We start from the raw sequence: 56,464 nt of genomic DNA, 5'->3' as shown, positions 1-56,464 counted from the left end.
AATCCGTATCTTCGAGTGCCCACACAGATTGTCTGATAAATTGTTAAAGAGCAGTTGCGACGCGGCTTTCAGCTCACTGTCGCGAGGTGGCGTATATTACGCTTTCCTCTTTCAGAGTCAAGCATTTATTTTTGCTTTTCTCTGCCAGGATTCTCAGGAGAATCCCGCTGACCCGGCGGCTTGCTTGCCGTTGTTCCGTGTCAGTGGTGGCGCATTATAGGGAGTTATTCCGGCCTGACAAGCGAAAAATATAAAAACTTTATCGTTCGCTCATTTTTCAGGCAAAACATCTTAAATATAGTCTTTTCCGTCTAACTTATAGACAAAAGCGAGCCCCCAAGGGCTCGCTTTTCTTATTTACTGGACTGCGACAATCCGGTCCTCATTAACTTCCAGGCGGATCACTTTACCCGGAACCAATTCACCAGACAGTATTTGCTGTGCCAGCGGGTTTTCGATTTGCTGCTGGATAGCACGTTTCAGAGGACGTGCACCATAGACCGGATCGTAACCGTTCTCGCTCAGCAGTTTCAGCGCCTCGTCAGAAATGTGGATTTCATAACCACGTTCTTCCAGACGTTTGTACAGACGTTTCAACTGAATCTGCGCAATCGACGCTATGTGCTGTTCACCCAGCGGATGGAAGACCACCACTTCATCGATACGGTTAATGAATTCCGGACGGAAGTTATGGCTTACCACACCGAGCACCAGCTCTTTCATGTGTGCATAATCCAGTTCACCAAAGCGTTCCTGAATCAGATCGGAACCGAGGTTAGAGGTCATAATGACCACCGTATTGCGGAAGTCGACCGTTCTTCCCTGCCCGTCAGTCAGACGCCCATCATCCAGTACCTGCAACAGAATGTTGAAGACATCCGGATGCGCTTTTTCCACTTCATCCAGCAGGATGACGGAATACGGACGACGACGCACCGCTTCGGTCAGGTAGCCACCTTCTTCATAACCGACATATCCCGGAGGCGCACCAACCAGACGAGACACCGAATGTTTCTCCATAAACTCGGACATATCGATACGAACCATCGCCTCGTCGCTATCGAACATAAAGTTCGCCAGCGCCTTACAAAGTTCAGTTTTACCCACACCAGTTGGGCCGAGGAACAGGAATGAACCAATCGGGCGATTTGGATCGGCAAGCCCCGCACGACTACGACGAATCGCGTTAGATACCGCATCAACCGCTTCATTCTGACCAATAACGCGATGGTGCAGTTCTTGCTCCATACGTAGCAGTTTTTCGCGCTCACTTTCCATCATGCGAGAAACCGGAATCCCCGTCCAACGCGCCAGCACTTCAGCAATTTCGGCGTCGGTCACTTTATTACGCAACAGACGCATAGTTTTACCTTCGAGCTGCGTTGCGGCTTCCAGTTGCTTTTCCAGTTCCGGGATTTTGCCGTATTGCAGTTCAGACATCCGCGCCAGGTCACCCACACGGCGAGCCTGTTCAATGGCGATTTTCGCCTGCTCCAGTTCCGCTTTAATAGTCTGCGTACCAGAGAGCGATGCTTTCTCTGCTTTCCACTCTTCTTCTAACTCGGAGTACTGACGTTCTTTGTCGCTCAGTTCTTCGTTGAGCATATCCAGGCGTTTTTTACTGGCTTCATCAGACTCTTTCATTAACGCCTGTTGTTCCAGTTTGAGCTGGATGATACGACGATCGAGTCGGTCGAGTTCTTCCGGTTTTGAGTCTATCTGCATACGAATGCTGGATGCCGCTTCATCGATCAGGTCGATGGCTTTATCCGGCAACTGACGATCAGCAATGTAGCGATGAGACAACGTCGCCGCAGCAACAATTGCCGGGTCAGTAATTTGTACATGGTGGTGCAGTTCGTAACGTTCTTTCAGGCCACGCAGAATAGCAATGGTGTCTTCCACCGTTGGCTCGGCGACAAATACTTTCTGGAAGCGACGTTCCAGCGCAGCATCTTTTTCGATGTACTGGCGATATTCGTCCAGCGTCGTGGCACCCACGCAGTGCAGTTCACCACGAGCCAACGCCGGTTTCAGCATGTTCCCGGCGTCCATTGCGCCATCGGCTTTACCCGCGCCGACCATAGTATGTAATTCGTCGATAAACAGGATGACGTTGCCTTCCTGTTTAGCGAGATCGTTCAGTACGCCTTTTAAACGTTCTTCAAACTCACCGCGATATTTTGCCCCGGCCACCAGCGCGCCCATATCCAGTGCCAGTACGCGGCGGCCTTTCAGCCCTTCCGGCACTTCGCCATTGATAATACGCTGCGCCAGACCTTCAACGATGGCAGTCTTACCAACGCCTGGTTCACCAATCAGTACCGGGTTATTTTTAGTACGACGTTGCAGCACCTGAATGGTACGGCGAATTTCTTCATCACGACCAATCACCGGATCGAGTTTGCCCTGCTCGGCTCGTTCGGTGAGGTCAATGGTGTATTTTTTCAAAGCCTGACGTTGGTCTTCGGCTCCTTGATCGTTCACGCTTTCACCTCCACGCATTTGTTCAATCGCTTGAGTAATGTTGGCGGTGGTCGCCCCTGCTGCTTTCAGGATGTCGGCCAGCGTGCCGCGAGACTCAAGTGCCGCCAGAACGAACAGTTCTGACGAAATAAAATTATCACCACGTTTTTGCGCCAGCTTGTCGCAAAGATTAAGAACGCGCACCAGATCCTGTGAAGGCTGGACATCGCCACCCGTACCTTCAACCTGCGGTAAACGATTTAATGCCTGATTGATATCTGTGCGCAACTGGCCAGCATTAATGCCAGCGGATGTTAATAAAGGGCTAACCGAACCCCCTTCCTGATTCAGCAGGGCGCTCATTAAATGAAGTGGTTCGATGAATTGGTTGTCGTGCCCGAGTGCAAGTGATTGGGCATCGGCAAGAGCAAGCTGGAATTTATTAGTAAGACGATCCAGACGCATAACTCCTCCCATAACGGATCAAAGTTGCTACTGGAGATTAAATGAGGTCATCCCTCAATTATTCAAGGTTATTGACCAGATTAATGTGAAAAGAAAATCACGCGTACCGGATCGTCTTGATTCTTTAGGTTATATCAGCCAAATGAAACTTGCCATACGACCCGTGGTCTTGTCGCGACGATAAGAGAAGAAAGTCTCATTTTCCGTGAATGTACAGCGGTCGCCGCCGAAAATTTGCTCAACACCAACGCTCGCCAGACGCTGGCGGGCAAGCTGATAAATATCCGCCAGATACTTATCACCATGCTGAATAAAAGCTGCACTCGCTTTGGCGTCTACTGCCATAAATGCCTCGCGAACTTCCGCCCCCACTTCAAACGCGCGTGGACCGATTGCTGGCCCTAACCAGGCGAGAATATTTTCTGGATTATCAGCAAAACAGGAAACCGTCTCTTCCAGCACCCCAGCACACAGCCCACGCCAACCAGCATGGGCTGCAGCCACTTCCGTTCCCGCACGATTACAAAACAGCACGGGCAGGCAGTCGGCAGTCATCACAGCACAAACCGTGCCGGGCGTGTTGCTATAAGAGGCATCCGCTCGTTTTGAAGCATAAGGTTCGCCAGTAAGCTTAAGCACATCTTTACCGTGCACCTGCTCAAGCCAAACCGGTTTTGAAGGCAAATTGCCCGCAGCAAAAAGCCGCTTGCGATTCTCCTCAACGTGATCCGGGTTATCGCCACAATGGGCGCCGAGGTTGAGCGAGTCGTAAGGCGGCAAGCTCACGCCGCCGATACGGGTAGAGCTACAAGCCGCAACACCTTTTGGCAGCGGCCACTGCGGGACAATCAGCTTACTCATAACCAGTCAACTTCATCCTTATGCTCTTCGAAATCGGCGCGCATCACCTCAATCAGCTCCACCATATCTTGTGGAATAGGCGCATGCCATTCCATTTCGATGCCGGAGATTGGGTGATAAAGACGCAGCATGGTTGCATGAAGCGCCTGGCGGTCAAACTTACGCAGCGTGGAGATAAATGCTTCCGAAGCCCCTTTTGGCGGACGCGGACGACCACCATAAACCGGATCGCCCACCAGCGGATGGGTGATATGCGCCATATGCACGCGGATCTGGTGCGTACGTCCAGTTTCCAGACGCAACCGCAGACGCGTGTGCACACGGAAGTGTTCCATGATGCGATAGTGAGTCACCGCCGGTTTGCCCATCGGATGCACCGCCATGTGAGTACGTTTGGTCGGGTGGCGGCTGATTGGTTCATCTACTGTACCGCCAGCGGTCATATGACCAATTGCCACCGCTTCATACTCACGAGTAATTTCACGCCTTTGCAAAGATTCGACTAAACGCGTCTGAGCCGGAACGGTTTTTGCCACAACCATCAGACCAGTGGTGTCTTTATCCAGACGATGGACAATGCCCGCACGTGGAACATCAGCAATGGGCGGATAGTAATGAAGCAACGCATTCAATACCGTGCCATCCGGGTTACCCGCACCAGGATGTACCACCAGGTCGCGCGGTTTATTAATGACGATGATATCTTCATCTTCATAGACGATATCCAGCGGGATATCCTGCGGTTCAAAACGTGCTTCTTCTTCAATCTCAGCGTTGATGGCAACCTGCTCGCCACCCAATACTTTTTCTTTCGGCTTATCACAAACTTTGCCGTTAACCAGCACGCGCTGGTCGAGGATCCATTCTTTTATCCGCGAACGTGAATAATCCGGGAACATTTCGGCCAAAGCCTGATCTAAGCGTTGTCCGAGTTGGTTTTCGGACACCGTTGCAGTGAGCTGTACTCGTTGTGCCATATATACTGCTTCTTCGTTTATCGTTGGGGTTTTACGGCTTTGCCGTTTAATATAGTGTGCTATTGTAGCTGGTCTTAACCGGGAGCAGGAACAGAGAATCTCCCGTATTACATTTTGAGGAAAGTCAAAACGTCATGACGCGCATGAAATATCTGGTGGCAGCCGCCACACTAAGCCTGTTTTTGGCGGGTTGCTCGGGGTCAAAGGAAGAAGTACCTGATAATCCGCCAAATGAAATTTACGCGACTGCACAACAAAAGCTGCAGGACGGTAACTGGAGACAGGCAATAACGCAACTGGAAGCGTTAGATAATCGCTATCCGTTTGGTCCGTATTCGCAGCAGGTGCAGTTGGATCTCATCTACGCCTACTATAAAAACGCCGATCTACCGCTAGCACAGGCTGCTATCGATCGTTTTATTCGCCTCAACCCGACTCATCCGAATATCGATTATGTCATGTACATGCGTGGCCTGACCAATATGGCGCTGGATGACAGTGCGCTGCAAGGGTTCTTTGGCGTTGACCGTAGCGATCGCGATCCTCAACATGCACGAGCTGCGTTTAGTGACTTTTCCAAACTGGTGCGCGGCTATCCGAACAGTCAGTACACCACCGATGCCACCAAACGTCTGGTATTCCTGAAAGATCGCCTGGCGAAATATGAATACTCCGTTGCCGAGTACTATACAGAACGTGGCGCATGGGTTGCCGTCGTTAACCGCGTAGAAGGCATGTTGCGCGACTACCCGGATACCCAGGCTACGCGTGATGCGCTGCCGCTGATGGAAAATGCATACCGTCAGATGCAGATGAATGCACAAGCTGAAAAAGTAGCAAAAATCATCGCCGCAAATAGCAGCAATACATAACAGAATTCTGAGACGCAAAACGGCAGCCCTTAAGCTGCCGTTTTTTTATTCTATAACAACCGTGACTGAAGCTATTTAGTCGCGACCGATCTCATCAAATATGGCTCGGTTTGAGACATTCCTCAAGTAAAAAAACACCTCTTCCTGCGATTTCTCACAAAAAAGCTTCGTTGACAAAAAGTGACAAAATTATGAGATTTCCATCACATATTTTGACATCAGGAACGGTATGCTGAATTCACCAAGACGGGAAGACAAGAGGTAAAATTTATGACAATGAACATTACCAGCAAACAAATGGAAATTACTCCGGCCATCCGCCAACATGTCGCAGACCGTCTCGCCAAACTGGAAAAATGGCAAACACATCTGATTAATCCACATATCATTCTGTCCAAAGAGCCACAAGGGTTCGTTGCTGACGCCACAATCAATACACCTAACGGCGTTCTGGTTGCCAGTGGTAAACATGAAGATATGTACACCGCAATTAACGAATTGATCAACAAGCTGGAACGGCAGCTCAATAAACTGCAGCACAAAGGCGAAGCACGTCGTGCCGCAACGTCGGTGAAAGACGCCAACTTCGTCGAAGAAGTTGAAGAAGAGTAGTCCTTTATATTGAGTGTATCGCCAACGCGCCTTCGGGCGCGTTTTTTGTTGACAGCGTGAAAACAGTACAGGTACTGTACTGAAGTCGCTTAAGGAAACAAACATGAAACACACGCCGTTCTTCTTCGCATTCTTTTTTACCTTCCCCTGAATGGGAGGCGTTTCGTCGTGTGAAACAGAATGCGAAGACGAACAATAAGGCCTCCCAAACCGGGGGGCCTTTTTTATTGATAACAAAAAAGGCAACACTATGACATCGGAAAACCCATTACTGGCGCTGCGCGAGAAAATCAGCGCGCTGGATGAAAAATTACTGGCGTTACTGGCAGAGCGGCGCGAACTGGCCGTCGAGGTGGGAAAAGCCAAACTGCTCTCGCATCGCCCGGTACGTGATATTGATCGTGAACGCGATTTACTGGAAAGATTAATTACGCTCGGTAAAGCGCACCATCTGGACGCCCATTACATTACTCGCCTGTTCCAGCTCATCATTGAAGATTCCGTATTAACTCAGCAGGCACTGCTCCAGCAGCATCTCAATAAAATTAATCCACATTCAGCTCGTATTGCTTTTCTCGGCCCTAAAGGTTCCTATTCACACCTTGCCGCACGTCAGTACGCCGCCCGCCATTTCGAACAATTTATTGAAAGCGGTTGCGCAAAATTTGCCGATATTTTTAATCAGGTGGAAACGGGTCAGGCCGACTATGCCGTTGTACCTATTGAAAATACCAGCTCAGGTGCCATAAACGACGTTTACGATCTACTGCAACATACCAGCTTATCGATTGTCGGCGAGATGACGCTGACCATCGACCACTGCCTGCTGGTTTCTGGTACTACAGATTTATCAACCATCACTACAGTCTACAGCCATCCACAGCCGTTCCAGCAATGCAGTAAATTCCTTAATCGTTACCCGCACTGGAAAATTGAATATACCGAAAGTACATCTGCGGCGATGGAAAAGGTTGCACAGGCAAAATCACCGCATATTGCTGCACTGGGGAGCGAGGCCGGCGGCACTTTGTACGGTTTACAGGTACTGGAGCGTATTGAGGCAAACCAGCGGCAAAACTTCACCCGATTTGTGGTGCTGGCACGTAAAGCCATTAATGTGTCTGACCAGGTTCCGGCAAAAACCACGCTGTTAATAGCGACCGGACAACAAGCTGGTGCACTGGTTGAAGCATTGCTGGTACTGCGCAACCATAATCTGATTATGACCCGTCTGGAATCACGCCCGATTCACGGTAATCCGTGGGAAGAGATGTTTTATCTGGATATTCAGGCCAATCTTGAATCAGCGGAAATGCAAAAAGCATTGAAAGAATTAGGTGAAATCACCCGTTCGATGAAGGTATTGGGCTGTTACCCAAGTGAGAACGTAGTGCCTGTTGATCCGGCGTGATGAAATCGTGCCGGGTGATGTCTCCCCCGGCACAAGATGACTACTGGCGACTGTCGTTCGCCTGACGCAATAACACGCGGCTTTCACTCTGAAAACGTTGCGCATAATCGCCAAACCAGTTTTCCACCTTGCGGAAACTGTCGATAAACGCCTGCTTGTCCCCTTTCTCCAGCAGCTCAATTGCCTCGCCAAAACGCTTATAGTAACGCTTGATCAACGCCAGATTACGTTCCGACGACATAATAATATCAGCATATAGTTGCGGATCCTGAGCAAACAGTCGCCCGACCATCGCCAGCTCAAGGCGGTAAATGGGCGAAGAGAGCGCCAGAAGTTGCTCAAGCTGAACATTTTCTTCTGCCAGGTGCAGGCCATAAGCAAAAGTGGCAAAGTGGCGCAGTGCCTGAATAAACGCCATATTCTGATCGTGTTCGACGGCGCTAATCCGATGCAGCCTCGCACCCCAGACCTGAATTTGCTCCAGGAACCATTGATATGCTTCCGGCTGGCGTCCATCGCACCAGACCACCACCTGCTTCGCCAGACTGCCGCTGTCCGGGCCGAACATCGGGTGAAGCCCCAGCACCGGGCCATCATGCGCCGCCAGCATGGCCTGTAACGGTCCATTTTTCACCGATGCCAGATCGACCAGAATACAGTCTTGCGGTAAACGTGGTAATTTGGCGATGACCTGTTCGGTCACATGAATAGGCACACTGACAATCACCATTCCGGCATCGGCAACAATATCAGCCGCTCGTTCCCAGTCATGTTGCTCCAGAATCCGCACCTGATAACCCGAGAGGGTCAGCATCTTCTCGAACAAGCGCCCCATCTGACCGCCACCGCCGACGATAACCACCGGACGCAACGTAGGACAAAGCGTTTTAAACCCTTTGTCGTTCTCACTGGAGTAGGATTCACGCATAACCCGCCGCAGGATATCTTCAATCAGATCCGGCGGCACACCGAGAGCTTCCGCCTCCGCACGACGCGAGGCCAGCATCGATGCCTCGCGCTCCGGAACATAAATAGGCAGTCCAAAGCGACTTTTCACCTCGCCCACTTCAGCAACCAGTTCCAGACGCTTCGCTAATAAATTCAGCAGCTCTTTATCGACTTCATCAATTTGATCGCGTAACGCGGTCAACTCAGCAACCATAATAAACCTCTTAAGCCACGCGTGCCGTCAGCTGCCCGTTCAGATCCTGATGAATCTCACGCAGCAAGGCATCGGTCATTTCCCAGCTAATGCAGGCATCGGTTACGGATACACCGTATTTCATTTCGCTGCGCGGTTGCTCGGAAGACTGATTGCCCTCGTGGATGTTACTTTCGATCATCAGACCAATAATTGAACGATTGCCATCTTTAATCTGGGCAACCACGGACTCTGCCACCGCAGGCTGACGGCGATAATCTTTATTGGAATTACCGTGACTGCAATCTACCATCAGAGACGGACGCAGTCCCGCCTGTTCCATCTCTTTTTCACATTGCGCGACATCTGCAGGGCTGTAGTTCGGCGCTTTACCGCCACGCAGGATCACATGTCCGTCCGGATTCCCCTGAGTTTGTAGCAATGCAACCTGCCCTGCCTGGTTAATACCAACAAAACGGTGTGGCTGGGCGGCAGCGCGCATGGCGTTAATTGCCGTTGCCAGACTGCCGTCGGTGCCGTTTTTAAAACCAACCGGCATAGACAGCCCGGATGCCATTTCACGGTGCGTTTGCGATTCCGTGGTACGAGCACCAATTGCCGACCAGCTAAACAGATCGCCCAGGTATTGCGGGCTATTTGGATCTAACGCTTCTGTCGCCAGCGGCAGCCCCATGCTCACCAGTTCAAGCAGCAATTTACGCGCGATTTGCAGGCCAGCTTCTACGTCAAAAGAGCCATCCATATGAGGATCGTTAATTAACCCTTTCCAGCCGACAGTCGTACGGGGTTTTTCAAAATAGACGCGCATCACCAGATAGAGGCTATCGCTGACCTCTGCGGCAAGAGCTTTAAATCGACGAGCATATTCCAGAGCGGTTTCAGGGTCATGAATGGAGCAAGGCCCACAAACTACCAACAGACGAGGATCGCGCCCGGCGATAATATCTGAAATAGTTTTACGCGAATCAGCAATCTGGGCTTCTTGTTGCTGGCTTAATGGAAAAGCTGCCTTCAACTGTTCCGGGGTCATCAGAACCTGTTCGTCGGTAATGTGTACGTTATTCAGCGCGTCTTTTTGCATGATGGCGATCCTGTTTATGCTCGTTTGCGATAGTTGATCCTCAACGAGGATGACGTAACGATAACACAACAAGTAAAGATTTCAATCCATATTTAGTAAATATTACTTTACACATGCAATTTTAATAAGCTATAAGCCTCCAAATTCGTATAAATAAATTTACACCCTCATTAAAAACAATCCGCTATGCTTTGAAAAAGGAGAGAAAATGATGAAAAAATTTATCGGTCCCTTGTTGGCTTTAGTGGTTTGTGGTTGCCAGATTGATCCTTATACTCACGCGCCAAACTTAACCAGCACCGACTGGTATGATGTTGGTATGGAAGATGCAATATCAGGTATTGCCATAAAAGATCGCGATACATTTAGCGATTCACAGGCTGATCGGGAGGTATACCTTAAAGGATATGCCGAAGGACAAAAGAAAACCTGCCAAACCGACTTTACTTATGCCCGAGGGCTTTCCGGTAAAAGTTTCCCTGCCAGCTGCAACAATGTTGAAAATGCCAACCAACTACATGAAGTATGGCAAAAAGGAGCAGAGGAAAATGCCAGCACGATGCGATTAAATTAACCGGAGCGCCATCAACAAATTAATCATAAGATTTAACTCATTCAAACTTTAATTCTCATCGTGATGACGCCCGCATAAAAGAATGATATTTTAATGAGTATTCTGAAAAAATTATCGATGCATTTCGAGCGACGGTGGTGAGGATCCCTGAATGCGTTTTTCTCACCGGCTGTTTTTACTGCTGATTTCCCTCCTGCCGAGCGCACCATTACTTGCTCAGGAAACCACTGACGCTGCGAAAAATGTGCGCCTGATGGTTTCCGGTATTGTCAGCTACACTCGCTGGCCAGCGTTATCTGGCCCGCCAAAGCTATGTATTTTTTCATCTTCACGTTTTAGTACCGCCCTGCAAGATAATGGCGCGACTTCTTTACCTTATCTGCCCGTCATCATTCACAGCAAACAAGAAGCACTGATTTCAGACTGCAATGGTTTTTATTTTGGCAACGAATCACCGACATTCCAGATGGAATTAATCAAACAATATCCGTCTAAGGCGTTATTATTAATTGCCGAACAAAATGCAGAGTGCATTATTGGCAGCGCCTTTTGTCTGATCATCAACAATAATGATGTCAGATTTGCCGTAAACCTGGATGCCTTATCGCGTAGTGGTGTAAAGGTCAACCCGGATGTCTTAATGCTCGCTCGGAAGAAAAAAGATGGATAACGATAATTCTCTTAATAAGCGACCAACGTTTAAAAGAGCATTACGCAACATCAGCATGACCAGCATCTTTATCACCATGACGCTGATCTGGCTGCTGCTTTCCGTGACGTCGGTACTGACCCTGAAACAATATACGCAAAAAAATCTGGCGCTCACCGCAGCAACCATGACTTATAGTCTGGAAGCAGCGGTCGTTTTTGCCGATGGTCCGGCAGCGACAGAAACCCTGGCCGCGCTGGGGCAGCAAGGTCAATTTTCAACCGCTGAAGTACGTGATAATCAGCAAAATATCATTGCATCCTGGCACTACACAGCCAGAGAACCGGGAGATAGATTCAGTAATTTCATTAGCCACTGGCTCTTTCCCGCACCGGTAATTCAGCCCATTCGCCACAATGGAAAAATCATCGGCGAAGTCCATTTAACCGCTCGCGACAGTTCAATTAGCCATTTCATCTGGTTTTCACTCGCTGTGCTTACCGGTTGTATTCTGCTGGCATCAGGCATTGCAATCACCCTCACCCGCCATTTGCATAACGGACTGGTGGAGGCGCTAAAAAACATTACTGATGTAGTTCATGATGTGCGATCTAACCGCAATTTTTCCCGGCGAGTTTCGGAAGAGCGTATCGCAGAGTTTCACCGCTTTGCCCTCGACTTCAATAGTCTGCTGGATGAAATGGAAGAGTGGCAGCTTCGTTTACAGGCAAAAAATGCGCAACTCTTACGTACTGCCCTGCATGATCCGTTAACCGGCCTGGCTAACCGTGCAGCATTCCGCAACTGCATCAATACGTTAATGAGTGATTCTGCCGTTCGGGAAACCTCAGCTTTACTTTTTCTTGATGGCGATAATTTTAAATATATCAATGACACATGGGGTCACGCGACGGGCGATCAGGTCTTGATCGAGATAGCAACACGGTTAATGGAATTTAGCGGGAAACGGCATCAAGCGTACCGTATAGGAGGCGATGAGTTCGCCATGATTCTGTATGGCGTACTGTCAGAATATGAAGTACAGCGTATCTGTACAGCTCTCACACAAACCTTTCATCGCCCATTCGATCTCCATAACGGTCACCAGACCAGTATGACCTTAAGTATTGGATATGCTCTGACTCGCGAACACGCTTCTGCGGAAAAATTACAAGAGCTTGCCGATCGTAATATGTATCAGGCCAAACATCAGCGCGCCGAAAAGCTGGTGAAATAACAAGGAAATATCTACATGATAAAGCAACTGGTAGCACCTCTGGTTTTCTCCACTCTGATACTGGCTGGTTGCCAGACTCCACAAGGCAAATTCACCCCAGAGCAAGTCGCTGCTATGCAGTCTTATGGTTTTACTGAATCTGCAGGTGACTGGTCGCTTGGCTTATCCGACACTATTTTGTTTGCTAAAAATGACTACAAACTGCTTCCGGAAAGTCAGCAACAAATCCAGACCATGGCGGCAAAACTGACCTCTACCGGGCTAACACACGCCCGTATGGATGGTCACACCGATAACTATGGTGAAGATAGCTACAACGAAGCCTTATCACTGAAGCGAGCGAATGTCGTCGCCGATGCCTGGGCTGAGGGCGGGCAAATTCCGCGTAGCAATCTCACCACTCAAGGTTTAGGGAAAAAATATCCTATAGCCAGCAACAAGACAGCACAGGGCCGGGCTGAAAACCGCCGCGTTGCGGTGGTGATTAGTGCGCCTTAAATACAATTTCAGTAGATAAAAAAAGGGCCAGCCAATTGGCCAGCCCTTCTTAACAGGATGTCGCTTAAGCGAAATCTTAGTTGAGGCGCTCTTTGATACGAGCAGCCTTACCAGTACGCTCACGCAGGTAGTACAGTTTAGCTTTACGAACAGCACCACGACGTTTGACAGAAATGCTGTCAACTACCGGAGAGTGAGTCTGGAAGACACGCTCAACGCCTTCGCCGTTGGAAATTTTACGAACAGTGAATGCAGAGTGCAGACCGCGGTTACGAATAGCGATAACCACGCCCTCGAATGCCTGCAGACGTTTTTTGGAACCTTCAACAACCCATACTTTCACTTCCACGGTATCACCCGGACGGAAGGAAGGTACGTCCTGCTTCATCTGCTCTTGTTCAAGTTGCTTAATAATGTTGCTCATAATTTAATCTCTTATCCTGGGTAAACTGATATTTCGGGGGCTTACGCCATCCCATCATGTTTATGTTGCTGTTGTGCGTGTTCCGTTTTGAACTCCGCCAGCAACCTTGCTTGCTCTTCAGTCAGAGCCAGGTTTTCCAGAAGTTCAGGTCTTCTAAGCCAGGTACGACCCAGCGACTGTTTCAAACGCCAGCGACGTATCTCGGCATGGTTGCCCGACAGTAACACTGACGGAACTTCCATCCCTTCTAACACCTCAGGCCGCGTATAGTGCGGGCAATCCAGCAATCCTTCAGCAAAGGAATCTTCCGTTGCTGATGCTTCGTGACCCAGTACGCCCGGAATAAACCGGGAAACGGAGTCAATCAGCGTCATTGCTGGTAACTCACCACCGCTGAGAACGTAATCGCCGATTGACCATTCTTCGTCAATTTCGGTTTGGATCACGCGCTCATCTATACCTTCGTAGCGACCGCACACCAGAATCAATTTTTGATTCGTTGCCAGTTCGCTGACGCCCGCTTGATCAAGCTTGCGCCCCTGCGGTGACAGATAGATCACCTTAGCGCCTTCACCCGCCGCGCTTTTTGCTGCATGAATGGCGTCCCGTAAAGGTTGCACCATCATTAACATCCCCGGTCCGCCGCCGTAAGGACGATCGTCCACGGTACGGTGCCGGTCATGCGTGAAGTCACGTGGACTCCAGCTCTGGATGCTCAGCAGGCCATTTTTCACTGCCCGGCCAGTTACCCCGTAATCGGTAATTGCGCGGAACATTTCAGGAAACAGGCTAATTATGCCAATCCACATAGCGCCGTCTTTTACCGTTTATCCGGTGGTTTAAAAACCAGGATCCCAATCTACTTCGATTGAACGAGTAGTGAGATCGACTTTCTTGATAACCTGCCCATCGAGGAACGGTACGAGACGTTCCTTGATGCCAAACGCATCTTTCAGGTTTGCCTTAATGACGAGAACGTCATTAGATCCGGTTTCCATCATGTCGACGACTTTACCGAGATCGTAGCCTTCAGTGGTCACTACCTGGCAGCCCATCAGGTCTTTCCAGTAGTAGTCACCCTCTTCAAGCTGGGGCAGCTGCGATGAATCCACGACAATTTCACAATTCGTCAGCAGGTTCGCCGCATCACGATCGTCAACACCTTTCAGCTTGATGATCATGTCCTGATTGTGGTGCTTCCAGCTTTCCAGCTGGACTTGCTGCCACTGACCCGCTTTCTGGATAAACCAGGGCTGATAGTCAAAAATGCTTTCGGCGTCTTCGGTGGAAGAAAACACTCTGAGCCACCCACGAATACCGTAAGACGAACCCATTTTTCCCAAAACGATGGGATCAACAGGTGCTTGCGCGGTGAGTTGTTTGCTCATCATGACCACCGTGACAGATTAAGCTGCTTTGTTTACTTCTTTGATCAGCGCAGCAACGCGATCAGAAATAGTTGCGCCCTGGCCAACCCAGTGAGCGATGCGATCCAGATCCAGGCGAGTGCCTTCTTCTTTTTCGCTAGCGATTGGGTTGAAGAAACCAACGCGCTCGATGAAGCGACCGTTGCGTGCATTACGGCTGTCAGCGACAACAACCTGGTAGAACGGACGCTTTTTAGCGCCGTGACGTGCTAAACGAATAGTTACCATAACATCCTCTTGTGTGAATAAAACAACCGGACCCCATCGAGGAACGGAGTCCGGTGTCATATTAAAAGCCCGAAAATTTTACTGATTTCTGGAGAAAATGCAATCAGCAGTTAATAACTCTGTCGCATAAGGTCATTTAGCGACCAGGAAATCCCGGCGGCATCATCCCTTTCATGCTTCTCATCATCTTCGCCATTCCGCCCTTCTTCATTTTCTTCATCATGCGCTGCATGTCGTCGAACTGCTTCAGAAGACGGTTAACGTCCTGTACCTGCATACCGCAACCGGCAGCGATACGGCGTTTACGCGAACCTTTGATGATTTCTGGCTTAGCGCGCTCTTTCATCGTCATCGAGTTGATGATGGCTTCCATACGCACCAGCACTTTATCGTCCATTTGCGATTTCACGTTATCCGGGATCTGCCCCATGCCCGGCAGCTTGCCCATCAGGCTAGCCATGCCGCCCATATTTTTCATCTGGCGCAGCTGCTCAAGGAAATCGTTAAGATCGAAGCCGTCGCCTTTTTTCAGCTTGCTGGCTAACTTCTCTGCCTGCGCGCGGTCAACTTTACTTTCGATATCTTCGATCAACGACAGAACATCGCCCATGCCGAGAATACGGGAAGCGATACGGTCCGGGTGGAACGGTTCCAGCGCCTCTGTTTTCTCGCCAACACCGAGGAACTTGATAGGCTTGCCGGTAATATGGCGAATAGAAAGCGCCGCACCGCCACGCGCATCGCCGTCCACTTTGGTCAACACTACGCCGGTAAGCGGTAACGCTTCATTGAATGCTTTCGCCGTATTGGCGGCATCCTGACCGGTCATGGCATCAACCACAAACAGGGTTTCAACCGGATTAATCGACGCGTGGACTTGTTTGATCTCGTCCATCATCGCTTCGTCAACGTGCAGACGACCGGCGGTATCCACCAGCAGCACGTCGTAGAATTTCAGCTTAGCTTCTTTCAGCGCCGCGTTAACGATATCAACCGGCTTCTGACCAACATCTGAAGGGAAGAAATCGACGCCTACCTGTTCAGCCAGCGTCTCAAGCTGTTTGATTGCCGCCGGGCGATAAACGTCGGCAGAAACCACCAGCACTTTCTTCTTGTGCTTCTCGCGCAGGAACTTACCGAGTTTACCCACGCTGGTTGTTTTACCGGCACCTTGCAGGCCCGCCATCAGCACCACCGCAGGCGGTTGCGCAGCCAGGTTCAGGGTCTGGTTCTCTTCGCCCATCGCCGCAACCAACTCGTTACGGACGATTTTGACGAACTCCTGCCCCGGCGTCAGGCTTTTATTAACTTCATGACCAACCGCTTTCTCTTTTACGCGATTGATAAACTCACGCACTACCGGCAGAGCGACGTCCGCCTCCAGCAGCGCCATGCGCACTTCGCGCAGCGTATCTTTAACGTTGTCTTCAGTAAGGCGTCCACGGCCACTGATATTGCGCAGCGTGCGCGACAAACGATCGGTTAAATTATCAAACATTGTCTCTCGCCTGGGGTGGAAACGGTTGGCCGCAATCGCGACACATCATCTGTATTTTGCCGCAGTATAACATGAAGGCGTCTTTGTTGTTATGCAACGGTTGGAGCAGCGTTCACCTGACGCTATACTGCTTTTCTTTCTCATTGCTCAAACTGTCGACATCACTATGCCCGTTTTTGCTCTGCTCGCGCTCGTCGCCTACTCCGTCAGTCTCGCGCTGATTGTTCCCGGTCTGCTGCAAAAAAACGGCGGCTGGCGGCGAATGGCTATTATTTCTGCGGTCATCGCGCTGGTCTGCCACGCTATCGCTCTTGAAGCCCGCATTTTGCCAGGCGGCGATAGCGGACAAAACCTTAGCCTGTTGAATGTCGGTTCGCTGGTCAGCCTGATGATTTGTACGGTAATGACCATCGTGGCCTCACGTAACCGTGGTTGGCTGCTGTTGCCGATTGTTTATGCCTTTGCGCTCATCAATCTGGCGCTGGCGACCTTCATGCCCAATGAATACATCACCCATCTGGAAGCGACGCCAGGAATGCTGGTGCACATTGGCTTATCGCTCTTTTCCTATGCCACGCTGATTATTGCGGCCCTGTACGCGTTGCAACTGGCATGGATTGATTACCAACTGAAGAACAAGAAGCTGGCGTTTAATCAGGAAATGCCTCCGCTGATGAGTATTGAGCGTAAAATGTTCCACATCACGCAAATTGGCGTGGTGCTGTTAACGCTCACTCTTTGTACCGGCCTGTTCTACATGCACAACTTATTTAGCATGGAAAATATCGACAAGGCTGTGCTCTCTATCGTGGCGTGGTTTGTCTATATTGTGCTGCTGTGGGGGCATTATCATGAAGGATGGCGTGGACGCCGCGTCGTCTGGTTTAACGTCGCGGGTGCGGTCATTCTGACACTGGCCTACTTCGGCAGCCGAATTGTCCAGCAGTTAATCAGCTAAACCAGAAAAGGAGTTTCCCCTGGAACACATATCTACTACCACGTTGATCATAATTCTGATCATCATGGTGGTCATTTCAGCCTATTTTTCCGGCTCCGAAACCGGAATGATGACACTCAACCGCTATCGCCTGCGGCACATGGCGAAGCAGGGTAATCGTTCGGCTAAACGGGTCGAAAAATTACTGCGCAAACCAGACCGCCTGATAAGCCTGGTATTAATCGGCAATAACCTGGTCAATATTCTCGCTTCCGCACTGGGCACCATTGTCGGGATGCGTTTGTATGGCGATGCAGGTGTAGCAATTGCGACCGGCGTGCTGACCTTCGTGGTGCTGGTTTTTGCCGAAGTATTGCCGAAAACTATCGCCGCGCTGTACCCGGAAAAAGTCGCCTATCCGAGTAGTTTTCTGTTAGCACCGCTGCAAATTTTGATGATGCCGCTGGTATGGTTACTGAACGCTATCACCCGCATGTTAATGCGCATGATGGGCATCAAAACTGATATCGTGGTCAGCGGCTCTTTAAGCAAAGAAGAGTTGCGTACCATTGTGCACGAATCACGTTCACAAATTTCTCGCCGCAATCAGGATATGCTGCTGTCGGTACTCGATCTGGAAAAAATGACCGTCGATGACATCATGGTGCCGCGCAGTTAAATTATCGGCATCGATATCAACGATGACTGGAAATCGATTCTCCGCCAGCTCTCCCACTCTCCTCACGGGCGCATAGTGCTGTACCGCGACTCGCTGGACGACGCCATCAGCATGTTGCGTGTGCGTGAAGCCTGGCGGCTCATGTCGGAGAAAAAAGAGTTCACCAAAGAAACCATGCTACGCGCTGCGGACGAAATCTATTTTGTGCCGGAAGGTACGCCGCTCAGTACACAATTAGTTAAATTTCAACGCAATAAAAAGAAAGTCGGCCTGGTGGTCAACGAATACGGCGATATTCAGGGACTGGTGACGGTTGAAGATATTCTGGAAGAGATTGTCGGTGATTTCACCACGTCGATGTCGCCAACGCTTGCTGAAGAAGTGACGCCGCAAAACGACGGTTCGGTGATTATTGATGGCACAGCCAACGTGCGAGAAATCAACAAAGCCTTTAACTGGCATCTGCCAGAAGATGATGCTCGCACGGTTAATGGCGTCATTCTGGAAGCACTGGAAGAGATTCCTGTCGCAGGCACTCGCGTGCGTATTGGCGAGTACGATATCGATATTCTCGACGTACAGGACAATATGATTAAGCAGGTAAAAGTTTTTCCTGTGAAACCGCTGCGCGAGAGTGTGGCGGAGTAACGAAAACGGCCCGGCATTCTCATGCCGGGCCGTAATTTATTACGAAAACAGTAATTAAGCTTTTGCTTTCGCTACAGTAACCATCGCCGCGCGAATCGTACGACCGTTCAGCGTATAACCTTTCTGCATAATGCCCAGTACGTTACCCGGCGCAACGTCGTCAGATTCCACCATTGCGATAGCCTGATGCACGTTCGGATCCAGCGGTACATTCGTTTCGGCAATCACATCAACGCCAAACTTACGTACTACATCCAGCATCGACTTCAGCGTCAGCTCAATACCTTCAACCATCGCAGACATATCCGGGTTAGCTTTATCAGCCACTTCCAGCGCGCGATCCAGACTATCAATCACCGGCAGCAATTCGTTGATGAATTTTTCCAGCGCGAATTTATGCGCTTTTTCGATATCCAGTTCAGTACGACGACGCAGGTTTTCCATTTCCGCTTTTACGCGCAAAATGCCATCACGTTCACGGGTCTGGGCCTCAGCCAACTGAGCTTCGAGATTCGCAATTTTTTCATCGCGCGGATCCACCTGCTCAGCAGAAGCGTCTGGCTCAACTGCCTCAATCTCTTCGTGCTGATCCATGATAATTTCTTCCGGGGCTTGCCCCTCAGGCGTTTTCTGTTCTTTACTACTCATGAATTTCTCCGCGTTTTTTTCGCATTCATCTCGCTAACTTCGCTTATTATGGGGATCAGTTTCAGGGTTTCAAGGGAAGCACTCACATTGTCATCAATCTTCGCAACAAGGACCTCGGAAAAATGAATAATCATTTCAAGTGTATTGGCATTGTGGGACACCCACGGCACCCTACTGCATTGACAACACATGAAATGCTCTACCGCTGGCTGTGCACAAAAGGTTACGAGGTCATCGTCGAGCAGCAAATCGCTCACGAACTACAACTGAAGAATGTGAAAACTGGCACGCTCGCGGAGATTGGGCAACTGGCTGATCTCGCGGTAGTCGTTGGTGGCGACGGTAATATGCTGGGCGCAGCGCGCACACTCGCGCGCTACGACATTAAAGTCATCGGCATCAACCGTGGTAACCTGGGTTTCCTGACCGACCTTGATCCCGATAACGCCCAGCAACAATTAGCCGATGTGCTGGAAGGTCATTACATCAGCGAGAAACGTTTTTTGCTGGAAGCGCAGGTCTGCCAGCAAGATTGCCAGAAACGCATCAGCACCGCGATTAATGAAGTGGTACTACATCCTGGCAAAGTGGCGCATATGATTGAGTTCGAAGTGTACATCGACGAGATCTTTGCGTTTTCTCAGCGTTCCGATGGACTGATTATTTCGACGCCTACAGGCTCTACCGCCTATTCTCTGTCGGCGGGTGGCCCGATTCTGACACCCTCTCTGGATGCGATTACCCTGGTGCCCATGTTTCCGCATACGCTGTCAGCGCGACCACTGGTCATAAACAGCAGCAGCACGATCCGCCTGCGTTTTTCGCATCGCCGTAACGACCTGGAAATCAGTTGCGACAGTCAAATAGCACTGCCGATTCAGGAAGGTGAAGATGTCCTGATTCGGCGCTGTGATTACCATCTGAATCTGATTCATCCGAAAGATTACAGCTATTTCAACACATTAAGTACCAAGCTCGGCTGGTCAAAAAAATTATTCTAATTTTACGCCAGCCTCTTTACTGTATATAAAACCAGTTTATACTGTACACAATAACAGTAATGGTTTTTCATACAGGAAAACAACTATGTTGGCACAACTGACCATCAGCAACTTTGCTATCGTTCGTGAGCTTGAGATTGATTTTCACAGCGGCATGACCGTAATAACCGGCGAGACCGGCGCGGGTAAATCTATTGCGATAGATGCTCTCGGTCTGTGTCTCGGTGGTCGTGCTGAAGCCGACATGGTGCGTACCGGCGCTGCCCGCGCTGATTTGTGCGCCCGTTTTTCACTGAAAGATACGCCCGCAGCACTGCGCTGGCTGGAAGAAAACCAACTGGAAGATGGCCACGAATGCCTGCTTCGTCGCGTTATCAGTAGCGATGGCCGCTCTCGTGGGTTTATCAACGGTACGGCTGTTCCGCTGTCTCAGCTACGCGAACTGGGTCAGTTGCTGATTCAGATCCATGGTCAACACGCTCATCAGTTACTCACCAAACCTGAGCATCAGAAATTCCTGCTTGATGGCTACGCCAATGAAACGTCTCTGCTCCAGGAAATGACCGCGCGTTATCAGTTGTGGCATCAAAGCTGCCGTGACCTCGCGCATCATCAACAACTAAGTCAGGAACGCGCCGCCCGTGCTGAACTACTGCAATACCAATTAAAAGAACTGAACGAATTTAATCCGCAGCCCGGCGAGTTTGAACAAATCGACGAAGAGTACAAACGTCTGGCTAACAGCGGTCAATTGCTTACGACCAGCCAGAATGCACTGGCATTAATGGCCGACGGTGAAGATGCGAACCTACAAAGTCAGCTTTACACTGCAAAACAACTGGTCAGCGAATTGATTGGTATGGACAGCAAACTGTCCAGCGTACTTGATATGCTGGAAGAGGCCACTATTCAGATTGCCGAAGCCAGTGACGAATTACGCCACTACTGCGATCGTCTGGATCTCGACCCTAACCGCTTGTTTGAACTTGAACAGCGTATCTCAAAGCAGATTTCGCTGGCACGTAAACACCACGTCAGCCCGGAGGCATTGCCGCAATATTATCAGTCACTTCTGGAAGAACAGCAGCAACTTGACGATCAGGCCGACTCGCAAGAAACGCTCGCGTTGGCGGTAACGAAACATCATCAGCAGGCGCTGGAAACGGCGCGCGCATTACACCTGCAACGCCAGCACTATGCAACTGAGCTGGCACACCTGATCACCGACAGTATGCAGGCGCTGTCCATGCCGCATGGACAGTTTACGATTGATGTTAAATTTGACGAACATCACCTGGGCGCTGACGGTGCTGATCGTATTGAGTTTCGGGTAACCACCAACCCAGGTCAGCCGATGCAGCCCATTGCCAAAGTCGCCTCCGGTGGTGAATTGTCCCGTATCGCACTGGCAATTCAGGTCATCACCGCGCGTAAAATGGAAACCCCGGCGCTTATTTTCGATGAAGTGGATGTGGGGATTAGCGGTCCGACAGCGGCAGTTGTCGGCAAACTGCTACGTCAGCTTGGTGAATCAACCCAGGTGATGTGTGTTACCCACCTGCCACAAGTTGCAGGATGCGGTCATCAACACTATTTTGTCAGCAAAGACACCGATGGTGCTATGACCGAAACGCATATGCAATCCCTGGATAAAAAGGCGCGGTTACAAGAGCTGGCACGCCTGCTTGGCGGCAGTGAAGTCACACGCAACACGCTGGCAAACGCGAAAGAACTACTGGCAGCGTAAACTTTTTTACCGCTTCACGGTCAGAATAGACAGCAAAACGCCGTAAGACCGGAAAGCAAAAGGTTTTAAAGTGATGAAAGGTCTATTATCATCGGCATATTACAGATGAGCCACGTACTGCTCGGGCCCGAAAAGGAATCAAATCATTATGCGCTGTAAAACGCTGACTGCTGCCGCAGCAGTACTATTGATGTTGACCGCAGGCTGTTCCACTCTGGAGCGAGTGGTTTACCGTCCTGACATCAACCAGGGGAACTATCTGACTGCTAACGACGTGTCCAAAATACGCGTTGGCATGACGCAACAACAAGTTGCGTACGCATTGGGTACACCGCTGATGTCCGATCCATTTGGTACAAATACCTGGTTCTATGTCTTCCGCCAGCAACCAGGCCATGAAGGTGTAACGCAGCAAACTCTGACGCTGACCTTTAACAGCAGCGGTGTGTTGACCAATATTGATAACAAACCTGCGCTGAGTGGCAACGAATAAAACTTGCTGTTTATAGCGATTAAAAAAGGTGCTCAGTGAGCACCTTTTTTCTGCCTGCTATTTATTCGCCGATTTCTCTGCGCGCTGTCTACGAAGCTCTTTCGGATCGGCAATCAGAGGTCGATAAATCTCTACACGATCGCCATCGCGCACGATATCGCTCAGTTTTGCCGGACGACTGTAAATGCCGACTTTATTTTTAGTTAAATCGATATCTGTACGCAATTCCAGCAAACCACTTGCGCGAATTGCCTCTTCAACCGTCGCGCCCTCCTGCAATGTTACACGCTGCAAATACTGCTTCTCTGGTAACGCGTAAGCTACCTCTACAGCAATTTTACCTGGCACTATAAACCTCTTTTGCTCGCACGGTGAAAGCCTGCACCATATTAGCCGCCAGCTCTTTAAACACGCGACCGAAGGCGAGTTCAATCAACTTATTAGTAAACTCAAAGTCGAGATGAAACTCGATACGGCACGCTTCCGGACTCAACGGTGTAAACTTCCAGCCGCCGATCAATTTCTTGAACGGCCCATCAACCAGATTCATCAGAATACTTTGGTTACTGGTCAACTGATTGCGGGTAGTAAACGTTTTGCTGATCCCAGCCTTAGAGACATCTACCGCAGCGGTCATCTGTCCAGGAGTGGACTCCAGAATCCGACTTCCAGTACAACCTGGCAAAAACTGAGGATAAGACTGAACGTCATTCACTAACTGATACATTTGCTCCGCGCTGTAGGGAACGAGTGCGGTCCGGCTAATTTGAGGCATAACAAATTCCATCAACAAAAATCCAACAAATAATATCATTTATCCTGCTGTAAAAAAAACGCTATCCCGGCGCTGGGTAACATCGTGTTCATGCTAAGATAGAGCCTTGTCCCCCGCAGGATTGATATGGGGTATTTTCGATTTCAGATTACCGATGATTCACGACGCTTATGACGAAGAAAAAAGCACATAAACCTGGTTCAGCGACCATCGCGCTTAACAAGCGCGCCCGTCACGAATACTTTATTGAAGAAGAGTTCGAAGTGGGACTTGCCCTGCAAGGCTGGGAAGTTAAATCCCTGCGCGCAGGAAAAGCCAATATTAGTGACAGCTATGTCCTTCTGCGCGACGGTGAAGCGTTCCTGTTTGGCGCAAATATCACGCCGATGGCAGTGGCTTCCACACATGTGGTGTGCGATCCTACTCGTACCCGCAAGTTACTTCTCAACCAGCGCGAACTGGACTCATTATATGGTCGCGTCAATCGTGAAGGCTATACCGTAGTGGCGCTCTCTCTGTACTGGAAAAATGCCTGGTGCAAAGTGAAAATCGGCGTCGCGAAAGGTAAGAAACAGCACGATAAACGTTCCGACATCAAAGAACGTGAATGGCAGGTTGATAAAGCGCGTATCATGAAAAACGCTCACCGTTAAACCTGCATCACATATTCTGACCAGATCCTCACCGCGCCTCCCCTCTCCGGTGGCGCGAATGCACATCTTATCGGCTATCATATTTGATACAGATGTCGTCATCCCTTTGCTTAATCGAATAAAAATCATGCCAGGCGGGCGCTAAATCCTGAACGATAACGCCATTGGGGCTGGTCATGACGCTCACAAATCTGGTATACTCGCTGTTACACATTGGGGCTGATTCTGGATTCGACGGGATTTGCGAAACCCAAGGTGCATGCCGAGGGGCGGTTGGCCTCGTAAAAAGCCGCAAAAAATAGTCGCAAACGACGAAAACTACGCTTTAGCAGCTTAATAACCTGCTTAGAGCCCTCTCTCCCTAGCCTCCGCTCTTAGGACGGGGATCAAGAGAGGTCAAACCCAAAAGAGATCGCGTGGAAGCCCTGCCTGGGGTTGAAGCGTTAAAACTCAATCAGGCTAGTTTGTTAGTGGCGTGTCCGTCCGCAGCTGGCAAGCGAATGTAAAGACAGACTAAGCATGTAGTGCCGAGGATGTAGGAATTTCGGACGCGGGTTCAACTCCCGCCAGCTCCACCAAATAAATCAAGGGGTTACGTGAAAGCGTAGCCCCTTTTTCTTTGGTTGTGGCGGCAAAATGGCGACGGATTTAACGACCCCGTATTACTCTTCTGTTTTACAATCACAGTCTTCCTTCTCCTTTTTCAATAGAGAGAAAACCATCGCCAATGTAACAAATATCTGGCTGTATTCTCTGTGCCCCGTACTGAATTGCATTAATACATTCCTGACTTAAATCCGAATTTTTTAGCCCATTGAAGGTACTCACCAAACCAAATGTTAACTATTTGTTGTTTTCGATCACAATAAGAAAACAATATGTCACTTTTGTGCGCATTTTTCAGAAATGTAGATATTTTTAGATTATGGCTACGAAATGAGCATCGCCATGTCACCCTACATCTCATAAGAGGATCGCTTCTGATGAATGCACTGACCGCCGTACACACAAACGCTGTCGATTCAGGCCAGGACTATAGCGGATTCACCCTCACCCCGTCGGCGCAATCCCCGCGTCTTCTGGAACTCACCTTCACCGAACAGACGACCAAACAGTTCCTCGAACAGGTTGCCGAATGGCCCGTGCAGGCGCTGGAGTACAAATCTTTCCTGCGTTTCCGTGTGGGCAAAATTCTTGACGACTTGTGTGCAAATCAGCTGCAACCACTGCTGTTGAAGACGCTACTAAACCGTGCTGAAGGTGCACTGCTAATCAACGCCGTGGGTGTCGATGATGTGAAGCAGGCGGACGAGATGGTGAAGCTGGCAACGGCGGTGGCGCATCTGATTGGCCGTTCCAATTTCGATGCCATGAGCGGTCAGTATTACGCGCGTTTTGTGGTGAAAAATGTCGATAACTCAGACAGCTATCTGCGTCAACCACACCGTGTGATGGAACTGCACAACGACGGCACCTACGTCGAAGAGATCACCGACTACGTGCTGATGATGAAAATCGATGAACAAAACATGCAGGGCGGAAACTCGCTGCTGCTGCATCTCGATGACTGGGAACATCTGGACCACTATTTCCGCCATCCGCTGGCGCGTCGCCCGATGCGCTTTGCCGCGCCGCCGAGTAAAAACGTCAGTAAAGATGTCTTCCATCCAGTGTTCGACGTCGATCAGCAGGGTCGCCCGGTGATGCGCTATATCGATCAGTTCGTTCAGCCGAAAGATTTCGAAGAAGGCGTGTGGTTGAGCGAGCTTTCAGACGCCATTGAAACCAGCAAAGGCATCCTGTCTGTGCCGGTTCCCGTTGGCAAATTTCTGTTGATTAACAACCTGTTCTGGTTGCACGGTCGCGACCGATTTACTCCGCACCCGGATCTGCGCCGTGAACTGATGCGTCAGCGTGGCTACTTCGCTTACGCCACTCACCACTACCAGACGCATCAGTAAACGCAAAGGAATTGAGCGGATGTATGATTTTGTGATTATTGGCGGCGGCATCATCGGCATGTCGACCGCCATGCAACTGATTGATGTCTATCCGGATACCCGCATTGCGTTGCTGGAAAAAGAGTCCGGTCCGGCCTGTCATCAAACGGGCCACAACAGCGGCGTGATCCATGCCGGGGTTTATTACACACCCGGTAGCCTGAAGGCACAGTTTTGCCTGGCTGGGAACCGCGCCACCAAAGCCTTTTGCGATCAAAACGGCATTCGCTATGACAACTGCGGCAAGATGCTGGTCGCCACGTCCGATCTCGAAATGGAACGGATGCGCGCCTTATGGGAACGCACAGCGGCGAACGGTATTGAACGCGAGTGGTTAAACGCCGACGAACTGCGCGAGCGCGAACCGAATATCACCGGGCTCGGCGGTATTTTTGTGCCGTCCAGCGGCATTGTCAGCTACCGCGAAGTGACAGCGGCGATGGCAAAAACCTTCCAGGCCAGAGGCGGCGAGATTATTTATAACGCCGAAGTTAGCGGCCTCAGTGAGCATAAAAACGGCGTGGTTGTCCGCACCCGTCAGGGCGGCGAGTATGAAGCGTCGACGCTGATTAGCTGTTCTGGCCTGATGGCTGACCGGCTGGTGAAAATGCTCGGGCTTGAACCCGGCTTTATCATCTGCCCGTTCCGTGGCGAGTATTTCCGCCTTGCGCCGGAGCATAACCAGATTGTTAACCACCTGATTTACCCCATTCCCGACCCGGCAATGCCATTTTTAGGCGTTCATCTCACCCGGATGATCGACGGCAGCGTCACCGTCGGGCCAAACGCGGTGCTGGCTTTTAAACGCGAGGGTTATCGCAAGCGCGACTTCTCATTTAGCGACACGCTGGAGATTTTGGGCTCCCCGGGGATTCGCCGGGTACTGCAAAACCATCTACGCTCAGGACTGGGCGAGATGAAAAACTCGCTGTGCAAAAGCGGCTATCTGCGGCTGGTGCAAAAGTATTGTCCCCGGCTTTCGTTAAGCGATCTCCAGCCCTGGCCCGCCGGTGTGCGGGCGCAGGCGGTATCGCCGGACGGTAAGCTGATTGACGATTTTCTGTTTGTCACCACCCCGCGCACGATCCACACCTGCAATGCGCCCTCCCCGGCAGCGACATCAGCAATTCCTATTGGTGCGCATATTGTCAGCAAGGTACAAACGCTGTTGGCAAGCCAGAGTAACCCCGGACGCACGCTGCGAGCGGCACGTAGTGTGGATGCCTTACACGCCGCATTTAATCAATAACCTTTGAAAACAGGACGTAACAATGAAACTTAACGACAGTAACTTATTCCGCCAGCAGGCGTTGATTAACGGGGAATGGCTGGACGCCAACAATGGTGAAGTCATCGACGTCACCAATCCGGCGAACGGCGACAAGCTGGGTAGCGTGCCGAAAATGGGCGCAGATGAAACCCGCGCCGCTATCGACGCCGCCAACCGCGCTCTGCCCGCCTGGCGTGCGCTCACCGCTAAAGAACGCGCCACCATTCTGCGCAACTGGTTCAATTTAATGATGGAGCATCAGGACGATTTAGCGCGTCTGATGACCCTCGAACAGGGCAAACCGCTGGCTGAAGCGAAAGGCGAAATCAGCTACGCCGCTTCCTTTATTGAATGGTTTGCCGAAGAAGGCAAACGTATTTATGGCGACACCATTCCCGGTCATCAGGCCGATAAACGGCTGATTGTTATCAAGCAGCCGATTGGCGTTACCGCCGCTATCACGCCGTGGAACTTCCCGGCGGCGATGATTACCCGTAAAGCCGGCCCGGCGCTGGCGGCAGGCTGCACCATGGTGCTGAAACCTGCGAGTCAAACACCGTTCTCTGCGCTGGCGCTGGCGGAGCTGGCGATCCGCGCGGGCGTTCCGGCTGGCGTATTTAACGTCGTCACTGGCTCGGCGGGGGCGGTCGGTAACGAACTGACCAGCAACCCGCTGGTGCGCAAACTGTCGTTTACCGGTTCGACCGAAATTGGCCGCCAGTTAATGGAACAGTGCGCGAAAGACATCAAAAAAGTGTCTCTGGAGCTGGGCGGCAACGCACCGTTTATCGTCTTTGACGATGCCGATCTCGACAAAGCCGTGGAAGGCGCGCTGGCCTCGAAATTCCGCAACGCCGGGCAAACCTGCGTTTGCGCCAACCGTTTATACGTGCAGGACGGCGTGTATGACCGCTTTGCCGAAAAATTGCAGCAGGCGGTGAGCAAACTGCACATCGGCGACGGGCTGGATAATGGCGTTACCATCGGGCCGCTGATCGATGAAAAAGCGGTAGCCAAAGTGGAAGAGCATATTGCCGATGCCCTGGAGAAAGGCGCGCGCGTGGTTTGCGGTGGTAAAGCACACGAACGCGGCGGCAACTTCTTCCAGCCGACCATCCTGGTGGACGTGCCGGCCAACGCCAAAGTGTCGAAAGAAGAGACGTTTGGCCCCCTCGCCCCGCTGTTCCGCTTTAAAGATGAAGCCGATGTGATTGCACAGGCCAACGACACCGAGTTTGGTCTTGCCGCCTATTTCTACGCCCGTGATTTAAGCCGCGTCTTCCGCGTGGGCGAGGCGCTGGAGTACGGCATCGTCGGCATCAATACCGGCATTATTTCCAATGAAGTCGCCCCGTTCGGCGGTATCAAAGCCTCGGGTCTGGGTCGTGAAGGTTCGAAGTATGGCATCGAAGATTACTTAGAAATCAAATATATGTGCATCGGTCTTTAACTGGAGAACGCGAATGAGCAGCAATAAAGAGTTAATGCAGCGCCGCAGTCAGGCGATTCCCCGTGGCGTTGGGCAAATTCACCCAATTTTCGCTGATCGTGCGGAAAACTGCCGGGTGTGGGACGTTGAAGGCCGTGAGTATCTTGATTTCGCGGGCGGGATTGCGGTGCTCAACACCGGGCACCTGCATCCGAAAGTGGTTGCGGCGGTAGAAGCGCAACTGAAAAAACTGTCACACACCTGCTTCCAGGTGCTGGCTTACGAGCCGTATCTGGAGCTGTGCGAAATAATGAATCAGAAGGTGCCGGGCGATTTCGCCAAAAAAACGTTGCTGGTGACGACTGGTTCCGAAGCGGTGGAGAACGCGGTGAAAATCGCCCGCGCCGCCACCAAACGCAGCGGCACCATCGCCTTTAGCGGCGCTTACCACGGGCGCACGCACTACACGCTGGCGCTGACCGGCAAGGTGAATCCGTACTCTGCGGGTATGGGGCTGATGCCGGGCCATGTTTATCGCGCGCTTTACCCTTGCCCGTTGCATGGCATCAGTGAAGACGATGCTATCGCCAGTATCCACCGAATTTTTAAAAATGACGCTGCGCCGGAAGATATCGCTGCCATCGTGATTGAGCCGGTTCAGGGCGAAGGCGGTTTCTACGCCGCGACGCCAGCCTTTATGCAACGTTTACGCGCACTGTGTGACGAGCACGGAATCATGCTGATTGCCGATGAAGTGCAAAGCGGCGCGGGGCGTACCGGCACGCTGTTTGCGATGGAGCAGATGGGCGTGGCACCGGATCTTACCACCTTTGCGAAATCGATCGCGGGCGGCTTCCCGCTGGCGGGCGTCACCGGGCGCGCTGAAGTGATGGATGCTGTCGCACCGGGCGGCCTGGGCGGCACCTATGCGGGTAACCCGATAGCCTGCGTGGCGGCGCTGGAAGTGTTGAAGGTGTTTGAGCAGGAAAATCTACTGCAAAAAGCCAATGACCTGGGCCAGAAGCTGAAAGACGGATTGTTGGCAATCGCCGAAAAATACCCGGAGATCGGCGATGTTCGCGGTCTGGGAGCGATGATCGCCATCGAGCTGTTTGAAAATGGCGATCACAGCAAGCCGGACGCCAAACTCACCGCCGAGATCGTGGCGCGCGCCCGTGACAAAGGCCTGATTCTTCTCTCCTGCGGCCCGTATTACAACGTGCTGCGCATCCTTGTACCGCTCACCATTGAAGATGCTCAGATTCGTCAGGGTCTGGAGATCATCGCTCAGTGTTTTGATGAGGCGAAGCAATAGCACCGCACCCATGCCGGAGGCGACGCTGCGCGTCTTGTCCGGCCCACGGGAATCCAGGTCGGATAAGGCGTTTACGTCGCATCCGACAATCCGTACGTGAACAGGAATAAATCTATGTCGGCCGGATAAGGCGGAGCCGCTCTCCGGCAAAAAGAATTAATAACAATTAAACGCGTGACCCGACGCGGGAAATGTCGGGGCGCTCTCCCAAGTGACACACTTTCGAGAGGATTCAGGATGGGGCAATCATCGCAACCACATGAGCTAGGCGGCGGGCTGAAATCACGCCACGTCACCATGTTGTCTATTGCCGGTGTTATCGGCGCAAGTCTGTTTGTCGGTTCGAGCGTCGCTATCGCCGAAGCGGGTCCGGCGGTCTTACTGGCCTATCTGTTCGCCGGATTACTGGTGGTTATGATTATGCGGATGCTGGCGGAAATGGCGGTCGCCACGCCCGACACCGGTTCGTTTTCCACCTATGCCGACAAAGCCATTGGCCGCTGGGCGGGCTATACCATCGGCTGGCTGTACTGGTGGTTTTGGGTACTGGTCATTCCGCTGGAAGCCAACATCGCCGCCATGATCCTGCACTCGTGGGTTCCCGGCATTCCCATCTGGTTATTTTCTCTGGTCATCACCCTCGCCTTAACCGGCAGTAATTTATTAAGCGTTAAAAACTACGGTGAATTTGAATTCTGGCTGGCGATATGCAAAGTGATTGCCATTCTGGCGTTTATTTTCCTTGGAGCTGTAGCAATTAGCGGTTTTTACCCTTATGCCGAAGTGAGCGGTATTTCAAGATTGTGGGATAGCGGCGGCTTTATGCCGAACGGCTTTGGCGCCGTATTAAGCGCGATGCTGATCACCATGTTCTCGTTTATGGGCGCGGAAATTGTCACCATTGCCGCAGCAGAATCCGACACGCCGGATAAACATATTGTCCGCGCCACCAACTCGGTTATCTGGCGTATCTCCATTTTCTATTTGTGTTCTATTTTTGTCGTCGTGGCACTCATACCGTGGAATATGCCAGGACTGAAAACCGTGGGTTCCTACCGTTCCGTGCTGGAGCTGCTGAATATTCCACATGCAAAATCCATTATGGATTGCGTTATTTTGCTGTCGGTAACCAGCTGCCTGAACTCGGCGCTGTATACCGCGTCAAGGATGCTCTACTCCTTAAGCCGTCGCGGGGATGCGCCAGCGGTAATGGGCAAAATCACCCGTAGCAAAACCCCGTATGTGGCGGTATTACTCTCGACCGGCGCGGCGTTTTTAACGGTGGTAGTGAACTATTACGCGCCCGCCAAAGTGTTTAAATTCCTGATCGACAGCTCCGGTGCTATTGCCCTGCTGGTTTATTTAGTCATCGCCGTTTCGCAATTACGGATGCGTAAAATCCTGCTGGCGGAAGGCGGCGAAATTCGCCTGCGCATGTGGCTTTATCCGTGGCTCACCTGGCTGGTGATTGGCTTTATTACCTTTGTATTGGTGGTGATGTTATTCCGCCCGGCGCAACAACTCGAGGTAATTTCCACCGGCTTATTAGCGATAGGGATTATCTGTACCGTGCCAATTATGGCACGCTGGAAAAAGCTGATATTGTGGCAAAAAACACCCGTTCATAATACGCGCTGATAATGTTCAGGAGTCACACCATGACCATTACGTCTCTGGATGGCTACCGCTGGTTGAAAAACGATATTATTCGCGGCAATTTTCAGCCGGATGAAAAATTACGGATGAGTTCGCTAACGTCGCGTTATGCACTCGGCGTCGGGCCGTTGCGGGAAGCCCTTTCGCAACTGGTGGCGGAACGGCTGGTCACGGTGGTAAATCAAAAAGGGTATCGGGTGGCGTCTATGTCAGAGCAAGAACTGCTCGATATTTTCGACGCCCGCGCCAATATGGAAGCGATGCTGGTGAGTCTGGCAATTGCCCGTGGCAGCGATGAGTGGGAGGCTGACGTTCTCGCGAAGGCACACTTGCTCGGTAAACTTGAAGCCTCTGACGCCAGCGAGCAAATGCTTGATGAGTGGGATCAGCGCCATCAGGCATTTCATACTGCGATTGTGGCGGGCTGCGGTTCCCACTATTTACTGCAAATGCGCGAGCGTTTGTTTGATCTGGCGGCGCGCTATCGGTTCATCTGGCTGCGGCAAACGGTGCTTTCTGTAGAAATGCTGGAAGATAAACACGATCAGCACCAGACCCTGACTGCGGCGGTGCTGGCGCGAGATACGGCGCGCGCCAGTGAGTTAATGCGCCAGCATTTACTGACGCCAATTCCGATTATCCAGCAGGCGATGGCTGGCAATTAACTACTCTTCAGGAATACGCAACACCTGCCCCGGATAAATTTTATCCGGGCTTTTCAGCATCGGTTTATTCGCTTCGAAGATTTTATTGTAGAGATTGGCGTTACCGTAGACCTGTTTGGAAATGGCACTCAGGGTGTCGCCAGACTTAACAGTATAAAACTGGCTGGCAGTGGCTGGCGTCGCCGTTTTTACCTGATCATCAACACTGGCAATACCGGAAATATTCCCCACTGCAACAAGGATTTTTTCCTTCGCTTCCTGACTTAAGCCGTCACCTGTAACCGTCGCTTTACCATCGACAATCTGAATATTCACTTTATCGGCATCAGGTATACCGGTTTTGTTCAGATGTTCCTGCACCTTCTTCGCCTGATCGTCTTTATCATGCTGACCAGTAACCGCGTCCCAGAGCTTTTCTCCGGCATCTTTCACAAAATTGAACAGACCCATAATTACCTCATTCGTTAACGGAAACACTCAGAAAGTGTAGCAGAGGAACGCGGCGCGTTAACGCCGCAGGATGAGCACAGGATCAATCGCGGGTTTGCACCCAGAAAGCGTGAATTAAACCAGGGATATAGCCAAGAAGTGTCAGCAAAATATTAATAATAAATGCCCAACCAAATCCTTTCCCCAGCAGCACGCCGAGCGGTGGCAAAATGATGGTGATGACGATTCTCCAGAACCCCATATTTCCTCCCTATAAGAAAATTAATCATTGTTTAAAAAGAGATTTTATCTCTTAAGCATAGTAATTTTAGCGGAGTCTGCCCGTTTCAGCCTATGCTTTTACCCTCATTTACGCTGCTGACGCTGGTATACGTTGCATTTTTAGTTTAGAGTTTACTTAATTTAGAAAACACTTAAATAAATATGACTGAACTAGCCCAACTACAGGCCAGCGCCGAACAGGCTGCGGCCTTACTGAAAGCAATGAGTCACCCCAAACGGTTGCTGATTCTGTGCATGATTTGCGGTTCCCCCGGCACCAGCGCCGGTGAACTGGCGCGTATTACCGGACTGAGTGCCTCTGCAACGTCACAGCATCTGGCACGGATGCGTGACGAAGGGCTTATCGACAGCCAACGGGATGCCCAACGCATTCTTTATTTCATTAAAAATGAGGCGGTAAATGCCATTATCGCCACCCTGAAAAACGTCTATTGTCCGTAAGGAGTAGCAATGGCTTTAACAACAATTTCACCGCATGATGCACAAGAATTAATCTCACGCGGTGCAAAGTTAATCGATATTCGCGATGCCGATGAATATCTTCGTGAACATATTCCTGAAGCGGATCTGGCACCATTATCCGTGCTGGAACAGGCTGGTCTTCCGGAAAAATTACGTAGAGAACAAATTATATTCCACTGTCAGGCTGGAAAACGCACCAGTAATAATGCACAAAAATTAGCAGCGATTGCCGCCCCCGCAGAGATATTTTTACTGGAAGGCGGAATTGATAGCTGGAAAAAAGCGGGATTGCCGGTAGCCGAAAATAAATCACAGCCTTTACCATTAATGCGTCAGGTACAGATCACAGCTGGTGGCTTAATATTAATCGGCGTCGTATTGGGTTATGCCGTGAATAGCGCGTTCTTTTTATTAAGCGGCTTTGTCGGTGCGGGATTAATATTTGCGGGTATCAGCGGTTTTTGCGGGATGGCAAGGTTGTTAGATAAGATGCCGTGGAATCAGCGAACGTAAGAAGCGACGCCGGACGCGCCATAGTGGCGGCATCCGGCAGCAGTCATTAGATCAGGAAATCGTCGAGAGATTTACCTTCAGCCAGTGCCTGAGCGATCGGTTTCGGTGTACGACCCTGACCGGTCCAGGTTTTGACTTCACCATTAAAATCGGTGAATTGATATTTCGCCGGACGCGGCTGGCGTTTTTTACCTGCACGCGGTGCAGCAGAATTATTACCGAATAACTCTTCCGGGTTAATTCCGTCAGCCTTCATCAGCTCCAGCCAGGTGCTAATTTTCTCCTGGCGCTCTGCCAGTTCACGCTGCTGCTGTTCTTCTTCTTCACGTCTTTCTTTAGTGACAACCCTGAATTTTTCGAGCATTTCTTCAAGAACGTCAATGGAGAATTCGCGAGCCATCGCACGGAGGGTGCGAATGTTATTTAAACTTTGTAACATTACGGACATAATAAAGAAAACCTTTTAACGCCAAAACAAAAAAAGTATTTCGTCGCGTAGTGTAAGCGATCACTTATTATATTTCCACAAAATTTAATCTATTTACAGTCGCGTGCGATATTATTTCAACCGTTATTTCCAGACAAATTAATAATTATTTTCAGTTTATATATTAGCCATTTGGCTTATCATTCCAGACATTTGCGAATAATCGGGTGCTCTCTGCGCCATCATCACCGAATGTAGATTAAAGACAAGTGAATAAAAATGCACAAACAAAGAATAAAACAAATTTTCAGCAACTGAAGTTTTATGCTGACATTAGTGGCTTCAGGTCATTAAAAATGCTAAATGAGCTCAACCCCCTACTTAAGCCGGATTGTCTACGCTTTATAGCGTTAACATCTCTTAACCTCCCCACCAGCACAGTTCAAAACAACCACGTAATGATATGATTTTAAATAAAATTATTCATGGAGGCATTTAAAAATCCATAATGTATAGAAAATACGCCATTGCGGAACATTTTATCTACAAAAACAAAATAAATAAAAATTTTTCACTAATTGATTACTGACAACCAGCAATATACGCTATGCAAAAATGAAACAGACAGTCTAAAGCACTGCTTCCATTTCCATTCATATCCGATTTCGCTTTTATTAAGGAGCATTCACATGTTCTCACCGCAGTCACGCTTGCGTCATGCAGTTGCAGACACGTTCGCGATGGTTGTTTATTGTACTGTCGTGAACATGTGTATTGAAGTTTTCCTCTCCGGGATGAGCTTCGAACAGTCTTTTTATTCCAGGCTGGTGGCCGTTCCGGTGAATATCTTAATTGCATGGCCATATGGCATGTACCGCGATCTGTTTATGCGCGCGGCACGCAAAGTTAGCCACTCTGGTTGGACAAAAAATCTGGCTGATATTCTGGCTTATGTGACGTTCCAGTCACCGGTGTATATGGCGATCTTATTAGTGGTAGGCGCAGACTGGCACCAGATTATGGCTGCGGTCAGTTCAAACATCGTTGTTTCGATGCTGATGGGGGCGGTCTATGGCTACTTCCTTGATTACTGTCGCCGCTTGTTCAAAGTGAGCAGCTACCAGCAGGTAAAAGCCTGACCCTTCTTTTCGCGACTGGCACCGCCAGTCGCGTCTTTAACTGGCTTCGCCAAATAAACCATGCAAATAACGTTCAAGCGCAACACGCGAACTAAAGCCATGCGGGATACCGTAATGCTCATGACGTTCACCCGCTAAATAGAGCGGAAATTGCTGGTAATGATCGCAAGTTTTAATATCGGAAGCAGGTTCAGCCAGTGTGGAACTACGTTCTTTTAATGTTGGATGAATTATCAGTGCGGTACGTCCCATTCTCGCTTCGCGGTTAACATAGACATAATGTTCCCCACGGCGGTAACCGTATGCTTTCTGGGTTACTACATCGACAGTAAAACCGACTTTCTCAAGTACGCGCGCCACCTCGTCTGGTCGTAAATACATATTTTATCCTCGTTATTATCTACTGCGCGCCTACCTTACCTGATTGCGCATTCCCAACGCTTTCAGAAAAGTCCATAAAGCCGCGATGAATCTCTGTTAAGAAAATTATGGTCTACACTGAAAATTACATCGAATTCTAATGGGGGATCATATGTTTAACAGACCGAACCGCAACGACGTCGATGATGGCGTGCAGGATATTCAGAATGATGTCAATCAATTAGCCGACAGTCTCGAATCTGTATTGAGGTCCTGGGGCAGCGACGCAAAAGGTGAAGCCGAAGCCGCACGCAGTAAAGCTCAGGCTCTACTGAAAGAAACCAGAGCGCGGATGCATGGTCGTACTCGCGTCCAGCAAGCCGCGCGCGATGCAGTTGGCTGCGCAGATTCTTTTGTTCGTGAAAGACCCTGGTGTAGCGTGGGTACAGCAGCTGCGGTAGGTATTTTTATCGGCGCGCTGTTAAGCATACGCAAATCGTAATGCAACAATGATAATAAATACGCGTCTTTGACCCCGAAGCCTGACTTCGGGGTTTTTAACTTAAGGCACCGCGTAATTGTTGTGCCACCTGCTGCGCCATGCTTTCGCTAACGATATTGGTAAACGAGAGAAGCAATCCTCCTTCCCCACTTGAGCAGATACGCCAGTCGCTAAGTGCCTGTACCGCAAGGCCAGCAGCATTGGCTTTACGCGCGTGGACAATATCGTCGCCCACCATGCTGATAACCATCTGGATGCCCCCTTTTTGTGGCACAACCTGGAATCCTTGTTGCGTAAGCGCCTGCTCAATCCACTGCCTACGCTGAGCATAGTGCTGACGCATTTTCTTCAGATGCCGCCAGAAATGCCCCTCGCGAAGAAAGTCTGCCAGTGTGTTCTGCCATAGAACAGGCACTGCACATGGCTCCCGTGACGCCTGTTGGCGGAATTGTGCAATCTGCTCCACCGGCACCACCAGCCACGCACAGCGCAATGCAGGAAATAGCGATTTACTGAATGTTCCGGCATAAATCACCCGCTGCGGCGCGTCGAGGCTTTTCAGTGCCGGTAATGGCTTACCGTGATAACGGAATTCACTGTCGTAATCGTCTTCAATAATCCACGCCTGCGCACGCTCTGCCCACGCCAACACCTGATGCCTGCGCGCCAGAGAGAGCGCAACACCGAGCGGGCTTTGATGCGCAGGAGTTATCAGAGCAAAACGTGCATCAGGATAATTTTGCATTCCGCTTGCGACATCCAGTCCGTTGTCATCAACAGGCACAGGTAAAATTTCCACACCGTGGCGAGTAACAATCGGGCGAATCAGCGGAAAACCAGGATCTTCCATCCACATCCCGTCTCCCGGTTTCGCCAGCGCGTACAGAATTAAGGCCATTGAGGCTGCATAACCGTGAGTGATAAAGACCTGTTCTGGCTGGCATTCAATCCCGCGTGAGACGCGTAAATAATCAACAATTGCCTCGCGCAACGCCACCTCACCACAGACATCGCCTAACGCCAAATCAAAGCGCGTCTGGGTACGAAGGCGACGCCCCATCACCCGCGCCCACAGCTCACGCGGAAAGAGATCGAGTGCGGGTAATCCCATCTGGAATGGCAGCGGTTGCTGGCTTTCACCGGCAAAGGCAAGCACATCCACAGCGGATTGTTGGGGATGTATCTGCTCACTGACAAAGGTGCCTGCCTGCCCTCGTCGAACCAGCCATCCCTGCGCCACCAGCTCAGCATAAGCATTTTCGACAGTGGATCGGGACACGCCCAGCTCCTGTGACCAGGTACGACTGGAAGGTAGCCTTGCGCCGGGTTTCAGTTCCCCTTGCTCAATAGCCGTTTTTAACTGACGTGCGATATCCTGATAGCGCGGCATATGGTCTGCTTTTTTAGGTAATTTATGGCTCTCTTTAGCAGTCCATTATAGTGCTACATTGCGGGCGTTAATAAGAGGAGAAACTGTATGACTACATTACGTCAGCCTTACTACGAACTTAGCCCGGCAGTGTATAGCGCGCTGGTGCAGGCCAAAACGGCGCTGGAAAATAGTGCGCTGGATACCACACTGATGGAGTTAGTTTATTTGCGCGTCTCGCAAATCAACGGCTGCGCATTTTGTCTGGAGATGCACAGTAAAGCATTACGTAAATCCGGTGTGCCACAGCACAAGCTGGACGCTCTTGCAGGCTGGCGGGTGAGCCATCATTTTGACGATCGCGAGCGGGCGGCGCTGGCATGGGCGGAATCGGTGACCGATATTGCCCGAAGCCATGCAGAAGACGACGTTTATCAACCTCTGCTTGAACATTTCAACGCAGCAGAGATCAGCGACCTGACTTTTGCCATCGGACTGATGAATTGCTTTAACCGCCTGGCCGTTTCCATGCGGATGTAATTTCCTGATGCCGGGTAATCACCCGGCTATAGAACACAAAACCCCCTACCCCGTTGAGCCACTCAACGGTGGTGAGATTTATCGAAATTTCCCATATCTTGTATGGTTGAATCTTTTTTCAACTACATCTAGTATCCCTGTATCAACAGAGAGACAACCCGACGCGTATCATCGCGCCGTATCTTCATTTTAAACGGAAATACGAATCATGCGCATTACTATTTACACTCGTAACGATTGCGTTCAGTGCCACGCCACCAAACGGGCGATGGAAAACCGGGGCTTTGATTTTGAAATGATTAATGTCGATCGCGTTCCTGAAGCGGCGGAAGCGTTGCGTGCTCAGGGCTTTCGTCAGCTGCCGGTTGTGATTGCAGGCGATCTTAGCTGGTCTGGTTTTCGCCCGGACATGATCAATCGTCTGCATCCAGCGCCACACGCGGCCAGTGCATGAGCCAGCTCGTCTACTTCTCCAGCAGCTCCGAAAATACGCAGCGTTTTATCGAACGTTTAGGGCTACCCGCCGTGCGCATTCCACTCAATGAGCGGGAACGGATCCAGGTAGACGAGCCTTACATCCTGATCGTGCCCTCTTACGGCGGTGGCGGTACGGCTGGCGCTGTGCCACGACAGGTGATTCGCTTTTTAAACGACGAGCATAACCGGGCGTTGCTTCGCGGCGTTATTGCTTCGGGTAATCGCAACTTTGGTGAGGCGTATGGTCGCGCCGGAGATGTAATTGCCCGGAAATGCGGTGTGCCGTGGCTGTACCGCTTTGAACTCATGGGTACGCAAAGCGATATCGAAAACGTTCGTAAAGGAGTAACCGAATTTTGGCAACGACAACCGCAGAATGCCTGACGCAGGAAACGATGGATTACCACGCTCTGAATGCGATGCTTAACCTTTACGATAGCGCAGGCCGCATTCAGTTCGATAAAGACAGCCAGGCCGTTGACGCCTTTATAGCGACGCATGTGCGTCCGAACAGTGTGACCTTCAGTAGCCAGCAGCAGCGCCTGAACTGGCTGATCAACGAAGGTTACTATGATGAAAGCGTCCTTAATCGCTACTCTCGCGACTTTGTCATTACGCTGTTTGCCCACGCGCACGCCAGCGGTTTTCGTTTCCAGACATTCCTCGGGGCATGGAAGTTTTACACCAGCTATACGTTGAAGACATTCGATGGCAAGCGTTATCTGGAAGATTTTGCCGATCGAGTAACGATGGTGGCGCTGACACTGGCACAAGGCGATGAAACACTGGCGACGCAACTGACTGATGAGATGCTGTCTGGACGTTTTCAGCCTGCCACGCCAACATTCCTCAACTGCGGTAAACAGCAGCGCGGCGAACTGGTTTCCTGTTTTCTGCTGCGTATTGAAGACAATATGGAGTCGATTGGTCGGGCGGTAAATTCCGCACTGCAACTGTCAAAACGCGGCGGCGGTGTGGCTTTTTTGCTGTCGAATCTGCGGGAAGCGGGCGCGCCAATTAAACGTATTGAAAATCAATCTTCTGGCGTGATTCCGGTGATGAAAATGCTGGAAGACGCATTTTCCTATGCCAATCAGCTCGGCGCTCGTCAGGGAGCTGGGGCTGTATATCTGCACGCGCATCATCCCGATATTCTGCGTTTTCTCGACACGAAACGGGAAAATGCCGACGAGAAAATCCGCATTAAAACGCTGTCGCTGGGCGTGGTGATCCCGGATATCACCTTCCATCTGGCGAAAGAGAATGCGCAGATGGCACTGTTTTCGCCTTATGACGTTGAGCGGGTTTACGGCAAGCCGTTTGCCGATATTGCCATCAGCGAACACTATGACGAACTGGTTGCCGACGAACGCATCCGCAAAAAATATATCAATGCGCGTGATTTCTTCCTGCGGCTGGCGGAGATCCAGTTTGAATCCGGCTATCCCTACATCATGTATGAAGACACGGTTAACCGTGCTAACCCTATTGCCGGACGCATAAATATGAGCAATCTTTGCTCAGAGATTTTGCAGGTTAACAGCGCCTCAGAGTATGACGAGAATCTCGACTATGCGCGCACAGGCCATGATATTTCCTGCAATTTAGGTTCGTTGAATATTGCCCACACCATGGATTCCCCTGACTTTGCCCGCACGATAGAAACAGCCGTGCGCGGTCTGACGGCGGTGTCAGATATGAGTCATATCCGCAGCGTGCCGTCTATTGAGGCCGGAAATGCCGCCTCGCACGCCATCGGGCTGGGGCAGATGAATTTACACGGTTATCTGGCGCGGGAAGGCATCGCCTATGGTTCACCGGAAGCTCTGGATTTCACCAATCTCTATTTCTACACCATCACCTGGCACGCCCTGCGTACTTCAATGTTGCTGGCGCGCGAACGCGGTGAAACCTTTGCCGGGTTCAAACAGTCGCGCTATGCCAGCGGTGAATATTTTAGCCAATATCTGCAAGGTAACTGGCAGCCGAAAACGGCGAAAGTTGGCGAACTGTTTGCCCGTAGCGGTATTACGTTACCTACCCGTGAGATGTGGGCGCAGCTGCGCGACGACGTGATGCGCTATGGCATATACAACCAGAATCTCCAGGCGGTGCCGCCAACCGGTTCTATCTCTTATATCAACCATGCCACGTCGAGTATTCATCCGATTGTGGCGAAAGTAGAGATCCGCAAAGAGGGCAAAACAGGACGCGTTTACTACCCTGCCCCGTTTATGACTAACGAGAATCTGGCGCTGTATCAGGACGCTTACGAAATCGGCGCGGAAAAGATTATCGACACCTACGCCGAAGCGACACGCCATGTCGATCAGGGGCTGTCGCTGACGCTGTTTTTCCCCGATACCGCCACAACCCGCGATATCAACAAAGCGCAGATTTACGCCTGGCGTAAGGGAATCAAAACGCTCTATTACATTCGCCTGCGTCAGATGGCGCTGGAAGGTACTGAAATTGAAGGCTGCGTCTCCTGCACGCTCTAAGAGACTGAAAAACAATTGCAATATATTGAATTTGCAAGATTTTGTAGGCCGGATAAGGCGTTCACGCCGCATCCGGCAGGAACAAAGCGCACATTGCCAAAAATCGGAGTCTGATGAGTCCGGCTTTAAGGAATATCTATGAAACTCTCACGTATCAGCGCCATCAACTGGAACAAGATTACTGATGATAAAGATCTGGAGGTGTGGAATCGCCTGACCAGTAATTTCTGGCTACCGGAAAAAGTGCCGCTGTCGAACGATATCCCCGCCTGGCAGACATTAAGCGCCGTAGAGCAACAACTGACGATGCGTGTTTTTACTGGCCTGACGCTGCTCGACACGCTGCAAAATGTTATCGGCGCACCCTCGCTGATGCCCGATGCGCTCACGCCCCATGAAGAGGCGGTATTATCGAATATCAGCTTTATGGAAGCGGTTCATGCCCGCTCTTACAGCTCGATTTTCTCGACGTTGTGCCAGACAAAAGATGTCGATGCCGCCTACGCCTGGAGTGAAGAAAACGCGCCGTTGCAGCGAAAAGCACAGATTATTCAGCAACATTATCGCGGCGATAATCCGCTGAAAAAGAAAATCGCCAGTGTCTTTCTGGAATCATTTTTGTTCTACTCCGGCTTCTGGCTGCCGATGTATTTTTCCAGTCGCGGTAAGCTGACCAATACCGCAGACCTGATCCGTCTGATTATCCGCGATGAAGCAGTGCACGGTTATTACATCGGTTATAAATATCAGAAAAACCTGGAAAAAATCTCCCAGGCACAACGCGAAGAGTTAAAGAGTTTTGCCTTCGATTTGTTGCTGGAACTCTACGACAACGAACTGCAATACACCGATGAGCTGTACGCCGAAACCCCGTGGGCTGACGATGTAAAAGCGTTTCTCTGCTACAACGCTAATAAAGCATTAATGAATCTGGGGTACGAACCGCTTTTCCCGGCAGAAATGGCGGAAGTGAATCCGGCAATCCTCGCCGCGCTTTCGCCGAATGCCGATGAAAATCACGATTTCTTTTCCGGTTCTGGCTCCTCTTATGTGATGGGAAAAGCGGTCGAAACAGAAGACGAAGACTGGAATTTCTGACACGGTTATTTTAAAGAATATCATCAACCACAGCAGGGAAATAATTTCCATTAAGTAGCTTTTTATCACACAAATATTTTGTGGTGATCTACACTGATACTCTGTTGCATTATTCGCCTGAAACTACAATATTCAGGCGTTTTTTCGCTATCTATAACAAAAAATATCAACTTTTCTCGATTTGCTCTCAGCCCTTATATCACGGGAAATTCCGGCAATTTGCTCACGTCAATATTCATGCCACATTTGCCCTCAGGGGTTGCCTCAGATTCTCAGTATGTTAGGGTAGAAAAAAGTGACTATTTCCATCGGGTAATATATCGACATAAACAAATAACAGGAATCTTTCTATTGCATGGCAATTAAATTAGAAATTAAAAATCTTTATAAAATATTTGGGGAGCATCCACAGAGAGCTTTCAAATATATCGAACAAGGACTTTCAAAAGAACAAATTCTGGAAAAAACAGGGCTATCGCTTGGCGTAAAAGACGCCAGTCTGGCCATTGAAGAAGGCGAGATATTTGTCATCATGGGATTATCCGGTTCGGGTAAATCCACAATGGTACGCCTTCTCAATCGCCTGATTGAACCCACCCGTGGACAAGTACTGATTGACGGTGTGGATATTGCCAAAATATCCGACGCCGAACTCCGTGAGGTGCGCAGAAAAAAGATTGCGATGGTCTTCCAGTCCTTTGCCTTAATGCCGCATATGACCGTGCTGGACAATACTGCGTTTGGTATGGAATTGGCCGGAATTAATGCCGAAGAACGCCGGGAAAAAGCCATTGATGCACTGCGTCAGGTCGGGCTGGAAAATTATGCCCACAGCTACCCGGACGAACTCTCGGGCGGGATGCGTCAACGTGTCGGATTGGCTCGTGCATTAGCCATCAATCCGGATATTTTATTAATGGACGAAGCCTTCTCGGCGCTCGATCCACTAATTCGCACCGAGATGCAGGATGAGCTGGTAAAATTACAGGCGAAACATCAGCGCACCATTGTATTTATTTCTCACGATCTCGACGAAGCTATGCGTATTGGCGACAGAATTGCCATTATGCAAAATGGTGAAGTCGTTCAGGTCGGTACACCGGATGAAATTCTCAATAATCCGGCGAATGATTATGTCCGTACCTTCTTCCGTGGTGTTGATATTAGCCAGGTGTTCAGCGCAAAAGATATTGCCCGCCGCAGCCCTAATGGCTTAATTCGTAAAACGCCCGGTTTCGGCCCGCGTTCGGCACTGAAATTATTGCAGGATGAAGACCGCGAATATGGTTACGTCATCGAACGCGGTAATAAGTTTGTCGGCGCAGTCTCTATCGATTCGTTAAAAGCAGCATTAACGCAGCAGCAAGGTCTTGATGCGGCGCTGATTGATGCGCCGTTAGCGGTCGATGCACAAACGCCTCTTAGCGAGTTGCTCTCTCATGTCGGACAGGCGCCCTGTGCGGTGCCCGTGGTCGACGAGGACCAACAGTATGTCGGCATCATTTCGAAAGGAATGTTGCTGCGCGCTTTAGATCGTGAGGGGGTAAATAATGGCTGATCAAAATAATCCGTGGGATACCACGCCAGCGGCGGACAGTGCCGCACAATCCGCAGACGCCTGGGGTACACCGGCTCCAGCACCGACTGATGGCGGTGGCGCTGACTGGCTGACCAGTACGCCTGCGCCAAACGCCGAGCATTTTAATATTCTCGATCCGTTCCATAAGACGCTGATCCCACTCGACAGTTGGGTAACTGAAGGGATCGACTGGGTGGTTACCCATTTCCGTCCCCTTTTCCAGGGCGTGCGTGTTCCGGTGGATTACATCCTCAACGGTTTCCAGCAACTGCTGCTGGGTATGCCCGCACCTGTGGCGATTATCGTTTTCGCTCTCATCGCCTGGCAGATTTCCGGCGTCGGTATGGGCGTTGCGGCATTAGTTTCACTGATTGCTATCGGCGCGATTGGCGCATGGTCGCAAGCAATGGTCACCCTGGCGCTGGTATTAACTGCCCTGCTGTTCTGTATCGTCATTGGTCTGCCGCTGGGGATCTGGCTGGCGAGAAGTCCGCGAGCAGCGAAAATAATCCGTCCACTGCTTGATGCCATGCAGACCACGCCAGCGTTTGTTTATCTGGTGCCAATCGTCATGCTGTTTGGTATCGGTAACGTGCCGGGCGTGGTGGTGACGATCATCTTTGCTCTGCCGCCGATTATCCGTCTGACCATTCTGGGGATTAACCAGGTTCCGGCGGATCTGATTGAAGCCTCGCGCTCATTCGGTGCCAGCCCGCGCCAGATGCTGTTCAAAGTTCAGTTACCGCTGGCGATGCCGACCATTATGGCGGGCGTTAACCAGACGCTGATGCTGGCCCTTTCTATGGTGGTCATTGCCTCGATGATTGCCGTCGGCGGGCTGGGTCAGATGGTACTTCGCGGTATCGGTCGTCTGGATATGGGGCTTGCCACCGTTGGCGGCGTCGGGATTGTGATCCTCGCCATTATCCTCGATCGCCTGACGCAGGCCGTTGGGCGCGACTCACGCAGTCGCGGCAACCGTCGCTGGTACACCACTGGCCCTGTTGGTCTGCTGACCCGCCCATTCATTAAGTAACTCTGCACTTGCCCGGTGACGCCGGGCATTATCACCCTGCCAAAAAAAGGAATAACAATGCGACATAGCGTACTTTTTGCGACAGCGTTTGCCACGCTTATCTCTACACAAACTTTTGCTGCCGATCTGCCGGGCAAAGGCATTACTGTTAATCCAGTTCAGAGCACCATCACTGAAGAAACCTTCCAGACGCTGCTGGTCAGTCGTGCGCTGGAGAAATTAGGTTATACCGTCAATAAACCCAGCGAAGTGGATTACAACGTTGGCTACACCTCGCTTGCTTCCGGCGATGCAACCTTCACCGCCGTGAACTGGACGCCACTCCATGACAACATGTACGAAGCTGCCGGTGGCGATAAGAAATTTTATCGTGAAGGGGTATTTGTTAACGGCGCGGCGCAGGGTTACCTGATCGATAAGAAAACCGCCGACCAGTACAAAATCACCAACATCGCACAATTGAAAGATCCGAAGATCGCCAAACTGTTTGATACCAATGGCGATGGCAAAGCGGATTTAACCGGCTGTAACCCCGGCTGGGGCTGCGAAGGTGCCATTAATCACCAGCTTGCTGCGTATGAACTGACCAACACCGTGACGCATAATCAGGGTAACTATGCGGCGATGATGGCCGACACCATCAGTCGTTACAAAGAGGGCAAGCCGGTGTTTTACTACACCTGGACACCGTACTGGGTGAGTAACGAACTGAAGCCGGGCAAAGATGTCGTCTGGTTGCAGGTGCCGTTCTCCGCACTGCCGGGCGATAAAAATGCTGACACTAAACTGCCGAATGGCGCAAATTACGGCTTCCCGGTCAGCACCATGCATATCGTTGCCAACAAAGCCTGGGCTGAGAAAAACCCGGCGGCAGCGAAACTGTTTGCCATTATGCAGTTACCGGTTGCGGACATTAACGCCCAGAACGCCATTATGCATGACGGCAAGGCCTCAGAAGGCGATATTCAGGGTCACGTTGATGGCTGGATCAAAGCCCACCAGCAGCAGTTCGATGGCTGGGTGAATGAGGCGCTGGCAGCGCAGAAGTAATTTTTATTCGGGCGGATAAGGCGTTTTCGCCGCATCCGCCTTCTGTGCACAATGCCTGATGCGACGCTGGCGTCGTCTTATCATGCCTACAAATCACACCGCACATTTCAACAATCAATCTTTCACCCCACATCCATAAACATCCGCTATTATTGCTTTTCAGACTAATCATCACCTGATAAACAACAATAATGACTAAACCCAATCACGAGCTTAGCCCGGCGCTGATCGCGCTGATGTCGATCGCCACCGGTCTGGCGGTCGCCAGCAACTATTACGCCCAGCCATTGCTCGACACCATCGCGCGTAACTTTTCCCTTTCTGCCAGTTCGGCGGGCTTTATTGTCACCGCCGCGCAGCTAGGTTATGCCGCCGGTCTGCTATTTCTTGTTCCACTGGGTGATATGTTTGAACGCCGCAGGCTGATCGTCTCAATGACCTTACTGGCAGCCGGTGGCATGTTAATCACTGCCAGCAGTCAGTCGCTGGCGATGATGATCCTCGGTACGGCATTAACCGGTTTATTCTCGGTCGTGGCACAAATTCTGGTTCCGCTGGCGGCAACACTGGCCTCACCGGAAAAACGCGGCAAGGTGGTTGGCACTATTATGAGCGGCCTGCTACTGGGCATTTTGCTGGCGCGTACCGTTGCCGGGTTGCTGGCAAATCTCGGCGGCTGGCGCACCGTTTTCTGGGTCGCAGCAGTATTAATGGCGCTAATGGCGCTGACGTTGTGGCGCGGCCTGCCGCAGATGAAATCTGAGACGCACCTCAACTACCCACAGTTGCTTGGTTCCGTTTTCAGCATGTTTATCAGCGATAAGATCCTGCGCACCCGCGCGGTGCTGGGCTGCCTGACCTTTGCTAACTTCAGCATTCTGTGGACATCAATGGCCTTTTTGCTTGCCGCACCGCCTTTTAACTACAGCGATGGAACGATTGGTCTGTTTGGCCTTGCAGGAGCCGCTGGGGCGCTGGGCGCACGTCCGGCAGGTGGTTTTGCCGATAAGGGTCAATCGCACCTGACAACAACTTTCGGCCTACTGCTGCTATTGCTCTCATGGCTGGCGATCTGGTTTGGTCACACTTCCGTGCTGGCGCTGATTATCGGCATCCTGGTACTGGATCTCACCGTACAGGGCGTGCATATCACCAATCAAACCGTGATTTATCGTATTTATCCTGATGCACGTAATCGTCTGACCGCAGGCTATATGACCAGTTACTTTATTGGCGGTGCCGCCGGTTCACTGATTTCGGCCTCTGCCTGGCAACATGCCGGTTGGGCTGGCGTTTGCCTGGCTGGTGCGACGATTGCCCTGGTTAATCTGTTAGTCTGGTGGCGAGGTTTTCATCGTCAGGAAGCCGCTATTTAGACAATCAGCAACCGTTTTCGTGGCTTTACACTTATAAGGGTGTTAAGAAGCCCATCAGTCTGATAAGGTTAAGATATTCATTCAGTCTATTTATAATTTTAACAGTCGTTAAGCGTACACTCTATGGTAAGCCCTACTCCTCTGCCTGCTTCTGGTTCGGCGACCTTCATGGAAGGATGCAAAGACAGTTTACCGATTGTTATTAGTTATATTCCGGTGGCCTTTGCTTTCGGTCTGAATGCGACCCGTCTGGGATTTTCTCCTCTCGAAAGCGTTTTTTTCTCCTGCATCATTTATGCAGGCGCGAGTCAGTTCGTCATTACCACGATGCTGGCAGCCGGGAGTAGTTTGTGGGTCGCGGCGCTGACCGTCATGGCAATGGATGTTCGCCATATCCTGTATGGTCCATCGTTGCGTAGCCGCATTGTTCAGCGTCTGCAAAAATCGAAAACTGCATTGTGGGCGTTTGGCCTGACGGATGAAGTTTTTGCCGCAGCAACGGCAAAGCTGGTACGCAATAATCGCCGCTGGAGCGAGAACTGGATGATTGGCATTGCCTTCAGTTCATGGTCATCGTGGGTATTTGGTACGGTTATAGGGGCATTCTCCGGCAGCGGTTTGCTGCAAGGTTATCCAGCCGTTGAAGCAGCATTAGGCTTTATGCTACCGGCGCTCTTTATGAGTTTTCTGCTCGCCTCTTTCCAGCGCAAACAATCCCTTTGCGTTACCGCAGCGTTAATCGGCGCCCTTGCGGGCGTAACGCTATTTTCTATCCCCGTCGCCATTCTGGCAGGCATTGTCTGTGGCTGCCTCACTGCGCTAATTCAGGCATTCTGGCAAGGAGCGCCCGATGAGCTATGAGGTTCTGCTGCTTGGGTTACTGGTTGGCGCGGTTAATTACTGCTTTCGCTATTTGCCGCTGCGCCTGCGTGTGGGTAATGCCCGCCCAACCAAACGTGGTGCGGTGGGTATTTTGCTCGACACCATTGGCATAGCCTCGATTTGTGCTCTGCTGGTTGTCTCTACCGCACCAGAAGTGATGCACGATACACGCCGTTTCGTGCCCACGCTGGTCGGCTTTGCGGTACTGGGTGCCAGTTTCTATAAAACACGCAGCATTATCGTCCCGACACTGCTAAGTGCGCTGGCCTACGGGCTCGCCTGGAAAGTGATGGCGATTATATAACCCACAAGAATCATTTTTCTAAAACAATACATTTACTTTATTTGTCACTGTCGTTACTATATCGGCTGAAATTAATGAGGTCATACCCAAATGGATAGTTCGTTTACGCCCATTGAACAAATGCTAAAATTTCGCGCCAGCCGCCACGAAGATTTTCCTTACCAGGAAATCCTTCTGACCCGTCTTTGTATGCATATGCAGAGCAAGCTGCTGGAGAACCGCAATAAAATGCTGAAGGCTCAGGGGATTAACGAGACGTTGTTTATGGCGTTGATTACGCTGGAGTCTCAGGAAAACCACAGTATTCAGCCTTCTGAATTAAGTTGTGCTCTTGGATCATCCCGTACCAATGCGACGCGTATTGCCGATGAACTGGAAAAACGCGGTTGGATCGAGCGTCGTGAAAGCGATAACGATCGCCGCTGTCTGCATCTGCAATTAACGGAAAAAGGTCACGAGTTTTTGCGCGAGGTTTTACCGCCGCAGCATAACTGCCTGCATCAACTCTGGTCCGCACTCAGCACTAGCGAAAAAGATCAGCTTGAGCAAATCACCCGCAAGTTGCTCTCCCGTCTCGACCAAATGGAACAAGACGGCATGGTCCTCGAAGCGATGAGCTAACGCGTCATCTCGCTCAAAAATCCAGATTTATAAAAGAAAAACTGACCGGCCAGCATCGCAACGTGCTGGCCTTTTTGGCAAGCAGGTCGGTTCAGCCGATGAGTTAAGAAGATCGTGGAGAACAATATGAGCGCAAATGCGGAGACTCAAAACCCGCAGCAACCGGTAAAGAAGAGCGGCAAACGTAAGCGTCTGCTCCTCCTTCTCACCTTGCTCTTTATCATTATTGCCGTAGCGATAGGAATTTATTGGTTTTTGGTACTGCGTCATTTCGAAGAAACCGATGACGCATACGTGGCAGGGAATCAGATTCAAATTATGTCTCAGGTGTCAGGCAGCGTGACGAAAGTCTGGGCCGATAACACCGATTTTGTAAAAGAAGGCGATGTGCTGGTCACTCTCGACCCGACTGATGCTCGCCAGGCGTTTGAAAAAGCCAAAACTGCACTGGCTTCCAGCGTTCGTCAAACCCACCAGCTGATGATTAACAGCAAGCAGTTGCAGGCAAATATTGAGGTGCAGAAAATCGCCCTCGCTAAAGCACAGAGCGACTACAACCGCCGTGTGCCGCTGGGCAATGCCAACCTGATTGGTCGTGAAGAACTGCAACACGCCCGCGATGCCGTCACCAGCGCCCAAGCGCAACTGGATGTCGCCATTCAACAATACAATGCCAATCAGGCGATGATTCTGGGAACTAAACTGGAAGATCAGCCTGCCGTGCAACAGGCCGCAACTGAAGTACGTAATGCCTGGCTGGCGCTGGAACGTACCCGTATTGTCAGCCCAATGACCGGTTATGTCTCCCGCCGAGCCGTACAGCCAGGGGCGCAAATTAGCCCAACGACGCCGCTGATGGCGGTCGTTCCGGCGACCAATATGTGGGTGGATGCCAACTTTAAAGAGACGCAGATTGCCAATATGCGCATCGGTCAGCCGGTCACCATCACCACTGATATTTACGGCGATGATGTGAAATACACCGGTAAATTGGTCGGTCTGGATATGGGTACGGGTAGCGCGTTCTCGCTGCTTCCGGCGCAAAACGCCACCGGTAACTGGATCAAAGTCGTTCAGCGTCTGCCTGTTCGTATCGAACTGGACCAAAAACAGCTGGAGCAATACCCGCTGCGTATCGGTTTGTCCACGCTGGTGAGCGTCAATACCACTAACCGTGACGGTCAGGTACTGGCAAACAAAGTACGTTCTACGCCGGTAGCGGTAAGCACTGCGCGTGAAATCAGCCTGGCACCTGTCAATAAACTGATCGACGACATCGTAAAAGCTAACGCTGGCTAATCCAGAGGTGCGTGTGATGCAACAGCAAAAACCGCTGGAAGGCGCGCAACTGGTCATTATGACCATTGCGCTGTCACTGGCGACATTCATGCAGGTGCTGGACTCCACCATTGCTAACGTGGCGATCCCTACTATCGCCGGAAACCTGGGCTCATCGCTCAGCCAGGGAACGTGGGTGATCACCTCCTTCGGGGTGGCAAACGCCATCTCGATCCCCCTTACCGGCTGGCTGGCAAAGCGCGTCGGGGAAGTGAAGCTGTTCCTCTGGTCAACCATCGCCTTTGCTATTGCTTCGTGGGCGTGTGGTGTCTCCAGCAGCCTGAATATGCTGATCTTCTTCCGCGTGATTCAGGGGATTGTCGCCGGACCGTTGATCCCGCTTTCGCAAAGTCTGTTACTGAATAACTACCCGCCAGCCAAACGCTCGATCGCGCTGGCGTTGTGGTCGATGACGGTAATTGTCGCGCCAATTTGCGGCCCAATCCTCGGCGGTTATATCAGTGACAATTACCACTGGGGCTGGATATTTTTCATCAACGTGCCAATTGGCGTGGCGGTGGTGTTGATGACACTGCAAACCCTGCGCGGACGCGAAACCCGCACAGAAAGGCGGCGGATTGATGCCGTGGGGCTGGCACTGCTGGTGATTGGTATCGGCAGTCTGCAGATTATGCTCGACCGGGGTAAAGAGCTGGACTGGTTCTCATCACAGGAAATTATCGTCCTCACCGTGGTGGCAGTGGTGGCTATCAGCTTCCTGATTGTCTGGGAGCTGACCGACGATAACCCGATAGTCGATCTCTCGCTGTTTAAGTCGCGCAACTTCACCATCGGCTGCTTGTGTATCAGCCTCGCGTATATGCTCTACTTCGGCGCTATTGTTCTGTTGCCGCAGTTGTTGCAGGAGGTATACGGCTACACGGCAACCTGGGCAGGGCTGGCGTCTGCGCCGGTAGGGATTATTCCGGTGATCCTGTCGCCGATTATTGGTCGTTTTGCGCATAAACTGGATATGCGTCGGCTGGTAACCTTCAGCTTTATTATGTATGCCGTTTGCTTTTACTGGCGTGCTTATACTTTTGAACCGGGTATGGATTTTGGTGCATCGGCCTGGCCGCAGTTTATCCAGGGCTTCGCGGTGGCCTGCTTCTTTATGCCGCTGACCACCATTACGCTCTCTGGTTTGCCACCGGAACGACTGGCAGCGGCGTCGAGTCTCTCCAACTTTACGCGAACGCTGGCGGGTTCTATCGGCACGTCCATTACGACGACTATGTGGACTAACCGCGAGTCGCTGCACCATGCGCAGTTGACCGAATCAGTGAACCCATATAACCCGAACGCCCAGGCGATGTACCATCAACTGGAAGGACTGGGAATGACGCAACAGCAGGCTTCCGGCTGGATTGCCCAGCAGATCACCAATCAGGGGCTGATTATTTCCGCCAATGAGATCTTCTGGATGTCAGCCGGGATATTCCTCGTCCTGCTGGGGCTGGTGTGGTTTGCCAGGCCGCCATTTGGCGCAGGTGGAGGCGGAGGCGGCGCGCACTGATGTTGTCAAGGGGAGCTGCGGCTCCCTTTTTATTTGCTCATTCTGCAAACGGTTGTTTTATCCACTCAATCGGTGTATCTTCTCGCCGCCTCACACTCTTCCATTCACCATTAACCGGTTCTGAACATTCGTTCAGGTTGTTAATTCTCTTTTCCCTTCGCCCTCGCTTTCGCGGGTGATACTTACATTTTTCTTTTAACCCCAAAACTCGCACCCTCGCGGGCGTACATTTATTACACACCAAATAATGGATTATTATGAATACCCAACGTAAATACGGGAGAACCTGGCACTACCCTTTCTCCCCTGGCACCACCAGCGATGACCGCATTAACGCCAGTTACTGGCAAGATATGCAGGCAATTTCGCAACTGGTACATACTGAAAAACTCGACGGCGAAAATAACTGTCTTAATCGCTTCGGCGTGTTTGCCCGTTCCCATGCAGCCCCTACGGAATCGGCATGGAGCTATAAGATTCGCCAACGCTGGCAACTACTGAAAAACGATCTCGGCGATCTGGAGTTGTTTGGCGAAAATCTTTATGCCGTTCACTCCATTGAATACCGGGCACTGGAGCAGGATTTTTATCTGTTTGCCGTTCGCTGTCAGGACATGTGGTTAAGCTGGGAAGAAGTTCAGTTTTACGCCGCCTTGTTTGATTTTCCCTGCGTCCCGGAAATTTCCGGCCCGCAGCCGGGAAAAGATGAAAAAAGCTGGCAACATGATTTTCTGGCGCTGACCTGTGAGCGCGGCGCGTTCGATCCCTGGGATACGCAAACCGGGCAACCCTGTACGCTGGAAGGCATTGTCAGCCGAAATCGCGACGCATTTTCCGTTGCCGATTTTCCCCATAATGTATTCAAGTACGTGCGCAAAAATCATGTCAAAACCAGCGAACACTGGAAGCGCCACTGGCGTCGGGCGCGGATGGCCCATGAGTTCGCTTATGGAGAACAGTCATGATTTGGCGACTTACCGACGATAAACGCTGGTCGACACTTCGCCAGCGTTTTAGCTGGGTTGAGGAGATGCATCACACGCCGCAAGACCCGGAGCATCATGGCGAAGGTGACGTTGGCGTGCATACCGAAATGGTGCTTAACGCGCTCGTTGCTCTGCCAGAATTCCAGCAACTCCCCGCTCAACAGCAGGAAGTTTTATGGGCGGCGGCGTTATTGCATGATGTTGAAAAGCGCAGCACTACCGTTCAGGAAAACGGACGTATTCAGTCGCCTGGTCATGCTCGTCGGGGCGAACTGACGGCCCGACAAATTTTATGGCGCGATATCCCCACGCCATTTGTGCTGCGCGAGCAAATCGTTGCACTGGTGCGTCTGCATGGGTTACCGCTATGGTTACTGGAACGTCCGGAACCGGAGCGTTTACTGCTCACTGCTGCGATGCGCGTCGACACGCGTCTGCTCGCCCTGCTTGCCCGTGCCGATCTGCTTGGTCGTCATTGCCCTGATAAGCAGTCAATGCTGGAACGCATCGATCTGTTCGAGCTGTTTTGCCATGAGCAACAATGCTGGGGAAAAGCGCGCCCATTCGTTTCTGATTCCGCACGCTGGCATTACCTGACCCATGAACAAAGTTCTCCCGATTTTGTTCCCTGGGAGGCTGAACATTTTGAAGTTACTTTGCTGTGTGGCTTACCGGGAATGGGCAAAGATCGCTATATCAGTGAACAGTGCCAGGGAATGGATGTTATCAGCCTTGATGACATGCGGCGGCTAATCAATGCCAGCCCGGACGACAAAACCGCCACCGGGCGTATTGTGCAACAGGCAAAAGAAGAGGCGCGCGTTTTTTTACGCCAGAAAAAGCCGTTCATCTGGAATGCGACGAACATTACCCGCCAGCTGCGTAGCCAGCTTATCAGTCTGTTTACGGATTACGATGCGAGAGTCAGGATTGTCTATCTGGAAGTGCCGTGGTCGCAATGGAAGCAGCAAAATGCCAGACGCGAGTATGCCGTTCCTGAAGCGGTGGTGATGCGGATGGCCTCAAGGCTGGAAGTTCCACAACCTGATGAAGCGCATAGCGTGGAATATCGGGTGACTGACAGGTAGAAAGCCGGAGAATTAAACACCTGCCCGATACGTTTATCGTATCGGGCAGATTTACATTGCCTGAGAAGAGAATACTTTTGCACTTTTCTTAATGAGGAAATGTTTAATCTTATTATTTACGTGCATATAACCCATGCTTGGAAACCAGACTTACATTATTTTTTGATAATAATCCTGGTGTTTTTTATATCTAAAAAGATGTGCAAACAATAAACATGCAATTAATCAGTTACTGTTACTAACCCCGCAAAATTCCGAAAAAACATCTTATTGATTTCCTTTGCTTTTTCTTTGCTCATTTTTTATGCCTTAAGACATTTAAAAATTTCCGCTAAGTAAAATTATGCACCTTATTTTCACCCTAATGCCTAAACCATCAAAACAAATTAATATCAAATTAATCACAAATTAAACTGATTTATAATTATTGGCCTCACACACTACCCTTCATTTACAGAACAGCAACCTGATTCAGCGGCCTTAAAATCTAATTTTTTACGTAGTTACTGTGGATTCGCTATTTATCTTAAAATAAATCATAAGGATGAAAATTAACTTTATGAATATCAGACAGCATCCCTTGTCCACGCTGGCAATAGCTATTTCAACTGTGCTATCAATACCAATTTCTCAGGCATGGACACCACCAACCACTATCAACAGCGATGTGACAATCAATAATAATGATGTCGTAACCTTATCTTCATCAGAAAATAACTCACCAGTATGGGATCAATTTCGTTATCTTAATGTTGGAACAACAAGTGAAGGAACGTTGAATATAGATGGGCGGGATCTGACTACTTCTAAAATCGTCATAGGTAATGCGACGTCAGGGACAATAAAATTAGAAAATAACTCTCATCTGACACTTAGCCATGCGTCGCCTAACCAACGTGATATTTATTTAGGAACCAATGGCGGCTCAGGAACCTTAATGGTCCTTAGCGGCAGTACTATCACCGATTTAAATGAATTCAGAATTGGTGAATTTAATTACCAGGCGCAGGGACAGGTCGTTATTGACGGTGAGGGTTCATCCGTTGCCGCACGGTATGTGATGGTAGGCGATCAGGGGACGGGTAAACTCGAAATCACTCATGGCGGTCATCTTACCTCATCGGTTGATATGATCATTGGCTTTAATGGAAATATGGAGAATTTTCAGGGAACGGGATACGGCGAAACCCTAGTTGATGGTGACAATTCTTCATTAGCCGTGAATGAATTTATCTCCCTTGGGGGATTGGGCTCATTGCTGAACGATGCAAAAGGTATTCTTACCGTTAGTAATAATGCCACGGTCAGCGCGAATCAATTTATCTGGCTTGGAATGGACGAAACCAGCACCGGTATTCTAAACATTGGTGGAGCACAGGGAGAAGCCGAACAGAAAGCGGGAACAATCAAGACACCGATTATCCATATGGGAAGCGATGTCGGTGATAGTACCGCCCAGATTAATTTCAACCATTCCAGCGAAGATTTTATCCTGGCGGCAGATATCGTTGGCAAAGGCGAGGTTAACCAGGTGGGTTCCGGAGTCACTACTTTAACTGGCGCAAATACTTATTCTGGTCAAACAAATATTAGTAAAGGCACCCTGCGCGCCGGTATCAACGATACCTTTAGCCCGAACTCCAGTTATGCCGTCTCCAGTGGAGGAAATATCGATTTAGACGGTTTTTCACAAACCTTAAATGCGCTGGATTTGGCAGGTACGGCAACGCTATCATCCTCAAAAAATGGCAACAATTTGACGCCTGCCACACTCACCATCAATGGCAATTACACCGCCAATAACGGTTTGTTAGTTATGCGTACCGAACTCGGCGATGATAATTCTGCGACCGATAAATTAATTGTAAAAGGCAACACGTCTGGTCATACCCGTGTGAGTGTTCACAATGCCGGTGGTCAGGGCGCCGATACGCTTGAAGGTATCCGCATTGTTGAAATAACGGGGGCATCAGAGGGTACGTTTAGTAAAGAAGGCCGTATTGTTGCCGGAGCCTATGATTATAACGTGACGAAAAGTGACGATCAGAACTGGTACTTAACCAGTGAAACCCCACTTATACCACCTGTTGACCCTGTAATTCCCGATACACCTTCACCTTACACGCCTTCGCCTTACACACCCGCTTCACCTGAACCGCAGCCGGAAAGAAAGCATCAGTATCGCCCGGAGATTGGCAGCTATGTGGCCA

At 50.6% G+C, this 56,464-nt stretch carries 58 protein-coding genes, 1 other RNA gene, 1 pseudogene and 1 other annotated feature; of the genes and pseudogenes, 42 read left to right on the top strand and 18 right to left on the bottom strand.

Going from position 1 to position 56,464, the window contains the following annotated elements; genetic code table 11:
- Positions 1–357: 357 nt before the first annotated feature.
- From clpB to rluD, 3 genes are all read right to left on the bottom strand, one after another.
- Positions 358–2,931 (bottom strand): ATP-dependent chaperone ClpB, encoded by a 2,574-nt coding sequence (gene clpB / locus BEG40_RS18945; protein ID WP_002431841.1) that lies wholly within the window; start codon positions 2,929–2,931, stop codon positions 358–360.
- Between the two features lie 129 nt (positions 2,932–3,060).
- Entirely contained in the window at positions 3,061–3,792 is a 732-nt protein-coding gene (gene yfiH, locus BEG40_RS18940; RefSeq protein WP_105285933.1) for a purine nucleoside phosphorylase YfiH, read from the bottom strand.
- Positions 3,789–4,769 (bottom strand): 23S rRNA pseudouridine(1911/1915/1917) synthase RluD, encoded by a 981-nt coding sequence (gene rluD / locus BEG40_RS18935; RefSeq protein WP_000079112.1) that lies wholly within the window; start codon positions 4,767–4,769, stop codon positions 3,789–3,791. The genes yfiH and rluD overlap by 4 nt, the downstream gene beginning before the upstream one ends.
- Positions 4,770–4,903: 134 nt before the next feature.
- Between rluD and bamD the strand changes: the two genes are divergently transcribed.
- The 4 genes from bamD (at position 4,904) to pheA (ending at position 7,664) form a co-directional block, all read left to right on the top strand.
- A complete protein-coding gene (bamD, locus tag BEG40_RS18930) occupies positions 4,904–5,641 on the top strand; it encodes an outer membrane protein assembly factor BamD (RefSeq protein WP_000197686.1) in 738 nt (245 codons plus the stop codon).
- Between the two features lie 270 nt (positions 5,642–5,911).
- The gene (gene raiA / locus BEG40_RS18925) at positions 5,912–6,253 is read left to right on the top strand and encodes a ribosome-associated translation inhibitor RaiA (RefSeq protein ID WP_000178456.1); all 342 of its coding nucleotides are present in this window, start codon (positions 5,912–5,914) and stop codon (positions 6,251–6,253) included.
- A gap of 102 nt (positions 6,254–6,355) precedes the next feature.
- Positions 6,356–6,481, top strand: a sequence feature (Phe leader region).
- Positions 6,357–6,404 carry a pheA operon leader peptide PheL gene (pheL, locus tag BEG40_RS18920; protein WP_001386991.1) on the top strand — a complete coding sequence of 16 codons (48 nt, stop codon included), beginning with the start codon at positions 6,357–6,359 and terminating at the stop codon, positions 6,402–6,404. It overlaps the preceding feature by 48 nt.
- A 22-nt stretch (positions 6,482–6,503) precedes the next feature.
- Positions 6,504–7,664, top strand: coding sequence for a bifunctional chorismate mutase/prephenate dehydratase (gene pheA / locus BEG40_RS18915; protein WP_000200130.1), 1,161 nt, complete (start codon positions 6,504–6,506; stop codon positions 7,662–7,664).
- A gap of 40 nt (positions 7,665–7,704) precedes the next feature.
- Here pheA and tyrA read toward each other — a convergent pair whose 3' ends face one another.
- Both tyrA and aroF read right to left on the bottom strand, forming a co-directional pair.
- Complete coding sequence (tyrA, locus tag BEG40_RS18910; protein WP_000225242.1) at positions 7,705–8,826, bottom strand: bifunctional chorismate mutase/prephenate dehydrogenase; 1,122 nt, start codon at positions 8,824–8,826, stop codon at positions 7,705–7,707.
- A gap of 10 nt (positions 8,827–8,836) precedes the next feature.
- Entirely contained in the window at positions 8,837–9,907 is a 1,071-nt protein-coding gene (gene aroF, locus BEG40_RS18905) for a 3-deoxy-7-phosphoheptulonate synthase AroF (protein WP_001168056.1), read from the bottom strand.
- 208 nt (positions 9,908–10,115) lie between these two features.
- Here aroF and BEG40_RS18900 point away from each other — a divergent pair, with 208 nt between their 5' ends.
- The 4 genes from BEG40_RS18900 to BEG40_RS18885 all read left to right on the top strand — a co-directional run bounded on the left by BEG40_RS18900 (position 10,116) and on the right by BEG40_RS18885 (position 12,865).
- A complete protein-coding gene (locus BEG40_RS18900) occupies positions 10,116–10,481 on the top strand; it encodes a DUF2799 domain-containing protein (RefSeq protein ID WP_105285932.1) in 366 nt (121 codons plus the stop codon).
- Positions 10,482–10,632: 151 nt separating this feature from the next.
- A complete protein-coding gene (gene yfiR / locus BEG40_RS18895; protein ID WP_105285931.1) occupies positions 10,633–11,151 on the top strand; it encodes a regulatory sequestration protein YfiR in 519 nt (172 codons plus the stop codon).
- Positions 11,144–12,367: a diguanylate cyclase DgcN/YfiN gene (gene dgcN, locus BEG40_RS18890; protein WP_105285930.1), complete on the top strand. Its 1,224-nt coding sequence runs from the start codon at positions 11,144–11,146 to the stop codon at positions 12,365–12,367. The genes yfiR and dgcN overlap by 8 nt, the downstream gene beginning before the upstream one ends.
- Positions 12,368–12,382: 15 nt before the next feature.
- The gene (locus BEG40_RS18885) at positions 12,383–12,865 is read left to right on the top strand and encodes an OmpA family protein (protein WP_000595359.1); all 483 of its coding nucleotides are present in this window, start codon (positions 12,383–12,385) and stop codon (positions 12,863–12,865) included.
- Positions 12,866–12,941: 76 nt separating this feature from the next.
- Here BEG40_RS18885 and rplS read toward each other — a convergent pair whose 3' ends face one another.
- From rplS to ffh, 5 genes are all read right to left on the bottom strand, one after another.
- On the bottom strand, positions 12,942–13,289 hold the full coding sequence (rplS, locus tag BEG40_RS18880; RefSeq protein WP_000065253.1) for a 50S ribosomal protein L19: 348 nt from the start codon (positions 13,287–13,289) through the stop codon (positions 12,942–12,944).
- Between the two features lie 41 nt (positions 13,290–13,330).
- Positions 13,331–14,098, bottom strand: coding sequence for a tRNA (guanosine(37)-N1)-methyltransferase TrmD (gene trmD, locus BEG40_RS18875; RefSeq protein ID WP_000264785.1), 768 nt, complete (start codon positions 14,096–14,098; stop codon positions 13,331–13,333).
- 30 nt (positions 14,099–14,128) lie between these two features.
- Positions 14,129–14,677 carry a ribosome maturation factor RimM gene (gene rimM, locus BEG40_RS18870; RefSeq protein ID WP_000043335.1) on the bottom strand — a complete coding sequence of 183 codons (549 nt, stop codon included), beginning with the start codon at positions 14,675–14,677 and terminating at the stop codon, positions 14,129–14,131.
- An 18-nt stretch (positions 14,678–14,695) separates the two neighbouring features.
- Positions 14,696–14,944 (bottom strand): 30S ribosomal protein S16, encoded by a 249-nt coding sequence (gene rpsP / locus BEG40_RS18865; RefSeq protein WP_000256450.1) that lies wholly within the window; start codon positions 14,942–14,944, stop codon positions 14,696–14,698.
- Between the two features lie 136 nt (positions 14,945–15,080).
- Positions 15,081–16,442 (bottom strand): signal recognition particle protein, encoded by a 1,362-nt coding sequence (ffh, locus tag BEG40_RS18860; RefSeq protein WP_000460035.1) that lies wholly within the window; start codon positions 16,440–16,442, stop codon positions 15,081–15,083.
- Between the two features lie 166 nt (positions 16,443–16,608).
- Here ffh and BEG40_RS18855 point away from each other — a divergent pair, with 166 nt between their 5' ends.
- Together BEG40_RS18855 and BEG40_RS18850 are read left to right on the top strand one after the other, a co-directional pair.
- Entirely contained in the window at positions 16,609–17,400 is a 792-nt protein-coding gene (locus BEG40_RS18855) for a cytochrome C assembly family protein (protein ID WP_024165125.1), read from the top strand.
- A gap of 19 nt (positions 17,401–17,419) precedes the next feature.
- Positions 17,420–18,706: pseudogene (locus tag BEG40_RS18850) on the top strand (HlyC/CorC family transporter).
- Between the two features lie 54 nt (positions 18,707–18,760).
- Here the strand turns inward: BEG40_RS18850 and grpE are convergent.
- Positions 18,761–19,354 carry a nucleotide exchange factor GrpE gene (gene grpE, locus BEG40_RS18845; protein ID WP_010351929.1) on the bottom strand — a complete coding sequence of 198 codons (594 nt, stop codon included), beginning with the start codon at positions 19,352–19,354 and terminating at the stop codon, positions 18,761–18,763.
- Between the two features lie 122 nt (positions 19,355–19,476).
- On the opposite strand from grpE, the gene nadK reads away from it, so the two are divergent.
- From nadK to bamE, 3 genes are all read left to right on the top strand, one after another.
- On the top strand, positions 19,477–20,355 hold the full coding sequence (gene nadK / locus BEG40_RS18835; protein WP_001059169.1) for an NAD(+) kinase: 879 nt from the start codon (positions 19,477–19,479) through the stop codon (positions 20,353–20,355).
- 85 nt (positions 20,356–20,440) lie between these two features.
- On the top strand, positions 20,441–22,102 hold the full coding sequence (gene recN, locus BEG40_RS18830; RefSeq protein ID WP_105285929.1) for a DNA repair protein RecN: 1,662 nt from the start codon (positions 20,441–20,443) through the stop codon (positions 22,100–22,102).
- 148 nt (positions 22,103–22,250) lie between these two features.
- The gene (gene bamE, locus BEG40_RS18825; RefSeq protein WP_001203438.1) at positions 22,251–22,595 is read left to right on the top strand and encodes an outer membrane protein assembly factor BamE; all 345 of its coding nucleotides are present in this window, start codon (positions 22,251–22,253) and stop codon (positions 22,593–22,595) included.
- Positions 22,596–22,652: 57 nt separating this feature from the next.
- Here the strand turns inward: bamE and BEG40_RS18820 are convergent, their stop codons facing one another.
- Together BEG40_RS18820 and ratA are read right to left on the bottom strand one after the other, a co-directional pair.
- On the bottom strand, positions 22,653–22,943 hold the full coding sequence (locus BEG40_RS18820) for an RnfH family protein (protein WP_001117835.1): 291 nt from the start codon (positions 22,941–22,943) through the stop codon (positions 22,653–22,655).
- Positions 22,933–23,370: a type II toxin-antitoxin system toxin RatA gene (ratA, locus tag BEG40_RS18815; RefSeq protein WP_024191158.1), complete on the bottom strand. Its 438-nt coding sequence runs from the start codon at positions 23,368–23,370 to the stop codon at positions 22,933–22,935. Before ratA ends, BEG40_RS18820 begins: the two co-directional genes overlap by 11 nt.
- A gap of 170 nt (positions 23,371–23,540) precedes the next feature.
- Here ratA and smpB point away from each other — a divergent pair, with 170 nt between their 5' ends.
- The 8 genes from smpB (at position 23,541) to csiR (ending at position 32,358) form a co-directional block, all read left to right on the top strand.
- Positions 23,541–24,023, top strand: coding sequence for an SsrA-binding protein SmpB (smpB, locus tag BEG40_RS18810; RefSeq protein WP_105285928.1), 483 nt, complete (start codon positions 23,541–23,543; stop codon positions 24,021–24,023).
- A gap of 215 nt (positions 24,024–24,238) precedes the next feature.
- Positions 24,239–24,601: a transfer-messenger RNA gene (gene ssrA / locus BEG40_RS18805) on the top strand.
- A 405-nt stretch (positions 24,602–25,006) separates the two neighbouring features.
- The gene (glaH, locus tag BEG40_RS18795) at positions 25,007–25,984 is read left to right on the top strand and encodes a glutarate dioxygenase GlaH (protein WP_105285927.1); all 978 of its coding nucleotides are present in this window, start codon (positions 25,007–25,009) and stop codon (positions 25,982–25,984) included.
- Between the two features lie 19 nt (positions 25,985–26,003).
- On the top strand, positions 26,004–27,272 hold the full coding sequence (gene lhgD / locus BEG40_RS18790; RefSeq protein ID WP_105285926.1) for an L-2-hydroxyglutarate dehydrogenase: 1,269 nt from the start codon (positions 26,004–26,006) through the stop codon (positions 27,270–27,272).
- 22 nt (positions 27,273–27,294) lie between these two features.
- Entirely contained in the window at positions 27,295–28,743 is a 1,449-nt protein-coding gene (gabD, locus tag BEG40_RS18785; RefSeq protein WP_105285925.1) for an NADP-dependent succinate-semialdehyde dehydrogenase, read from the top strand.
- A gap of 13 nt (positions 28,744–28,756) precedes the next feature.
- Entirely contained in the window at positions 28,757–30,037 is a 1,281-nt protein-coding gene (gabT, locus tag BEG40_RS18780) for a 4-aminobutyrate--2-oxoglutarate transaminase (RefSeq protein WP_105285924.1), read from the top strand.
- A 237-nt stretch (positions 30,038–30,274) separates the two neighbouring features.
- Positions 30,275–31,675: a GABA permease gene (gene gabP, locus BEG40_RS18775; RefSeq protein ID WP_105285923.1), complete on the top strand. Its 1,401-nt coding sequence runs from the start codon at positions 30,275–30,277 to the stop codon at positions 31,673–31,675.
- A 20-nt stretch (positions 31,676–31,695) separates the two neighbouring features.
- Positions 31,696–32,358 (top strand): DNA-binding transcriptional regulator CsiR, encoded by a 663-nt coding sequence (csiR, locus tag BEG40_RS18770; protein WP_105285922.1) that lies wholly within the window; start codon positions 31,696–31,698, stop codon positions 32,356–32,358.
- Here the strand turns inward: csiR and kbp are convergent, their stop codons facing one another.
- Together kbp and BEG40_RS18760 are read right to left on the bottom strand one after the other, a co-directional pair.
- Positions 32,359–32,808, bottom strand: coding sequence for a potassium binding protein Kbp (gene kbp / locus BEG40_RS18765; RefSeq protein ID WP_000522418.1), 450 nt, complete (start codon positions 32,806–32,808; stop codon positions 32,359–32,361).
- An 82-nt stretch (positions 32,809–32,890) separates the two neighbouring features.
- Positions 32,891–33,049 carry a YqaE/Pmp3 family membrane protein gene (locus tag BEG40_RS18760; protein ID WP_000508177.1) on the bottom strand — a complete coding sequence of 53 codons (159 nt, stop codon included), beginning with the start codon at positions 33,047–33,049 and terminating at the stop codon, positions 32,891–32,893.
- Positions 33,050–33,231: 182 nt separating this feature from the next.
- Here BEG40_RS18760 and BEG40_RS18755 point away from each other — a divergent pair, with 182 nt between their 5' ends.
- The gene (locus tag BEG40_RS18755) at positions 33,232–33,531 is read left to right on the top strand and encodes an ArsR/SmtB family transcription factor (RefSeq protein WP_000137274.1); all 300 of its coding nucleotides are present in this window, start codon (positions 33,232–33,234) and stop codon (positions 33,529–33,531) included.
- Between the two features lie 9 nt (positions 33,532–33,540).
- Complete coding sequence (locus tag BEG40_RS18750; RefSeq protein ID WP_001229481.1) at positions 33,541–34,065, top strand: rhodanese family protein; 525 nt, start codon at positions 33,541–33,543, stop codon at positions 34,063–34,065.
- Between the two features lie 46 nt (positions 34,066–34,111).
- Here BEG40_RS18750 and stpA read toward each other — a convergent pair whose 3' ends face one another.
- The gene (gene stpA, locus BEG40_RS18745; RefSeq protein ID WP_000115375.1) at positions 34,112–34,513 is read right to left on the bottom strand and encodes a DNA-binding protein StpA; all 402 of its coding nucleotides are present in this window, start codon (positions 34,511–34,513) and stop codon (positions 34,112–34,114) included.
- A 668-nt stretch (positions 34,514–35,181) separates the two neighbouring features.
- Here stpA and alaE point away from each other — a divergent pair.
- Complete coding sequence (gene alaE / locus BEG40_RS18740) at positions 35,182–35,631, top strand: L-alanine exporter AlaE (protein WP_000492676.1); 450 nt, start codon at positions 35,182–35,184, stop codon at positions 35,629–35,631.
- Between the two features lie 36 nt (positions 35,632–35,667).
- Here alaE and BEG40_RS18735 read toward each other — a convergent pair whose 3' ends face one another.
- A complete protein-coding gene (locus BEG40_RS18735) occupies positions 35,668–36,012 on the bottom strand; it encodes a DUF2002 family protein (protein WP_000281310.1) in 345 nt (114 codons plus the stop codon).
- A gap of 151 nt (positions 36,013–36,163) precedes the next feature.
- Here BEG40_RS18735 and BEG40_RS18730 point away from each other — a divergent pair, with 151 nt between their 5' ends.
- A complete protein-coding gene (locus tag BEG40_RS18730; RefSeq protein WP_010352475.1) occupies positions 36,164–36,493 on the top strand; it encodes an ElaB/YgaM/YqjD family protein in 330 nt (109 codons plus the stop codon).
- Positions 36,494–36,548: 55 nt separating this feature from the next.
- On the opposite strand, the gene pdxR is transcribed toward BEG40_RS18730, so the two are convergent.
- Complete coding sequence (pdxR, locus tag BEG40_RS18725) at positions 36,549–37,883, bottom strand: MocR-like pyridoxine biosynthesis transcription factor PdxR (protein WP_105285921.1); 1,335 nt, start codon at positions 37,881–37,883, stop codon at positions 36,549–36,551.
- Between the two features lie 87 nt (positions 37,884–37,970).
- On the opposite strand from pdxR, the gene BEG40_RS18720 reads away from it, so the two are divergent.
- From BEG40_RS18720 to BEG40_RS18630, 17 genes are all read left to right on the top strand, one after another.
- On the top strand, positions 37,971–38,402 hold the full coding sequence (locus BEG40_RS18720; RefSeq protein ID WP_105285920.1) for a carboxymuconolactone decarboxylase family protein: 432 nt from the start codon (positions 37,971–37,973) through the stop codon (positions 38,400–38,402).
- Positions 38,403–38,610: 208 nt separating this feature from the next.
- The gene (gene nrdH, locus BEG40_RS18710) at positions 38,611–38,856 is read left to right on the top strand and encodes a glutaredoxin-like protein NrdH (protein ID WP_001223227.1); all 246 of its coding nucleotides are present in this window, start codon (positions 38,611–38,613) and stop codon (positions 38,854–38,856) included.
- The gene (gene nrdI, locus BEG40_RS18705) at positions 38,853–39,263 is read left to right on the top strand and encodes a class Ib ribonucleoside-diphosphate reductase assembly flavoprotein NrdI (protein ID WP_000080947.1); all 411 of its coding nucleotides are present in this window, start codon (positions 38,853–38,855) and stop codon (positions 39,261–39,263) included. The genes nrdH and nrdI overlap by 4 nt, the downstream gene beginning before the upstream one ends.
- The gene (nrdE, locus tag BEG40_RS18700) at positions 39,236–41,380 is read left to right on the top strand and encodes a class 1b ribonucleoside-diphosphate reductase subunit alpha (RefSeq protein ID WP_105285919.1); all 2,145 of its coding nucleotides are present in this window, start codon (positions 39,236–39,238) and stop codon (positions 41,378–41,380) included. Before nrdI ends, nrdE begins: the two co-directional genes overlap by 28 nt.
- Before the next feature lie 138 nt (positions 41,381–41,518).
- The gene (gene nrdF, locus BEG40_RS18695) at positions 41,519–42,478 is read left to right on the top strand and encodes a class 1b ribonucleoside-diphosphate reductase subunit beta (protein WP_105285918.1); all 960 of its coding nucleotides are present in this window, start codon (positions 41,519–41,521) and stop codon (positions 42,476–42,478) included.
- Between the two features lie 355 nt (positions 42,479–42,833).
- Complete coding sequence (gene proV, locus BEG40_RS18685) at positions 42,834–44,036, top strand: glycine betaine/L-proline ABC transporter ATP-binding protein ProV (protein WP_000985481.1); 1,203 nt, start codon at positions 42,834–42,836, stop codon at positions 44,034–44,036.
- Positions 44,029–45,093: a glycine betaine/L-proline ABC transporter permease ProW gene (gene proW, locus BEG40_RS18680; protein ID WP_105285917.1), complete on the top strand. Its 1,065-nt coding sequence runs from the start codon at positions 44,029–44,031 to the stop codon at positions 45,091–45,093. The genes proV and proW overlap by 8 nt, the downstream gene beginning before the upstream one ends.
- Positions 45,094–45,150: 57 nt before the next feature.
- Entirely contained in the window at positions 45,151–46,143 is a 993-nt protein-coding gene (gene proX / locus BEG40_RS18675; protein WP_001216525.1) for a glycine betaine/L-proline ABC transporter substrate-binding protein ProX, read from the top strand.
- A 191-nt stretch (positions 46,144–46,334) separates the two neighbouring features.
- On the top strand, positions 46,335–47,519 hold the full coding sequence (locus BEG40_RS18670; RefSeq protein ID WP_105285916.1) for an MFS transporter: 1,185 nt from the start codon (positions 46,335–46,337) through the stop codon (positions 47,517–47,519).
- Between the two features lie 123 nt (positions 47,520–47,642).
- Complete coding sequence (gene ygaZ, locus BEG40_RS18665; RefSeq protein ID WP_000254578.1) at positions 47,643–48,380, top strand: L-valine exporter subunit YgaZ; 738 nt, start codon at positions 47,643–47,645, stop codon at positions 48,378–48,380.
- Positions 48,370–48,705: an L-valine transporter subunit YgaH gene (gene ygaH, locus BEG40_RS18660; RefSeq protein ID WP_000119757.1), complete on the top strand. Its 336-nt coding sequence runs from the start codon at positions 48,370–48,372 to the stop codon at positions 48,703–48,705. The genes ygaZ and ygaH overlap by 11 nt, the downstream gene beginning before the upstream one ends.
- A 90-nt stretch (positions 48,706–48,795) precedes the next feature.
- Positions 48,796–49,326, top strand: a complete 531-nt coding sequence (gene emrR, locus BEG40_RS18655; RefSeq protein ID WP_000378436.1) for a multidrug efflux transporter EmrAB transcriptional repressor EmrR — start codon at positions 48,796–48,798, stop codon at positions 49,324–49,326.
- A gap of 126 nt (positions 49,327–49,452) precedes the next feature.
- The gene (gene emrA / locus BEG40_RS18650) at positions 49,453–50,625 is read left to right on the top strand and encodes a multidrug efflux MFS transporter periplasmic adaptor subunit EmrA (protein ID WP_105285915.1); all 1,173 of its coding nucleotides are present in this window, start codon (positions 49,453–49,455) and stop codon (positions 50,623–50,625) included.
- A 16-nt stretch (positions 50,626–50,641) separates the two neighbouring features.
- On the top strand, positions 50,642–52,180 hold the full coding sequence (emrB, locus tag BEG40_RS18645; protein WP_010350384.1) for a multidrug efflux MFS transporter permease subunit EmrB: 1,539 nt from the start codon (positions 50,642–50,644) through the stop codon (positions 52,178–52,180).
- A gap of 257 nt (positions 52,181–52,437) precedes the next feature.
- Positions 52,438–53,145, top strand: a complete 708-nt coding sequence (locus tag BEG40_RS18640) for an RNA ligase family protein (RefSeq protein WP_105280766.1) — start codon at positions 52,438–52,440, stop codon at positions 53,143–53,145.
- Entirely contained in the window at positions 53,142–54,254 is a 1,113-nt protein-coding gene (locus BEG40_RS18635; protein ID WP_105285914.1) for an AAA family ATPase, read from the top strand. The genes BEG40_RS18640 and BEG40_RS18635 overlap by 4 nt, the downstream gene beginning before the upstream one ends.
- A 544-nt stretch (positions 54,255–54,798) precedes the next feature.
- The coding region (locus tag BEG40_RS18630; RefSeq protein ID WP_286135155.1) for an autotransporter outer membrane beta-barrel domain-containing protein at positions 54,799–56,464 on the top strand (1,666 nt) is incomplete at its 3' end.

The sequence above is a fragment of the Escherichia sp. MOD1-EC5495 genome, assembly GCF_002965965.1.
GTDB classification, from domain to species: domain Bacteria; phylum Pseudomonadota; class Gammaproteobacteria; order Enterobacterales; family Enterobacteriaceae; genus Escherichia; species Escherichia ruysiae.
This window is presented reverse-complemented; position numbering and strand designations above follow the sequence as displayed.

What these genes read in the sequence shown, in the direction of transcription:
- clpB (WP_002431841.1), bottom strand. Translation starts at nt 2,931, where the DNA reads ATGCGTCTGGATCGTCTTACTAATAAATTCCAGCTTGCTCTTGCCGAT.
- yfiH (WP_105285933.1), bottom strand. Translation starts at nt 3,792, where the DNA reads ATGAGTAAGCTGATTGTCCCGCAGTGGCCGCTGCCAAAAGGTGTTGCG.
- rluD (WP_000079112.1), bottom strand. Translation starts at nt 4,769, where the DNA reads ATGGCACAACGAGTACAGCTCACTGCAACGGTGTCCGAAAACCAACTC.
- bamD (WP_000197686.1), top strand. Translation starts at nt 4,904, where the DNA reads ATGACGCGCATGAAATATCTGGTGGCAGCCGCCACACTAAGCCTGTTT.
- raiA (WP_000178456.1), top strand. Translation starts at nt 5,912, where the DNA reads ATGACAATGAACATTACCAGCAAACAAATGGAAATTACTCCGGCCATC.
- pheA (WP_000200130.1), top strand. Translation starts at nt 6,504, where the DNA reads ATGACATCGGAAAACCCATTACTGGCGCTGCGCGAGAAAATCAGCGCG.
- tyrA (WP_000225242.1), bottom strand. Translation starts at nt 8,826, where the DNA reads ATGGTTGCTGAGTTGACCGCGTTACGCGATCAAATTGATGAAGTCGAT.
- aroF (WP_001168056.1), bottom strand. Translation starts at nt 9,907, where the DNA reads ATGCAAAAAGACGCGCTGAATAACGTACACATTACCGACGAACAGGTT.
- BEG40_RS18900 (WP_105285932.1), top strand. Translation starts at nt 10,116, where the DNA reads ATGATGAAAAAATTTATCGGTCCCTTGTTGGCTTTAGTGGTTTGTGGT.
- yfiR (WP_105285931.1), top strand. Translation starts at nt 10,633, where the DNA reads ATGCGTTTTTCTCACCGGCTGTTTTTACTGCTGATTTCCCTCCTGCCG.
- dgcN (WP_105285930.1), top strand. Translation starts at nt 11,144, where the DNA reads ATGGATAACGATAATTCTCTTAATAAGCGACCAACGTTTAAAAGAGCA.
- BEG40_RS18885 (WP_000595359.1), top strand. Translation starts at nt 12,383, where the DNA reads ATGATAAAGCAACTGGTAGCACCTCTGGTTTTCTCCACTCTGATACTG.
- rplS (WP_000065253.1), bottom strand. Translation starts at nt 13,289, where the DNA reads ATGAGCAACATTATTAAGCAACTTGAACAAGAGCAGATGAAGCAGGAC.
- trmD (WP_000264785.1), bottom strand. Translation starts at nt 14,098, where the DNA reads ATGTGGATTGGCATAATTAGCCTGTTTCCTGAAATGTTCCGCGCAATT.
- rimM (WP_000043335.1), bottom strand. Translation starts at nt 14,677, where the DNA reads ATGAGCAAACAACTCACCGCGCAAGCACCTGTTGATCCCATCGTTTTG.
- rpsP (WP_000256450.1), bottom strand. Translation starts at nt 14,944, where the DNA reads ATGGTAACTATTCGTTTAGCACGTCACGGCGCTAAAAAGCGTCCGTTC.
- ffh (WP_000460035.1), bottom strand. Translation starts at nt 16,442, where the DNA reads ATGTTTGATAATTTAACCGATCGTTTGTCGCGCACGCTGCGCAATATC.
- BEG40_RS18855 (WP_024165125.1), top strand. Translation starts at nt 16,609, where the DNA reads ATGCCCGTTTTTGCTCTGCTCGCGCTCGTCGCCTACTCCGTCAGTCTC.
- grpE (WP_010351929.1), bottom strand. Translation starts at nt 19,354, where the DNA reads ATGAGTAGTAAAGAACAGAAAACGCCTGAGGGGCAAGCCCCGGAAGAA.
- nadK (WP_001059169.1), top strand. Translation starts at nt 19,477, where the DNA reads ATGAATAATCATTTCAAGTGTATTGGCATTGTGGGACACCCACGGCAC.
- recN (WP_105285929.1), top strand. Translation starts at nt 20,441, where the DNA reads ATGTTGGCACAACTGACCATCAGCAACTTTGCTATCGTTCGTGAGCTT.
- bamE (WP_001203438.1), top strand. Translation starts at nt 22,251, where the DNA reads ATGCGCTGTAAAACGCTGACTGCTGCCGCAGCAGTACTATTGATGTTG.
- ratA (WP_024191158.1), bottom strand. Translation starts at nt 23,370, where the DNA reads ATGCCTCAAATTAGCCGGACCGCACTCGTTCCCTACAGCGCGGAGCAA.
- smpB (WP_105285928.1), top strand. Translation starts at nt 23,541, where the DNA reads ATGACGAAGAAAAAAGCACATAAACCTGGTTCAGCGACCATCGCGCTT.
- glaH (WP_105285927.1), top strand. Translation starts at nt 25,007, where the DNA reads ATGAATGCACTGACCGCCGTACACACAAACGCTGTCGATTCAGGCCAG.
- lhgD (WP_105285926.1), top strand. Translation starts at nt 26,004, where the DNA reads ATGTATGATTTTGTGATTATTGGCGGCGGCATCATCGGCATGTCGACC.
- gabD (WP_105285925.1), top strand. Translation starts at nt 27,295, where the DNA reads ATGAAACTTAACGACAGTAACTTATTCCGCCAGCAGGCGTTGATTAAC.
- gabT (WP_105285924.1), top strand. Translation starts at nt 28,757, where the DNA reads ATGAGCAGCAATAAAGAGTTAATGCAGCGCCGCAGTCAGGCGATTCCC.
- gabP (WP_105285923.1), top strand. Translation starts at nt 30,275, where the DNA reads ATGGGGCAATCATCGCAACCACATGAGCTAGGCGGCGGGCTGAAATCA.
- csiR (WP_105285922.1), top strand. Translation starts at nt 31,696, where the DNA reads ATGACCATTACGTCTCTGGATGGCTACCGCTGGTTGAAAAACGATATT.
- kbp (WP_000522418.1), bottom strand. Translation starts at nt 32,808, where the DNA reads ATGGGTCTGTTCAATTTTGTGAAAGATGCCGGAGAAAAGCTCTGGGAC.
- BEG40_RS18760 (WP_000508177.1), bottom strand. Translation starts at nt 33,049, where the DNA reads ATGGGGTTCTGGAGAATCGTCATCACCATCATTTTGCCACCGCTCGGC.
- BEG40_RS18755 (WP_000137274.1), top strand. Translation starts at nt 33,232, where the DNA reads ATGACTGAACTAGCCCAACTACAGGCCAGCGCCGAACAGGCTGCGGCC.
- BEG40_RS18750 (WP_001229481.1), top strand. Translation starts at nt 33,541, where the DNA reads ATGGCTTTAACAACAATTTCACCGCATGATGCACAAGAATTAATCTCA.
- stpA (WP_000115375.1), bottom strand. Translation starts at nt 34,513, where the DNA reads ATGTCCGTAATGTTACAAAGTTTAAATAACATTCGCACCCTCCGTGCG.
- alaE (WP_000492676.1), top strand. Translation starts at nt 35,182, where the DNA reads ATGTTCTCACCGCAGTCACGCTTGCGTCATGCAGTTGCAGACACGTTC.
- BEG40_RS18735 (WP_000281310.1), bottom strand. Translation starts at nt 36,012, where the DNA reads ATGTATTTACGACCAGACGAGGTGGCGCGCGTACTTGAGAAAGTCGGT.
- BEG40_RS18730 (WP_010352475.1), top strand. Translation starts at nt 36,164, where the DNA reads ATGTTTAACAGACCGAACCGCAACGACGTCGATGATGGCGTGCAGGAT.
- pdxR (WP_105285921.1), bottom strand. Translation starts at nt 37,883, where the DNA reads ATGCCGCGCTATCAGGATATCGCACGTCAGTTAAAAACGGCTATTGAG.
- BEG40_RS18720 (WP_105285920.1), top strand. Translation starts at nt 37,971, where the DNA reads ATGACTACATTACGTCAGCCTTACTACGAACTTAGCCCGGCAGTGTAT.
- nrdH (WP_001223227.1), top strand. Translation starts at nt 38,611, where the DNA reads ATGCGCATTACTATTTACACTCGTAACGATTGCGTTCAGTGCCACGCC.
- nrdI (WP_000080947.1), top strand. Translation starts at nt 38,853, where the DNA reads ATGAGCCAGCTCGTCTACTTCTCCAGCAGCTCCGAAAATACGCAGCGT.
- nrdF (WP_105285918.1), top strand. Translation starts at nt 41,519, where the DNA reads ATGAAACTCTCACGTATCAGCGCCATCAACTGGAACAAGATTACTGAT.
- proV (WP_000985481.1), top strand. Translation starts at nt 42,834, where the DNA reads ATGGCAATTAAATTAGAAATTAAAAATCTTTATAAAATATTTGGGGAG.
- proW (WP_105285917.1), top strand. Translation starts at nt 44,029, where the DNA reads ATGGCTGATCAAAATAATCCGTGGGATACCACGCCAGCGGCGGACAGT.
- proX (WP_001216525.1), top strand. Translation starts at nt 45,151, where the DNA reads ATGCGACATAGCGTACTTTTTGCGACAGCGTTTGCCACGCTTATCTCT.
- BEG40_RS18670 (WP_105285916.1), top strand. Translation starts at nt 46,335, where the DNA reads ATGACTAAACCCAATCACGAGCTTAGCCCGGCGCTGATCGCGCTGATG.
- ygaZ (WP_000254578.1), top strand. Translation starts at nt 47,643, where the DNA reads ATGGTAAGCCCTACTCCTCTGCCTGCTTCTGGTTCGGCGACCTTCATG.
- ygaH (WP_000119757.1), top strand. Translation starts at nt 48,370, where the DNA reads ATGAGCTATGAGGTTCTGCTGCTTGGGTTACTGGTTGGCGCGGTTAAT.
- emrR (WP_000378436.1), top strand. Translation starts at nt 48,796, where the DNA reads ATGGATAGTTCGTTTACGCCCATTGAACAAATGCTAAAATTTCGCGCC.
- emrA (WP_105285915.1), top strand. Translation starts at nt 49,453, where the DNA reads ATGAGCGCAAATGCGGAGACTCAAAACCCGCAGCAACCGGTAAAGAAG.
- emrB (WP_010350384.1), top strand. Translation starts at nt 50,642, where the DNA reads ATGCAACAGCAAAAACCGCTGGAAGGCGCGCAACTGGTCATTATGACC.
- BEG40_RS18640 (WP_105280766.1), top strand. Translation starts at nt 52,438, where the DNA reads ATGAATACCCAACGTAAATACGGGAGAACCTGGCACTACCCTTTCTCC.
- BEG40_RS18635 (WP_105285914.1), top strand. Translation starts at nt 53,142, where the DNA reads ATGATTTGGCGACTTACCGACGATAAACGCTGGTCGACACTTCGCCAG.